This is a genomic window from Burkholderia sp. Ac-20365 (assembly GCF_017104715.1).
Lineage (GTDB): Bacteria > Pseudomonadota > Gammaproteobacteria > Burkholderiales > Burkholderiaceae > Paraburkholderia.
Map to the genome: position 1 here is coordinate 173,014 of NZ_JAAGPI010000009.1, position 57,671 is coordinate 230,684.

The 57,671-nt window shown below is 62.9% G+C and carries 52 protein-coding genes (2 of these 52 only partly in view); 40 read left to right on the plus strand and 12 right to left on the minus strand.

Features of this window, described 5'->3' with window-relative positions; all coding sequences use genetic code 11:
* From prfB to G3O01_RS18365, 3 genes are all read right to left on the minus strand, one after another.
* Positions 1-728 (minus strand): peptide chain release factor 2 gene (gene prfB / locus G3O01_RS18355; RefSeq protein ID WP_205806558.1). Its coding sequence is split into 2 segments (ribosomal slippage): positions 1-646 and positions 648-728, totalling 1,104 coding nucleotides; it reaches 377 nt to the left of the window's first position; the frame shifts between segments, so codons are not numbered across the junction.
* An 884-nt stretch (positions 729-1,612) separates the two neighbouring features.
* The gene (recJ, locus tag G3O01_RS18360) at positions 1,613-3,319 is read right to left on the minus strand and encodes a single-stranded-DNA-specific exonuclease RecJ (protein ID WP_205806559.1); all 1,707 of its coding nucleotides are present in this window, start codon (positions 3,317-3,319) and stop codon (positions 1,613-1,615) included.
* Between the two features lie 28 nt (positions 3,320-3,347).
* Positions 3,348-4,436, minus strand: coding sequence for a regulator (locus G3O01_RS18365; protein ID WP_205806560.1), 1,089 nt, complete (start codon positions 4,434-4,436; stop codon positions 3,348-3,350).
* Between the two features lie 328 nt (positions 4,437-4,764).
* Between G3O01_RS18365 and G3O01_RS18370 the strand changes: the two genes are divergently transcribed.
* The 9 genes from G3O01_RS18370 (at position 4,765) to ftsB (ending at position 15,814) form a co-directional block, all read left to right on the plus strand.
* Entirely contained in the window at positions 4,765-6,018 is a 1,254-nt protein-coding gene (locus tag G3O01_RS18370; RefSeq protein WP_205806561.1) for a lipoprotein-releasing ABC transporter permease subunit, read from the plus strand.
* Positions 6,011-6,754 carry a lipoprotein-releasing ABC transporter ATP-binding protein LolD gene (gene lolD / locus G3O01_RS18375; protein ID WP_205806562.1) on the plus strand — a complete coding sequence of 248 codons (744 nt, stop codon included), beginning with the start codon at positions 6,011-6,013 and terminating at the stop codon, positions 6,752-6,754. The genes G3O01_RS18370 and lolD overlap by 8 nt, the downstream gene beginning before the upstream one ends.
* A gap of 48 nt (positions 6,755-6,802) precedes the next feature.
* Positions 6,803-7,591 carry a TatD family hydrolase gene (locus G3O01_RS18380; RefSeq protein ID WP_205806563.1) on the plus strand — a complete coding sequence of 263 codons (789 nt, stop codon included), beginning with the start codon at positions 6,803-6,805 and terminating at the stop codon, positions 7,589-7,591.
* Positions 7,592-7,688: 97 nt separating this feature from the next.
* On the plus strand, positions 7,689-10,193 hold the full coding sequence (locus tag G3O01_RS18385) for a DNA internalization-related competence protein ComEC/Rec2 (RefSeq protein WP_205806564.1): 2,505 nt from the start codon (positions 7,689-7,691) through the stop codon (positions 10,191-10,193).
* A 61-nt stretch (positions 10,194-10,254) separates the two neighbouring features.
* On the plus strand, positions 10,255-11,049 hold the full coding sequence (locus tag G3O01_RS18390) for an alpha/beta hydrolase (RefSeq protein ID WP_205806565.1): 795 nt from the start codon (positions 10,255-10,257) through the stop codon (positions 11,047-11,049).
* Between the two features lie 232 nt (positions 11,050-11,281).
* Complete coding sequence (locus G3O01_RS18395; protein WP_205806566.1) at positions 11,282-12,943, plus strand: CTP synthase; 1,662 nt, start codon at positions 11,282-11,284, stop codon at positions 12,941-12,943.
* A complete protein-coding gene (kdsA, locus tag G3O01_RS18400) occupies positions 12,940-13,794 on the plus strand; it encodes a 3-deoxy-8-phosphooctulonate synthase (protein WP_205806567.1) in 855 nt (284 codons plus the stop codon). Before G3O01_RS18395 ends, kdsA begins: the two co-directional genes overlap by 4 nt.
* A gap of 139 nt (positions 13,795-13,933) precedes the next feature.
* Complete coding sequence (eno, locus tag G3O01_RS18405) at positions 13,934-15,217, plus strand: phosphopyruvate hydratase (protein ID WP_205806568.1); 1,284 nt, start codon at positions 13,934-13,936, stop codon at positions 15,215-15,217.
* A 168-nt stretch (positions 15,218-15,385) separates the two neighbouring features.
* Complete coding sequence (gene ftsB / locus G3O01_RS18410) at positions 15,386-15,814, plus strand: cell division protein FtsB (protein WP_205806569.1); 429 nt, start codon at positions 15,386-15,388, stop codon at positions 15,812-15,814.
* 141 nt (positions 15,815-15,955) lie between these two features.
* Here ftsB and G3O01_RS18415 read toward each other — a convergent pair whose 3' ends face one another.
* The 3 genes from G3O01_RS18415 to G3O01_RS18425 form a co-directional block, all read right to left on the minus strand.
* Positions 15,956-16,336 (minus strand): hypothetical protein, encoded by a 381-nt coding sequence (locus tag G3O01_RS18415; RefSeq protein ID WP_205806570.1) that lies wholly within the window; start codon positions 16,334-16,336, stop codon positions 15,956-15,958.
* Positions 16,337-16,442: 106 nt separating this feature from the next.
* Positions 16,443-17,393: an Hsp33 family molecular chaperone HslO gene (gene hslO, locus G3O01_RS18420; RefSeq protein ID WP_205806571.1), complete on the minus strand. Its 951-nt coding sequence runs from the start codon at positions 17,391-17,393 to the stop codon at positions 16,443-16,445.
* Between the two features lie 62 nt (positions 17,394-17,455).
* Entirely contained in the window at positions 17,456-17,980 is a 525-nt protein-coding gene (locus tag G3O01_RS18425) for a gamma carbonic anhydrase family protein (RefSeq protein ID WP_205806572.1), read from the minus strand.
* A gap of 215 nt (positions 17,981-18,195) precedes the next feature.
* Between G3O01_RS18425 and G3O01_RS18430 the strand changes: the two genes are divergently transcribed.
* The 10 genes from G3O01_RS18430 (at position 18,196) to G3O01_RS18475 (ending at position 27,225) form a co-directional block, all read left to right on the plus strand.
* Positions 18,196-19,050, plus strand: a complete 855-nt coding sequence (locus tag G3O01_RS18430; protein WP_205806573.1) for a ferritin-like domain-containing protein — start codon at positions 18,196-18,198, stop codon at positions 19,048-19,050.
* Between the two features lie 79 nt (positions 19,051-19,129).
* Positions 19,130-20,026 (plus strand): alpha/beta hydrolase, encoded by an 897-nt coding sequence (locus tag G3O01_RS18435; RefSeq protein WP_205806574.1) that lies wholly within the window; start codon positions 19,130-19,132, stop codon positions 20,024-20,026.
* An 87-nt stretch (positions 20,027-20,113) separates the two neighbouring features.
* Positions 20,114-20,944, plus strand: a complete 831-nt coding sequence (locus G3O01_RS18440; protein ID WP_205806575.1) for a 3',5'-nucleoside bisphosphate phosphatase — start codon at positions 20,114-20,116, stop codon at positions 20,942-20,944.
* 93 nt (positions 20,945-21,037) lie between these two features.
* Positions 21,038-21,673: an L-threonylcarbamoyladenylate synthase gene (locus tag G3O01_RS18445; RefSeq protein ID WP_205806576.1), complete on the plus strand. Its 636-nt coding sequence runs from the start codon at positions 21,038-21,040 to the stop codon at positions 21,671-21,673.
* A gap of 69 nt (positions 21,674-21,742) precedes the next feature.
* Entirely contained in the window at positions 21,743-22,405 is a 663-nt protein-coding gene (locus G3O01_RS18450; protein ID WP_205806577.1) for a site-2 protease family protein, read from the plus strand.
* 9 nt (positions 22,406-22,414) lie between these two features.
* Positions 22,415-23,617, plus strand: a complete 1,203-nt coding sequence (locus G3O01_RS18455) for a tryptophan--tRNA ligase (protein ID WP_205806578.1) — start codon at positions 22,415-22,417, stop codon at positions 23,615-23,617.
* On the plus strand, positions 23,617-24,237 hold the full coding sequence (locus tag G3O01_RS18460; protein WP_205806579.1) for a class I SAM-dependent methyltransferase: 621 nt from the start codon (positions 23,617-23,619) through the stop codon (positions 24,235-24,237). The genes G3O01_RS18455 and G3O01_RS18460 overlap by 1 nt, the downstream gene beginning before the upstream one ends.
* Positions 24,238-24,279: 42 nt before the next feature.
* Positions 24,280-25,188, plus strand: a complete 909-nt coding sequence (dapA, locus tag G3O01_RS18465) for a 4-hydroxy-tetrahydrodipicolinate synthase (RefSeq protein WP_205806580.1) — start codon at positions 24,280-24,282, stop codon at positions 25,186-25,188.
* Positions 25,189-25,294: 106 nt separating this feature from the next.
* Positions 25,295-26,443 (plus strand): outer membrane protein assembly factor BamC, encoded by a 1,149-nt coding sequence (gene bamC / locus G3O01_RS18470; protein WP_205806581.1) that lies wholly within the window; start codon positions 25,295-25,297, stop codon positions 26,441-26,443.
* Positions 26,444-26,451: 8 nt separating this feature from the next.
* A complete protein-coding gene (locus G3O01_RS18475; RefSeq protein WP_205806582.1) occupies positions 26,452-27,225 on the plus strand; it encodes an MBL fold metallo-hydrolase in 774 nt (257 codons plus the stop codon).
* A 93-nt stretch (positions 27,226-27,318) separates the two neighbouring features.
* Here G3O01_RS18475 and G3O01_RS18480 read toward each other — a convergent pair whose 3' ends face one another.
* Positions 27,319-28,017: a Bax inhibitor-1/YccA family protein gene (locus tag G3O01_RS18480; protein ID WP_205806583.1), complete on the minus strand. Its 699-nt coding sequence runs from the start codon at positions 28,015-28,017 to the stop codon at positions 27,319-27,321.
* Positions 28,018-28,330: 313 nt separating this feature from the next.
* On the opposite strand from G3O01_RS18480, the gene ndk reads away from it, so the two are divergent.
* The 17 genes from ndk (at position 28,331) to G3O01_RS18565 (ending at position 47,918) form a co-directional block, all read left to right on the plus strand.
* Entirely contained in the window at positions 28,331-28,756 is a 426-nt protein-coding gene (ndk, locus tag G3O01_RS18485; protein ID WP_205806584.1) for a nucleoside-diphosphate kinase, read from the plus strand.
* 108 nt (positions 28,757-28,864) lie between these two features.
* A complete protein-coding gene (gene rlmN / locus G3O01_RS18490; RefSeq protein WP_205806585.1) occupies positions 28,865-30,013 on the plus strand; it encodes a 23S rRNA (adenine(2503)-C(2))-methyltransferase RlmN in 1,149 nt (382 codons plus the stop codon).
* Between the two features lie 210 nt (positions 30,014-30,223).
* Positions 30,224-31,336: a helix-turn-helix domain-containing protein gene (locus tag G3O01_RS18495; RefSeq protein WP_205806586.1), complete on the plus strand. Its 1,113-nt coding sequence runs from the start codon at positions 30,224-30,226 to the stop codon at positions 31,334-31,336.
* 124 nt (positions 31,337-31,460) lie between these two features.
* Positions 31,461-32,774, plus strand: a complete 1,314-nt coding sequence (gene ispG / locus G3O01_RS18500) for a flavodoxin-dependent (E)-4-hydroxy-3-methylbut-2-enyl-diphosphate synthase (protein WP_205806587.1) — start codon at positions 31,461-31,463, stop codon at positions 32,772-32,774.
* 32 nt (positions 32,775-32,806) lie between these two features.
* Positions 32,807-34,150 carry a histidine--tRNA ligase gene (gene hisS, locus G3O01_RS18505; RefSeq protein WP_205806588.1) on the plus strand — a complete coding sequence of 448 codons (1,344 nt, stop codon included), beginning with the start codon at positions 32,807-32,809 and terminating at the stop codon, positions 34,148-34,150.
* Positions 34,151-34,226: 76 nt separating this feature from the next.
* Positions 34,227-34,853: a tetratricopeptide repeat protein gene (locus G3O01_RS18510; protein ID WP_205806589.1), complete on the plus strand. Its 627-nt coding sequence runs from the start codon at positions 34,227-34,229 to the stop codon at positions 34,851-34,853.
* 68 nt (positions 34,854-34,921) lie between these two features.
* A complete protein-coding gene (gene bamB / locus G3O01_RS18515; protein WP_205806590.1) occupies positions 34,922-36,067 on the plus strand; it encodes an outer membrane protein assembly factor BamB in 1,146 nt (381 codons plus the stop codon).
* A gap of 410 nt (positions 36,068-36,477) precedes the next feature.
* Positions 36,478-37,818, plus strand: a complete 1,341-nt coding sequence (gene der, locus G3O01_RS18520; protein WP_205806591.1) for a ribosome biogenesis GTPase Der — start codon at positions 36,478-36,480, stop codon at positions 37,816-37,818.
* A gap of 190 nt (positions 37,819-38,008) precedes the next feature.
* On the plus strand, positions 38,009-38,245 hold the full coding sequence (gene hfq / locus G3O01_RS18525; RefSeq protein WP_007580427.1) for an RNA chaperone Hfq: 237 nt from the start codon (positions 38,009-38,011) through the stop codon (positions 38,243-38,245).
* A 58-nt stretch (positions 38,246-38,303) separates the two neighbouring features.
* On the plus strand, positions 38,304-39,548 hold the full coding sequence (gene hflX, locus G3O01_RS18530; RefSeq protein WP_346779202.1) for a GTPase HflX: 1,245 nt from the start codon (positions 38,304-38,306) through the stop codon (positions 39,546-39,548).
* A 30-nt stretch (positions 39,549-39,578) separates the two neighbouring features.
* Positions 39,579-40,994, plus strand: a complete 1,416-nt coding sequence (hflK, locus tag G3O01_RS18535; RefSeq protein WP_205806592.1) for an FtsH protease activity modulator HflK — start codon at positions 39,579-39,581, stop codon at positions 40,992-40,994.
* 11 nt (positions 40,995-41,005) lie between these two features.
* Positions 41,006-41,923 (plus strand): protease modulator HflC, encoded by a 918-nt coding sequence (locus G3O01_RS18540; RefSeq protein WP_205806593.1) that lies wholly within the window; start codon positions 41,006-41,008, stop codon positions 41,921-41,923.
* 45 nt (positions 41,924-41,968) lie between these two features.
* Entirely contained in the window at positions 41,969-42,160 is a 192-nt protein-coding gene (locus tag G3O01_RS18545) for a DUF2065 domain-containing protein (RefSeq protein WP_205806594.1), read from the plus strand.
* A gap of 251 nt (positions 42,161-42,411) precedes the next feature.
* Positions 42,412-43,563, plus strand: coding sequence for an ATP phosphoribosyltransferase regulatory subunit (locus G3O01_RS18550; RefSeq protein ID WP_205806595.1), 1,152 nt, complete (start codon positions 42,412-42,414; stop codon positions 43,561-43,563).
* 223 nt (positions 43,564-43,786) lie between these two features.
* Positions 43,787-45,133, plus strand: coding sequence for an adenylosuccinate synthase (locus G3O01_RS18555; RefSeq protein ID WP_205806596.1), 1,347 nt, complete (start codon positions 43,787-43,789; stop codon positions 45,131-45,133).
* A gap of 3 nt (positions 45,134-45,136) precedes the next feature.
* Positions 45,137-45,721 (plus strand): phosphoribosyltransferase, encoded by a 585-nt coding sequence (locus G3O01_RS18560; protein WP_205806597.1) that lies wholly within the window; start codon positions 45,137-45,139, stop codon positions 45,719-45,721.
* Between the two features lie 310 nt (positions 45,722-46,031).
* Entirely contained in the window at positions 46,032-47,918 is a 1,887-nt protein-coding gene (locus G3O01_RS18565) for a potassium transporter Kup (RefSeq protein ID WP_205806598.1), read from the plus strand.
* Between the two features lie 112 nt (positions 47,919-48,030).
* On the opposite strand, the gene G3O01_RS18570 is transcribed toward G3O01_RS18565, so the two are convergent.
* A complete protein-coding gene (locus G3O01_RS18570) occupies positions 48,031-48,183 on the minus strand; it encodes a hypothetical protein (RefSeq protein WP_205806599.1) in 153 nt (50 codons plus the stop codon).
* 511 nt (positions 48,184-48,694) lie between these two features.
* Entirely contained in the window at positions 48,695-51,040 is a 2,346-nt protein-coding gene (locus G3O01_RS18575; RefSeq protein WP_205806600.1) for a Tex family protein, read from the minus strand.
* A gap of 163 nt (positions 51,041-51,203) precedes the next feature.
* Between G3O01_RS18575 and G3O01_RS18580 the strand changes: the two genes are divergently transcribed.
* The 3 genes from G3O01_RS18580 (at position 51,204) to G3O01_RS18590 (ending at position 54,869) form a co-directional block, all read left to right on the plus strand.
* A complete protein-coding gene (locus G3O01_RS18580; protein WP_205806601.1) occupies positions 51,204-52,199 on the plus strand; it encodes a colicin transporter in 996 nt (331 codons plus the stop codon).
* Between the two features lie 141 nt (positions 52,200-52,340).
* On the plus strand, positions 52,341-52,559 hold the full coding sequence (locus G3O01_RS18585) for a DUF465 domain-containing protein (RefSeq protein WP_205806662.1): 219 nt from the start codon (positions 52,341-52,343) through the stop codon (positions 52,557-52,559).
* A gap of 66 nt (positions 52,560-52,625) precedes the next feature.
* Positions 52,626-54,869: an ATP-dependent DNA helicase gene (locus G3O01_RS18590; protein ID WP_205806602.1), complete on the plus strand. Its 2,244-nt coding sequence runs from the start codon at positions 52,626-52,628 to the stop codon at positions 54,867-54,869.
* A 277-nt stretch (positions 54,870-55,146) separates the two neighbouring features.
* Here G3O01_RS18590 and G3O01_RS18595 read toward each other — a convergent pair whose 3' ends face one another.
* Together G3O01_RS18595 and G3O01_RS18600 are read right to left on the minus strand one after the other, a co-directional pair.
* The gene (locus tag G3O01_RS18595; protein ID WP_205806603.1) at positions 55,147-55,422 is read right to left on the minus strand and encodes a hypothetical protein; all 276 of its coding nucleotides are present in this window, start codon (positions 55,420-55,422) and stop codon (positions 55,147-55,149) included.
* Between the two features lie 231 nt (positions 55,423-55,653).
* Entirely contained in the window at positions 55,654-56,901 is a 1,248-nt protein-coding gene (locus tag G3O01_RS18600; protein ID WP_205806604.1) for a cupin domain-containing protein, read from the minus strand.
* A gap of 32 nt (positions 56,902-56,933) precedes the next feature.
* Here G3O01_RS18600 and G3O01_RS18605 point away from each other — a divergent pair, with 32 nt between their 5' ends.
* On the plus strand, positions 56,934-57,485 hold the full coding sequence (locus tag G3O01_RS18605) for a peptidylprolyl isomerase (RefSeq protein WP_205806605.1): 552 nt from the start codon (positions 56,934-56,936) through the stop codon (positions 57,483-57,485).
* A gap of 89 nt (positions 57,486-57,574) precedes the next feature.
* Here G3O01_RS18605 and G3O01_RS18610 read toward each other — a convergent pair whose 3' ends face one another.
* Positions 57,575-57,671, minus strand: partial view of a hypothetical protein gene (locus G3O01_RS18610; protein ID WP_205806663.1) — the 3' portion only. It continues 1,163 nt past the right edge of the window; only the last 97 of its 1,260 coding nucleotides appear in the window; its start codon lies off the right edge, out of view; its stop codon occupies positions 57,575-57,577.

Genomic DNA, 57,671 nt, shown 5'->3' on the forward strand with positions numbered 1-57,671 from the left:
TACGCAGATCGGCCGGATTGACTTCGATCTCGAACGATTCGTCGATTTCCGGGTACACGAACACCGACGAGAACGACGTATGACGGCCGCCCGACGAATCGAACGGCGACTTGCGCACGAGGCGGTGAATGCCCGTTTCGGTGCGCAGGAAGCCGTACGCGTATTCGCCTTCGACCTTGATGGTCGCGCTCTTGATGCCGGCGACGTCGCCTTCGGATTCTTCGAGCACTTCCGTCTTGAAGCCCTTGCGTTCGCAGTAGCGCAGGTACTGGCGCAGCAGCATCGAGGCCCAGTCGCACGCTTCCGTGCCGCCGGCGCCTGCCTGGATGTCGATGAACGCGTTGTTCGGGTCGGCCGGGTTCGAGAACATCCGGCGGAATTCCATATCGGCGACGCGCGCCTCGAGTTTCGCGGCGTCTTCTTCGACCGAGACGAGGGTGTCTTCGTCGTCTTCTTCGCGCGCCATGTCGAACAGGTCTTTCGTGTCGCGCAGGTCGTTATCGAGCGCGCTCAGCACGTCGACGACGCCTTCGAGCAGCTTCTTTTCCTTGCCGAGCGCCTGGGCGTGCTTCGAGTCGTTCCAGACGTTCGGGTCTTCCAGTTCCTTGTTGACTTCGATCAGTCGTACCGACTTTGCATCGTAGTCAAAGATACCCCCGGAGCTCGCCTGCGCGTGTGCGCAGGTCCGCCAGAGAGGAGTCGATTGCGTTCAGGCGTTCCGCTTCCATGTCGATCCAGTTTCAGATAAATGTTGGTGTTGCTTTGTCTGCGACGCTGATGGGTTTGATTTGGTTTTGCTTGGTTTTGCTTTGCTTTGCGCTGGCATCCGCGATGTGTTTTGCCTGCTTCAGGCGTTGCCCCTGTGCGGGGCGGCACCTATTTTTCTTTGCCGCGGCAAAGAAAAGTAGGCAAAAGAAAGCCGCTCACACCGCCAGCTCTTCTTCCTGCCCACGGGCCCCCAGCGGCCCCGTCCTGTTTGCGGCATCGCTCTTCTCAATACCCCCCGCCAACGCTTCGAATTGGCTCATCACCCGCTCCATGCTCCCGCGTCGCCGCACGCGCGATCAAATCGCCCACGTTCCAGAGTGGCAAACTGTGTGTAGGCTGTCGCGGCCCATGCGCACCACTCCGGACCGAAAAGCGGATCGGCGTCGTGAGAGCGCTAACGTGTGAAGCACTAAACCCTACACACAGTTTGCCACCTGGGCGGCGGTGACCGTTCGCTGCCGCTGGTTGTGCTACGGATGATCGAAGCGGGTGAGGCGGTTATTCGAAGTGTTGGCAACGGGGATTGAACAGAGCGGTTGTCGCGCGAAGCATAAGACCCGTTGGGGGCCCTCAGGCAACGACTAGCGCTGGCGGTGTTAGCCGCTTTCTTTGCTTACTTTCTTTGCGGCGGCAAAGAAAGTAAGTGCCGCCCCGCACAGGGGCAACCCAGGCAAACCAACACCATCACGCGGATGCCAGCAAAAATCACCATCACGCGGATGCCAGCAAAAATCGCCAAAAACCCACCTCAAACGGCGCCAGCAAAAAACCAAACCCTTACTGCAGACCCAAAAACCAAAATTATAGCGGATGATCCATGCGCAAGGCCCGCGCGGGTAGACGACTACAGCAGAGCATGCTCAACGATCAGTTGCACCCTCGCAACCCCGTTCCATGAATCCGCAGACAGCCGATAGGCAACCGTGGTCCTCGCCGGCAACGGCGCCGTGTGATTGAACCAGATCGCATTGAACCGCTGCCGCCCGCGCATCAGTTGCAGCTTCAGATGCTTGTCCTTCACCAGCGCCTGCGACATCACCTCGAACTCACCCGAAAAAACCGGCGCCGGGAAGCCCTGTCCCCAAACCGCCGCATCGAGCATCTCGACGAACTGCGGCGTGAAATACGCATCTTCAAGATCGCCATCCGTCTCGACCGTGCGCGCCAGCACTTCCTGCGTCAGCCACTCGCGCCCCACCTGCTCGAACGCCGCCGTGAAGCGCGGCAGATCGGCCGTGGCGATTGTCATGCCCGCCGCCATCGCGTGGCCGCCAAACTTGGCGATCAGCCCCGGCTCGCGCTTCGAGACGAGATCGAGCGCGTCGCGCAGATGGAAACCCGGAATCGACCGGCCCGAACCCTTGACGGTGTCGCCGCTGTCGTCGGCCAAAGCGAACGTGAACGAGGGACGGTGGAATTTCTCTTTCAGCCGTCCCGCGACGATGCCGATCACGCCCTGGTGCCAGCTTGGGTTGAACAGCGTGATCGTGGTGGAACCGGCGGGATCGACGGTGGAAAGATCGTCGAGCGCCTGCTGCTGCATGCCCGCTTCGATTTCGCGCCGCTCGCGGTTCATCGTGTCGAGTTGCTGCGCCAGTTCCCACGCGCGCCCGACGTCGTCCGTCGTCAAACAGTCGATGCCCAGCGACATGTCCGACAGCCGCCCCGCGGCATTCAGACGCGGACCCAGCGCGAAACCGAGGTCGAAGCCGGATGCGACGCGCGCATCGCGCCCCGCGGCGCGGAACATCGCCGCGATGCCCGGCTGCATGCGTCCATTGCGAATCCGCTGCAAACCCTGCGCGACCAGCACGCGGTTATTACCGTCAAGCTTCACGACGTCGGCGACCGTGCCGAGCGCAACAAGATCGAGCAGCCCGTCCAGACGCGGCTCCGCGCGCCCATCGCCGAACGCGCCGCGCTTGCGCAATTCCGCGCGCAGCGCGAGCAGCACATAGAACATCACGCCCACACCCGCGATGCACTTGCTCGGGAACTCGCAGCCCGGCTGGTTCGGATTGACGATCGCGCGTGCCGCCGGCAGTTCGTCGCCGGGCAAATGGTGGTCGGTGACGAGCACGTCGATGCCGAGCGCATTCGCCGCTTCCACACCATCGACGCTCGCAATGCCGTTATCGACGGTAATCAGCAGATCCGGCTTGCCGCCCGGCCGTTGCGCGGCCAGCGCGACGATTTCGGGTGTCAGGCCGTAGCCGTACTCGAAACGGTTCGGCACCAGATAGTCGATCTGCGCGCCGAACATGCGCAGGCCGCGCACGGCAACCGCACAGGCCGTCGCGCCATCGCAGTCGTAGTCCGCGACGACCAGCATGCGGCGCTTGCCTTCGATGGCGTCCGCGAGCAGCGTCGCCGCTGTCTCGCAGCCTTTGAGCGTTGCGGGCGGCGTGAGCCGCGCGAGTCCGGTTTCGATTTCATCGGGCAGGCACACGCCGCGCGACGCATAGAGGCGCGCGAGCACGGGGTGCAGGCCGTGGCGGATCAACGCTTCGGCGTCGGCGGGAGAGCAGGGGCGCGTTACGATTCGAGTCATGCGGCGAAAGCGAAAACAGAAAGACAGTTCATTCGATGAAAAGCGACGCAAAAAGACGCCGTCGCCAGAATTTGCGCAGATCGCCGCGCGTGATGTTCAGTGTGACCGAGCCCGTGTCGCCGCACAGCGTGAGACCAAGCTCACCGAGTTCGCCCGATTGCAGCGCGGCGAGCGCCGGCGCGAGCCAGTCGCGCTCCAGCGCGCCGAACGCGGCGTTCCAGCGGCCCCAGTCCTGCTCGATGAACGGCGCGGAAAACGGGTCCAGTTCGATCAGCGTCGACGCGGCGCCGTCCGGGCGCCATGCCTTGTAATTCGACGGCGGTGCGTCGGTTGCGGCTTTGGCGGCCAGCGCGAGTCCGCGCGTCGCGGCGGCATCCGACAGCACGCGCGCAAAGTCGCTTTTGACCGGCTGCGCTGCGCCTTGCGCGTGAAACCAGATCGAGTTGACGGCGGGCAGGCCGCGCGCCTCGCGCGCCTCGTTCACGGGATGCTCGAACCACGCCATCTGCACTTCGTTCTGCAGCTTCATCCACGCACGTGAGCGTTCGCCCGAGTGTGCCTCGTGCGGCAGCCAGATTTCGATATTGCGGCCGCTCGCGCGCAGCGGCGAGGCGCCCGCCAGCGTGCCGAACGCATCGCTCGACAGATACCAGCGCGACGGCTGCGGCGCTTCGATCCGCACGCCCAGTTCTTCGATCAGCGGACGGGCGACGTCGAGCAGTTTGCGCGCGTCGTCGTTGGCGAGTTCCAGCGAGGCGGGATCGATCAGCACCAGATGGTCGTGCGCGATCCGCACGTGCACCGGCTGCACGCACGCCCACGTCGCGTCGCCGGGATGGCCACCGTCGGCGAGCAGCATGTACGGCGCAAGCGGAGCTTCATCTTCGGCGGCCGTGCCAGCAGGAATCGCGCCGAAGGCGCGCGCGACCCAGCGCTCATGCGGCAGCGTGCGCTGGAAGTCTTCGCCGATCACACGTTCGACCAGCGTCGCGCGGGCAACCAGTTTGTCGAGGGCGGGAATGTCGAGGGAATGCAGTGCGGTGGATGCGTCGGCTGCCGCGGGCAGCGCGAAAGGCAGTAGAAGGTGCAGTCGGTTGGCATTCATGATGCTGCGCATTGTATGGCAAACTTCGCCCCGTTGATCCGCGATGGCGGGCGATCGGGACGCGCAAAATGCGGTGACTCGTGCGCCGGTGCGTACAATTCGCGCAACGATTGCGCGCCGAATGGCCGCATGGCGCCGGATGCCGCGCGCGACATCGCGCTGTCTGGCACCGATTCGCCGTATGAGGAAAGCCGCCGCAAGCCGGCGTTCTGGAACCATCGGCGGGAATTCGCGCCCAATCGACACGGCTTTCGCGCGCCTGACGGCAGTTTGTGCCCCAAGCGCGGATGCCGGGCAGGCAAATGCAGAACACAGCGCACGACGCTGAAAAAGGACTCGCTTGAAACTTCCATACGAATGGCAGATTGGCTGGCGCTACACGCGCGCCGGCAAACGCACCACGGGTAACGGCTTCATCTCGTTCATCGCGCTCGTGTCGATGTCGGGCATCGCGCTCGGCGTGGCCGCGCTGATCGTCGTGCTGTCGGTGATGAACGGCTTCCAGAAAGAGGTGCGCGACCGCATGTTGTCGGTGCTCGCGCACGTCGAAATCTTCTCGCCGACGGGCTCGATGCCGAACTGGCAACTCACCGCCCAGGAAGCGAAGCAGAACAAGGAAGTGATCGGCGCCGCGCCGTACGTCGAGGCGCAGGCGCTGCTTACGCGCCAGGACGCCGTGAGCGGCGTCGCGCTGCGCGGCGTCGAGCCGTCGCTCGAGCCGGAAGTGTCGGACATCGGCAAGGAGATGAAGGCGGGCAACCTGAACGAGCTGAAGCCGGGCGAATTCGGCATCGTGCTCGGCGGGGATCTAGCCGGCAATCTCGGCGTGACGACGGGCGACAAGATCACGCTCGTCGCGCCCGAAGGCACGATGACACCCGCTGGCCTGTTGCCGCGTCTGAAGCAGTTCACCGTGGTCGGCGTGTTCGAATCCGGCCACTACGAGTACGACAGCACGCTCGCGCTGATCAATATCAAGGACGCGGAGGCGCTGTTCCGGCTGCCGGCGCCGACGGGCGTGCGCCTGCGCCTGCAGGACATGCAGCGCGCGCCGGAAGTCGCGCATCAGCTGGCGCGCACGCTATCGGGCGATCTGTATATCCGCGACTGGACGCAGCAGAACAAGACGTGGTTCTCCGCCGTGCAGATCGAAAAGCGCATGATGTTCATCATCCTGACGCTGATCATCGCGGTGGCCGCGTTCAATCTGGTGTCGTCGCTGGTGATGACGGTGACCAACAAGCAGGCCGATATCGCGATTCTGCGCACGCTTGGCGCGCAGCCTGGTTCGATCATGAAGATTTTCGTCATTCAGGGCATGACGATCGGTTTCGTCGGCACGGGCATTGGCGTCGCGCTCGGCTGTCTGATCGCGTGGAGCATTCCGTGGCTCGTGCCGATGATCGAGCATCTGCTGCATGTGCAGTTCCTGCCGCCGTCGGTGTATTTCATCAGTGAACTGCCGTCCGAACTCGTGCCGGGCGATGTCATCAGGATCGGCGTGATCGCGTTCCTGCTGTCGTGCCTCGCGACGCTCTATCCGAGCTGGCGCGGCGCGAAGGTCCGTCCGGCGGAGGCGCTGCGTTATGAATGATCGTCCGAACAACACGCTCATGGCCGCTGACGAATCCGGTTTGCACCCGTACGTGCTCGAAGCGACGGGTATTTCCAAGGCGTTCGTTCAGGGCGGCCTGAACGTGCAGGTGCTGAACAACACGCAACTGTCCGTGCGGCGCGGCGAGAAGCTGGCGATCGTCGGCGCGTCGGGCTCCGGCAAGAGCACGCTGCTGCACGTGCTGGGCGGCCTCGACGATCCGAGCACCGGCCACGTCGAAGTGATGGGCAAGCCTTTCACGAAGCTCTCCGAGCGCGAGCGCAACGATCTGCGTAACCGCGCGCTCGGTTTCGTTTATCAGTTCCATCATCTGTTGCCCGAATTCAGCGCGCTCGATAACGTCGCGATGCCGCTGCGCATCCGCCGCATGACGACGGAAGACGCGCGCAAGCAGGCTCTCGACATGCTGGAGCGCGTGGGGCTCGCACATCGCGCGAAGCATCGTCCGGGCGAACTGTCGGGCGGCGAGCGGCAGCGCGTCGCGATTGCGCGCGCGCTCGTCACAAAGCCCGCCTGTGTGCTCGCCGATGAACCGACGGGCAACCTCGATGGCGGCACAGCCGACACCGTGTTCAACCTGATGCTGGAACTGTCGGAGACGCTCTCGACCAGTTTCGTGATCGTCACGCACGATCCCGATCTGGCGGCCCGTTGCGATCGCACGATGCGTCTGCGCGACGGCGTGCTGTACGAGGAACCGACGGTGCCCGTCTGAGGCCGGGCGCGCTTGGCGGGTTCACTCTTTCGATACAAGGCTGCGCGCATGTGGATCGATACGCACTGTCATCTCGACGCTTCGGAATTCGACGTGGATCGCGACGCCGTCGCGAGCGCGGCGCTCGACGCGGGCGTGAGCCGGATCGTGATTCCGGGCATTGCGCGCAGCAATTTCACGGTGGTGCGCGAACTGGCGCATCGTGTGCGGGGCGGGGCGTACGCGCTTGGCATTCATCCGCTTTATACGCCGCAGGCGCAGCCCTCCGATCTCGACGTGCTGCGCATGGAAATCGAGGCGAGTCTCGACGATCCGCTGTTCGTCGGGCTCGGTGAAATCGGCCTCGATTACTTCGTGCCGGGACTCGACGACGAAACGCAGCAGTTCTACTACAACGAACAACTGAAGCTCGCGCGCGAGTTCGATCTGCCCGCAATTTGCCATGTGCGCAAATCGCAGGATCAGGTGTTGAAAGGCTTGCGGCGCAATCACGTGAATCGGGGCATTGCGCATGCGTTCAACGGCAGCTTCCAGCAGGCGCAGGCGTTCATCGATCACGGCATGCATCTCGGCTTCGGCGGCAATGTGACGTTCGAACGCGCGCTGCAGATTCGCCGGCTCGCGGCGCAACTTCCGCTCGACGCGCTCGTCGTCGAAACCGACGCGCCCGATATCGCGCCTTCTTGGCTCTACCGGCAGCGCAACACGCCGGATCAGATTCCCGCGATCGGCGCAATCCTGGCCGAACAGCGCAGCATCGACCCGAACGAGCTGGCGATAGGCACAACGGCTAATGCGCACGCTGCGTTGCCGCGGCTCGCGCTTTACTCTGCATAATCACTGCTTGGCTTGCGTAAATAGTCTCGTCGATATTGATTCGGATTCCGGATGAATGTCGACGTGGTGCTGCGCGAGTGTCGGGTGTGGAGGCGGCATGCGGGCAGTGTGGTGCGGGTTTGCGTTGGGCGTCGTGTGGTTGCAGCAACAGGCTTCGTTGCCGGGGTGGTTGGGCTGCCTTGCGTTGATCGTGAGTGCTTGCATGTTGAGCGTCGTTTCGTGGACGTGTTTCCGGCGCGGCAACGCATGGCCCAGACGTGCAGGCTGGGGTGCGGTGCTGTGTGCGGCCGCGTGCTGCGGATTCGGCTATGCCGCATGGCGCGCGCAAACGCGGCTCGTGGTCGAATTGCCGCATGCATGGGAAGGGCGCGACATCGCCGTCAACGGCTGGATCAAAGGGCTGCCGACACGCAGTGCCGACGGCGCGCGTTTCCTGTTCGTCGTCGAATCTACGGATGCGCCCGTCGCGAGGTTTCCGCGCACGCTGCAACTGTCGTGGATCGCCAATGATGCGCCGCCGCCAGCGCTCGAACCGGGTTCGCGCTGGCATCTGAATGTGCGACTCAAGCGTCCGCATGGCAACGCGAACTGGGGTGTGCGTGATGCGGAAGCCTCGCTGCTAGCGCGTGATGTTCGTGCGACAGGTTATGTCAGCGCGCCGCAGCTCGCCATGCGGCTCCCCGGAGCGGTCGGCGGCGTGGGTGTGCTGTTCGACGGATGGCGGTCGAAGATTCGCGAACGGATTGCCACTGTGCTGAACGATGCCCCGCACATGGGCATTGTGGTGGCGCTCGCAATCGGCGCGCAGGACGCCGTCAGTGCTGCCGACTGGCTGTTGATGCGGCGCACGGGAACGAGCCATCTCGTTGCGATTTCGGGTTTGCATATCGGCTTTGTCGCCGGGCTCGCGGGATGGATGATCGGAAAGTTGTGGCGCCATTCGTTCTTCGTCGGTCGCGGATTGCCGTTGCGGGTGCCCGCTCAGAAAGTGGCGATCGTAGGTGGCGCGTTGTTCGCTGCGTTCCACGCGGCGCTTGCAGGCTTCAATGTGCCCGCGCAACGCGCGCTCTGGATGGCGGGTGTGGTGGCGCTCGCGTATGTCGGCGGACGACGCGTCGCGCCTTCCGTCGTGATCGCGTGGGCGCTTGGGCTGGTGCTACTGGTCGATCCGTGGGCAGTCGTGTCGGCGGGGTTCTGGCTATCGTTTTGTGCCGTCGCCGCGATTCTGTTCGCAATATCGGGTGCCGCGCATGTCGCGCAAAGTGATAACGAACGGCCCGACACAGCGACTGGCGAGCCGCACGGGGGCGCTTTGACGGCACGTAGTTTCGACGCAATTCGCGCATGTTTCGGCGCGCTGACAAACCGCATGCGCAGCGGTGCTCGCGTTCAGTTTGCGGTGACCATCGCGCTCGCGCCGCTGACCGTATGCTTTTTCTCGCAGATTCCGCTGATCGGCCCCGTGGCGAATGCATTCGCGATTCCCTGGGTCAGTATGTTAGTTACGCCCGCTGTGATTGCCGGCGTCGCGTTGCCGGCACCGCTCGATGCGTTCGCGTTTCGCTTCGCGCATCATCTGCTGGATATGCTCGCCGCCGGTCTGCAACTGCTGTCGGGGCCGGCGTGGTCGGTGTGGACATTGCCGCAACCCGATGCCTGGGCGATGGCGTTCGCGGCTGTCGGTGTCGCGTGGTGTCTTGCGCCGGCCGGCTGGCCGCTGCGCTGGGCCGCGCCGTTAACGTGGCTGCCGCTGCTCGCGCCTGCGTCGGCTGCGCCCGCCGAGAACGCGTTCCGGCTCACGGCGCTCGACATCGGACAAGGCTCGTCGATCGTCGTCGAAACTGCGCACCACACGCTGCTGTTCGACGCCGGTCCGGGGCCTGAATCGACACACGCGGGCGAACGCATCGTCGTGCCGTATCTGCAGGCGGCGGGCATTACGTCGCTCGATACGCTGGTCATCAGTCATGCCGATTCCGATCATTCGGGCGGCGCGCCTGCCGTGCTCGAAGGTATCGAAGTGAAACAGCTATTGGGCGGACTGCCGCCGACTCACGCGCTATGGCAGTCAGCTAGCGGGAAGGGCGCGCAGACCGTGCGCTGCGCGGCTGGCCAGCATTGGCAATGGGACGGCGTCGACTTCGCGATACTCTGGCCCGACGCGGGGCCATTGCGAGGCAAGCCGAACGAGCATTGCTGCGTGCTGCGCGTCAGTACGCACATTCAAACGCCCGATGACGTCAGGACGCCCGTTAGCGCCTTTCTGGCCGCGGACATCGAAGCGCCAGTCGAACGCACGCTGCTCTCGCGCGATCCCGCTGCGTTGCGCGCGCAGGTTCTGCTCGTGCCGCATCACGGCAGCAAGACCTCGTCGACCGAACCATTCCTCGACTCTATCGAGCCGTCCATCGCAGTATTTCAGGTAGGCTATCGCAACCGGTTTCATCACCCCTACGCGGGCGTCTACGAGCGGTACGTAGCGCGCGGCATCGCGCTTTCGCGCAGCGACGACGACGGCGCCGCGCGGATTGAAGTCGATGGTGTTGCGCTGTCGCTCGAGCGCTACAGGCAGACGCATCGACGCTACTGGATGGACCGATAACAACAGACCGGCAGCGCGCAACAGAACAAATCAGAACAAATCAGAACGGAGGCAATAGCGCTTGAAGAACATCATCCATTTCTCGCATGCGAACGGTTTTCCAGCGTCCACCTATCGGACGATCTTCGCCGAACTCGCGGATGACTACGACATGCGTTTCATCGAACGGATCGGTCATGACGCGCGCTATCCCGTCACACGCGACTGGCCGCATCTGGTCGACGAGTTGCTGGATGACATCGGGCGTGCCTACGAGAATCCTGTGTGGCTCGTCGGGCATTCGCTCGGCGGCTATCTTTCGCTGATGGCGGCCTTGCGCAAGCCGCAATGGGTGCGCGGCGTGGTGATGCTCGATTCGCCCGTCATCGCGGGCTGGCGCAGCAACATGCTGCGCGTGTCGCAATGGACGGGGCTCGACGAGCGGCTGTCGCCCGCGGCGGCGACGCGTACGCGGCGCACGCGCTGGACCAGTCGCGACGAGGCTTGGCGGCATTTCCATTCGAAACCCGCGTTTGCGCGCTGGGACGAGCGCATGCTGTCCGACTACATCGATTTCGGCATTCCGCAAGCGGCCGCCGACGGTGCGCGCGAGCTGGCTTTCGACCGGCTGACCGAGTACCGCATCTACAAGACTTTGCCGCACACCTTCGGCAGCCGGCTCGCGCATGGAGCACCTGTGCCAGTCGGTTTCGTGGCCGGCACGCGCTCGCGGGAAGTGCGTCAGGCGGGACTGCACGCGACCCGGCGCGTCGCGGGCGAGCATTTCGAATGGATGGAAGGCAGCCACCTCTTTCCGATGGAACGACCCATCGAAACGGCACGCGCCGTGCAGAGAATGCTGCGCAGGTTGGAGTAAGTCCGCTGGCCGCGAGACCTTGCATTTTCGCCTAAGTGAAACGCCGCGCGGCACTGCGGCATAAACCCGCAACAAACCGGTGGCAGGCGCGAAAATTCACCTTGCATTGGCATCGAAATCCCGCTCTCCGAGGCGCTGAAATGCGCGCCCGGCCGATGCGATCGACCCGCCCCAGGACTGGGCTGGAAGCACGCGTTCATGTATAATCCGTTTTTCCCGCGAGCATCCAGCGATGACCAAATATGTTTTCGTCACCGGCGGCGTAGTTTCTTCCCTCGGCAAGGGTATTGCCGCCGCTTCCCTCGCCGCGATCCTCGAATCGCGCGGTCTGAAAGTCACCCTCCTCAAGCTTGATCCTTACATCAACGTCGACCCCGGCACGATGAGCCCGTTTCAACACGGCGAAGTGTTCGTGACGGAAGACGGCGCTGAGACTGACCTCGACCTTGGCCACTATGAGCGCTTCATCAGCACGAAGATGCGCAAGGCCAACAACTTCACCACGGGCCAGATTTACGAATCGGTGATCCGCAAGGAACGCCGGGGCGATTATCTCGGCAAGACGGTGCAGGTCATTCCGCACATCACGAACGAAATCCAGGCATTCGTCGAACGCGGCGCGGCATCCGCGACGTGCGGCGAGCCGGATGTCGCCATCGTCGAAGTGGGCGGCACGGTCGGTGACATCGAATCGCTGCCGTTCCTTGAAGCCGCGCGTCAGATGAGCCTGCGCATGGGCCGTAACAGCGCGTGCTTCGTGCACCTGACGCTGGTGCCCTGGGTCGCCACCGCGGGTGAGCTGAAGACCAAGCCGACGCAACACAGCGTGCAGAAGCTGCGTGAAATCGGTATCTCGCCGCACGTGCTGCTGTGCCGTGCCGACCGCCGCATTCCCGACGACGAGCGCGCGAAGATCTCGATGTTCTCGAACGTGCCGGAAGACGCCGTGATCTCGGTGTGGGACGCAGACAGCATCTACAAGATTCCGCAGATGCTGCACGACCAGGGCATGGACGAGATCGTCTGCAACGAGCTGAAGCTCACGCCGAAGCCGGCTGATCTGTCGATGTGGTCGGGCCTCGTCGAGAAGCTCGAGAATCCGAAGAGCGAAGTGACGATCGGCATGGTCGGCAAGTATGTCGAACTGACCGAGTCGTACAAGTCGCTCATCGAAGCGCTGCGCCATGCGTCGATCCATACGTCGACCAAGGTCAACATCGAATACATCGATTCCGAAGAGCTGGAAGAGAACGGCGTCGACAGCCTCAAGCATCTGGATGCCGTGCTGGTTCCGGGCGGTTTCGGCCGTCGCGGCACGGAAGGCAAGATCAAGGCAATCCGCTACGCACGCGAAGCGAAGGTGCCGTATCTCGGCATCTGCCTCGGCATGCAGCTCGCGGTGATCGAATTCGCGCGCGACATCGTCGGCCTCAAGGATGCGAACAGCACGGAATTCGACCAGGAAACGCCGAATCGCGTGGTCGCGCTGATCACCGAGTGGTACGACCGCGAAGGCAAGGTTGAGAAGCGTACGGAAGAATCCGATCTGGGCGGCACGATGCGCCTCGGTTCGCAGCGTTGCCCGATCAAGCCGGGCACGATGGCCGAAGAGATTTACGGCAAGGATGTGAACGAGCGTCACCGTCACCGTTATGAAGTCAATAACCGCTTCGTGCCCCAGCTCGAAGCGGGTGGCCTTATCATCAGCGCCCGTACCCCGAGCGAAGATCTGCCGGAAATGATGGAACTGCCGCGTTCGATGCACCCGTGGTTCGTTGGCGTTCAGTTCCACCCTGAATTCACATCGACGCCGCGCGATGGCCACCCGCTTTTCAAGGCGTTCGTTGAAGCAGCGCGTGCGCATCGCGAAGCGAGCGTCGAGGAGAAAGTATGAAACTGGGCGATTTCGAAATCGGCCTCGACAAGCCGTTTTTCCTGATCGCGGGCACGTGTGTGGTCGAATCCGAACAGATGACGATCGACACGGCCGGCAAGCTGAAGGAAATCTGCGCGAAGCTGAAGATTCCGTTCATCTATAAGTCTTCGTACGACAAAGCCAATCGCAGCAGCGGCAAGTCGTTCCGTGGCCTGGGAATGGACGAGGGTTTGCGCATTCTGTCCGAAGTGAAGCGTCAGCTCGGCTTGCCCGTTCTGACCGACGTACATAGCGAACACGAAATCGATCAGGTCGCGTCGGTCGTCGACGTGCTGCAAACGCCTGCGTTCCTGTGCCGTCAGACGGACTTCATCCACGCGTGCGCGCGTTCGGGTAAGCCCGTCAACATCAAGAAAGGTCAGTTCCTCGCGCCGCACGACATGAAGAATGTGATCGACAAGGCGCGCGACGCGGCGCGTGAAGCGGGTCTGTCGGAAGACCGTTTCATGGCGTGTGAACGCGGCGTGTCGTTCGGTTATAACAACCTCGTGTCCGACATGCGGTCGCTCGCCATCATGCGCGAAACGGACGCACCCGTCGTGTTCGACGCGACCCACTCGGTGCAGTTGCCGGGCGGACAGGGCACCAGTTCGGGCGGTCAGCGCGAGTTCGTACCCGTGCTGGCGCGAGCGGCTGTCGCGACGGGCGTCGCGGGCCTGTTCATGGAAACCCATCCGAATCCGGCCGAAGCAAAGTCGGACGGTCCCAATGCCGTGCCACTGCATCGCATGGCCGATCTGCTCGAGACGCTGATCACGATCGATCAAGCCGTGAAGCGCACGCCGTTCCTCGAGAACGATTTCAACTGATGCAAACACGCGCGTGCCGCTGAAGTCAGGCGGCGCGCGCGTGCTTCAACCCGATGGTCGTCGAACGCGTCCGGACACAGGCTGTCATAGAAAGCCGGACGTCTCATCTTAAGAATTCATCGTCATTTCAGAGGAAACCATGAGTGCTATCGTAGATATCATCGGTCGCGAGATTCTCGACTCGCGGGGCAACCCGACCGTCGAATGCGACGTGCTGCTCGAGTCGGGCACGATGGGCCGCGCGGCTGTGCCGTCGGGCGCATCGACGGGCTCGCGTGAAGCAATCGAACTGCGCGACGGCGAAACCGGCCGCTACAGCGGCAAGGGCGTGCTGAAGGCAGTCGAGCACATCAACACCGAAATCTCCGAAGCGATCATGGGTCTCGACGCTTCCGAGCAAGCCTTCCTCGACAAGACGCTGCTCGAACTCGACGGCACGGACAACAAGTCGCGCCTCGGCGCAAACGCGATGCTGGCTGTTTCGATGGCCGTCGCGAAGGCTGCGGCTGAAGAAGCCGGCCTGCCGCTGTACCGTTACTTCGGCGGCTCGGGCGCAATGCAACTGCCCGTGCCGATGATGAACATCGTCAACGGCGGCGCGCACGCGAACAACAGCCTGGACATCCAGGAATTCATGATCGTCCCGGTCAGCCAGCCGACGTTCCGCGAAGCGCTGCGTTGCGGCGCGGAAGTGTTCCACGCGCTGAAGAAGATCCTGTCGGACCGCGGCATGAGCACGGCAGTCGGCGACGAAGGCGGCTTCGCGCCGAACTTCGGCAGCAACGACGAATGCCTGTCGACCATCCTGCAAGCTATCGAAAAGGCCGGCTACCGCGCCGGTGAAGACGTGCTGCTCGCGCTCGACTGCGCAGCAAGCGAGTTCTACCACGACGGCAAGTACCAGCTGGCGGGCGAAGGCCTGCAACTGTCGTCGGCCGAATTCGCCGATTACCTCGCGACGCTCGCGGACAAGTTCCCGATCGTGTCGATCGAAGACGGCATGCACGAAAGCGACTGGGAAGGCTGGAAGATCCTGACCGACAAGCTCGGCAAGAAGATCCAGCTGGTCGGCGACGATCTGTTCGTGACGAACACGCGCATCCTGAAGGAAGGCATCGAGAAGGGCATCGCCAACTCGATCCTGATCAAGATCAACCAGATCGGCACGCTGACGGAAACCTTCGCAGCGATCGAAATGGCCAAGCGCGCAGGCTACACGGCTGTGATCTCGCACCGCTCGGGCGAAACCGAAGATTCGACCATCGCCGACATCGCGGTCGGCCTGAACGCGGGTCAGATCAAGACGGGTTCGCTGTCGCGTAGCGACCGTATCTCGAAGTACAACCAGCTGCTGCGTATCGAAGAAGATCTCGGCGATATCGCTAGCTACCCGGGCAAGTCGGCGTTCTACAACCTGCGTTGAACGACGTCCGGTTGACACGGTTTTGGGACGAAATGACGGTGAGAGTGACGCTTGCTGTCAACATTTCGTCTCAATAAGCGTTAAACCGGTTATGCTTCGCTACTGATTCACCCTTGCCGCCCTGCGTACAGCGCAGGGCGGCGCGTATTCAACCCTGCAATTCACTACATGCGGCTCGTCACCGTCGTTCTGCTCGTCCTGCTGGTGCTGATCCAATATCCGCTGTGGTGGGGCCATGGCGGCTGGTTGCGTGTTCACGAACTGCAGCAGGAACTCGCGCAGCAGCTGAAGAAGAACGCGGACGCGAAAGAGCGCAACGAGCGTATCCAGGGCGAAGTGCAGGATCTGCAGAACGGCACGTCCGCCGTCGAAGAGCGCGCCCGCTACGAAATGGGCATGGTCAAGGACAGCGAGGTGTTCGTGCAGTTCGTGTCGCCGAACGCGCCGTCGCCGCTGTCGAATACGCCGCAATCGAATACGTCGACGCGCGGGCAGATCACGGGCGCGCCGCTGCGTGTGGTGCCGAATCCGGAATCGCGCGCGAAGCCGGATCGCAAGCACGCGAAGAAGGATGCGAAGGAAAAGAAGCCGGGTTGATGCACGCAAGGGCTTCGAAGCAGGTGCACGAGATTCATGAAAAAGGCGCGGTTCGTAATGAACCGCGCCTTTTGTTTTTTTGCTGCCTGATGAAATACGAAAACGGGATAGCGTGGCTAGGCTCACGCGTGCGTGACCAGGTTACCAGCCCCATCCCCAGCCCGGGTAACCGTAGCCGATGCCAGTACCCCAGCCGTGCCCCCATCCGCCGCTGTAGTAGCTGCCATACACGGAGACAGGCGGCGCGGCGTAGCGCGAATAGGCTTGCGCGGCGGCGTCGGCTGCCATTGCCTGGTTCTGCTCAGCCATCACCTGCCTGTCGATTGCCTCGTAGCGGGCGCGCTCTTCCGGCGTGAGAGGTTGCGCCGTCGTCGGAATGCCGGATTGGTCCGCGGGCAGGCGGCTATAGATCGGCGACGGACCCGGCGGATCCATCATGCAGCCAGACAGCGCTGCCGCGCCGGCCACGAGCGCAAGCGCCGCGAGACGGTGGACGGGTTGCAGCAGGGAAGAGGCATTCATGTCGACCTCCATCGGTCGGATACCTAAGCAAATTGACCGCCATGCACAAAGCCAGTATCCGAAGATACCGCGCCCCAGCTTGACGCTGCGACGCGGCCCGCAGGCTTCAGTGCCGCTGCTCGGCAGCGGGCGCTACACCTTGTGAGAGCCCGCTCGCGACAAAAAGTTGCGCGACGTCGACGGGATCGAACTCGTAACGCTGGTTGCAGTATTCGCAGTGAATTTCGACGTGACCGCGCTCTTCGATCACGCTATCCACTTCTTCGCGACCCAGCATTTTCAGCATGTTGCCGACACGGGCGCGCGAGCACGAGCACTCGAAGCGTGTGCGCGCCGGTTCGAAGTGCTGGACGTTCTCCTGCCAGAAAAGGCGCCGGAACAGTGTGTTCGGCTCTTCCTTCAGCATTTCGTCGGCCGACAGCGTGCTGCCGAGCGTGCACAGCCGGTCCCAGGTATCGGCGTCGATTTCGCCCGGATGCGGGACGATGCCGCCGTCGCCGGGCAGCTTCTGCAGCAGCATGCCGACGGCGCGATCGGCGTTGGCGGCGAGCCACAGACGCGTGTCGAGCTGCTCCGAATGCTGCATGTAGTGCTCGAGCACCTGTGCCATCGACTTGAACGGACCGTTGTCGTCAGCCAGCGGCACGATGCCCTGATACGGCTGCTGACCGGGTACCTTGGTACGCGGGTCGAGCGTGATCACACAGCGGCCGTGGCCACCGGGGTTCACGAGATCGACGAGCGTCAGGTCGTCCGCGATCGTGTGCGCGGCGTCGCCGGAGTACTTGGCCGTCGCGCGCATCGACAGATCTGAGTTGCATTGCACGACGAGCATCTTCACCGGACCGTCGCCGAAGATCTGCATGATCAGCGTGCCGTCGAACTTCAGATTGGCCGACAGCAGCGCGCACGCCGCCATCATCTCGCCGAGCACGTCCCGCACGGGCGCCGGATAGCTTCGGCGCGTCAGCACTTCCTGCCACGTATTGCGCAGCGAAACGATCTCGCCGCGTACGGGCGCCGCGCTGAACATGAATTTCTGCAACTGGTCACTCACAACTTTTCCTCGGTCGAACCGCGCGGTGGGAAGGCCGCGCGTGGCGCATCGTACGGTCGGCTCTAGCCGATGCGCACGAGTTGCGCCTTGAAATAATCCCTGCGTTCCACGTAAATGTCCGCGGCTCGCTTCAGGCCTTTGATATCTGCTTCAGTCAATTCCCGGACGACCTTGGCAGGCGATCCGAGAATCAGCGAATTGTCAGGAAAAACCTTGCCCTCGGTCACGACGGCACCTGCGCCAACCAGACAGTTGCGGCCGATTACCGCTCCATTCAAGACCACAGCCTGAATGCCGATCAGTGCGCCTTCCTTGACCGTGCAGCCGTGCAGCATCGCCTGGTGGCCGACCGTCACGCCGGCTTCGAGCGTCAGCGGAAAGCCGGGGTCGGCGTGCAGTACGGCGCCTTCCTGTATGTTAGTGCCCTTGCCGACGGTGATCGGTTCGTTGTCCCCGCGAATCGAGGCGCCAAACCAGACGCTCGCGTTTTCTTCGACGGTCACGTTGCCGATGATGGTCGCCGTATCGGCAACGAACACGCTTTCGTGGATGGTCGGGGCTGCGTCGCCAAGCTTGTAGATTGCCACAGTGTCTCCTCTGGTCTCATGCAGGACGGTTGCTGTCCGGGGGACGCCGCGCCGCCGTGAGGCGCTTTGCGCGAAATCGCGGGCAAGCCGCGCGGCATGGTCGAATCGCGTATTGTAAACGGTTGTGCCATTAGCCCGTGCGAAGCGTGCGCGCCGTGCTGCGGCACGCCAGAATGGCTGCTTTTTGTCCTTTTTTGCCGATGTCCTGTTTTCCGATGCCTGTCGCCGAGTCCAATCTTCCTGATCTCACGAATTGCGCACGTTCGGACGCCCTCGCAGTCCTGACGCAGCGCGTTCCCGCCGCCAAAGCCGAGGCCGCGCAGGCGCTGTATGCGCGTGTGCTGGCAGGCGACGCGGTTGTGGCATCGGAGTGCGTACTGGACGAGCCGTCCGGCCTGCCGGGCCGTCCCGAGCGGCCGGAACTGGTCGAGCCGCGCAAGTTGGGCCGACGCAGCATGCAGTCGCCGGAAGGGCGCGCGGTATTGCTGCACGCGCTTGCCCACATCGAATTCAATGCGATCAATCTGGCGCTCGACGCGGTATGGCGCTTTGACGGCATGCCCGACGCGTTCTACATGGACTGGCTGAAGGTGGCGGCGGAAGAGGCGCATCACTTTTCGCTGCTGTCGGCGCGTCTTGCGGAGTTTGGTCACACGTACGGCGACTTTCCGGCGCATGACGGCCTGTGGGACATGTGCGAGCGCACGCGCGGCGACGTGCTGGCCCGCATGGCGCTCGTGCCGCGCACGCTCGAGGCGCGCGGGCTCGACGCGTCGCCGCCGATCCGCGCAAGGCTGCAGCAGGCAGGCGATCACGCATCGGCGGCCATTCTCGACGTGATTCTGCGCGATGAGATCGGCCACGTGTTGATCGGCAATCGCTGGTTCCGGCATCTGTGCGATAAGGCGGGCGCTGATGCGCATCAGACGTATCTGCGCCTGTCCGATGAATATCGCGCGCCGAAACTGCGTGGTCCGTTCAATTTCGAAGCGCGCCGCGATGCCGGTTTCGAAGAAGAGGAACTGGCCGCGCTGGCGGGTCTCGACGCGCAGCAGCGGACCGAAGACTGAAAACAGCGTCCACGACGCCAGGCGGATTCGCGTGTATCTCGCTATAATCGAACGATCATTCGTTTTTTTCGGTCGCGTCATGAACCATCCGCTCAAACCTTCCGTTTCCGAATTCGTGACCGTGCGCGGAGTGCGCCTGCACGTGCGCCGCTGGGGCAACCCCGACGCGCCGGTGCTCTTCATGTTGCACGGCTGGATGGACGTGGCCGCGTCGTTCCAGTTCGTCGTCGATGCGCTCGCGGGCGACTGGCAGGTGATCGCACCCGACGCTCGCGGCTTCGGCCTGTCCGACTGGCCTGTCGCGCAACAGGGCGGCGGCCACTACTGGTTCCAGGAGTATCTCGCCGACCTCGAAGCGCTGCTCGACCACTACGCGCCGACGGGCGCAGTAAACCTCGTCGGCCACAGCATGGGCGCGAACATCGTGTGCCTGTATGCCGGCGTGCGGCCCGAGCGCGTGCGGCGCGTGGTCGACCTGGAAGGTTTCGGGCTGCCCGCATCGATACCCGCGCAGTTGCCGCGCCGCATTGCGTCGTGGCTTGACGAACTGCGCGCGCCGCCCACCTTGCGCCCTTACGCGACGCTCGACGACGTCGCCGCGCGCCTGATCAAGACCAACACACGCCTCGCCCCGCAACGCGCGCAATTTCTCGCGCAGCACTGGTCGAAGCCGGACGGCGAGGGCGGCTACATGCTGCTCGCCGACCCCGCGCACAAGATGCGAGGCCCGCTGCTCTATCGCCTCGACGAAGTGATGGCCGTCTGGGCCAACGTGCGCGCGAAGGTGCTGCACGTCGAAGCCGCCGCATCGCCGACGCTCGCCATGCTCGCCGGCAACGTTCCCCTCGACGAGTTCAAGGCGCGCTTCCAGGCTTTCACCGACTGGCGCGAAGCGATCATCGACGACGCGGGTCACATGGTGCATCACGATCAGCCCGAGCGCGTAGCGGCGCTGATCGAGGGCTTTTGCGCGTAGTGCGTGTTCGAAATTTGTGTCGACGAATCCTCTGCGTGTGCTTACTGCGTTGCAGTAAAATGGGCTGACCACGCTATCAAGAAAACGATGAACGCCGACCTGCATTGCCATTCCACCGTCTCCGACGGCGCCTTCGCGCCCGCCGATGTCGCGCGCCGCGCGCATGCCGGCGGCGTGACCCTGTGGGCGCTCACCGATCACGACGAAATCGGCGGTCAGGTCGAAGCGCGTGAGACGGCGCAAGCACTCGGCATGCAGTATCTGAGCGGCGTCGAAATCTCGGTGACATGGGCGTCGCGCACGATTCACGTGGTGGGCCTGCATGTAGATCCCGCGTGTCAGGATCTTGTCGAAGGGCTCGAGCGCACGCGCAACGGCCGCGCCGCGCGGGCGGAAGCGATTGGCGAGCAACTGGCCACGCTCGGCATTCCCGACGCGTACGAAGGCGCACTGAAATACGTGTCGAATCCCGACATGATCTCGCGCACGCACTTCGCACGCTTCATGGTCGAAAGCGGTTACGCAGAAAACACGCAGGACGTGTTCAACCGCTTTCTCGGCGATGGCAAGCCGGGTTACGTCGCGCATCGCTGGTCGAAGCTCGCCGACGCCGTCAAATGGATTCGGTTGGCGGGCGGTGAAGCGGTGATCGCGCATCCGGGCCGCTACGCTTACACGCAAACCGAGTTCGACGCGCTGTTCGGCGAATTCATCGATCTCGGCGGAAAGGCGATCGAAGTCGTAACGGGCAGCCACACGCCCGACCAGTATCGCGAGTATGCGGACGTGGCGCGGCGCTTCGGCTTCGAGGCATCGCGCGGTTCCGACTTTCATGCTGCGGGCGAGGGCCGCGTCGAGCTCGGCAGTCTGCCGCCACTGCCGTCCGATCTGAAGCCAGTCTGGGAACGTTGGCTGTAAGCTCTGGTTTCACGCGCGGCGCGGGCACGCGCGCTGCGTGATCCGTTGCTTGCTGTTTGCCGTTCGCCGATTTCCCGACCTTCTGACGACACCATGTCCCAATACTTTCGGCTTCATCCGGATAATCCGCAGCCACGCCTGATCAAGCAGGCGGCGCAGATCATAGAAGGTGGCGGCGTGGTCGCGCTGCCGACGGATTCGAGCTACGCGCTCGCGTGCCAGCTCGACAACAAGGATGCCGTCGACCGCGTGCGGCGCATTCGCGGCATCGACGAGCGCCAGCTGCTGTCGCTGCTGGTGCGCGATCTGTCCGAACTGGCGAACTTCGCGCTCGTCGATAACCGTCAGTACCGTCTGATCAAATCCGTGACGCCGGGTCCTTATGTGTTCGTGCTGCAGGCGACCAAGGAAGTGCCGCGTCGGCTGTCGCATCCGTCGCGCAAGACGATCGGCCTGCGCGTCCCCGATCACGCTATCACGCTCGCCATTCTCAAAGAACTCGGTCAGCCGATGCTCGGCTCGACCTTGATCCTGCCGGGCGAAACGCAGCCGCTGAACGACCCCGAAGAAATCCGCGAAAAACTGGAAAAGCAGCTCGATCTGGTGATCGATGGTGGCGCGTGTCCGTGCGAGCCGTCGACGGTGATCGACCTGACAGGCGAGGAGCCCGTGCTGGTGCGGCCGGGGCGTGGCTCGCTCGCGCCGTTCGGTCTCGAAGAGACGGCCTGAGCGTCAATGACCCGTCACATGAACGAAAGCCGACAGAGCCGCAAGGCGCCGTTGTTACAATAGAGCGATATGGATTCCTCCCTCATACAGACCATCGTCGTCTACGCGCTGCCTGTGATCTTCGCGATCACGCTGCACGAGGCGGCGCACGGCTACGTCGCGCGCATGCTCGGCGATAACACCGCGTACGTGCTCGGCCGCGTGTCTTTCAATCCGATGCGGCATATCGACCCCGTCGGCACGATCGTGATTCCGCTAGTGCTTTACTTCGCCACGAGCGGCGCGTTCATGTTCGGCTACGCGAAGCCGGTGCCCGTCGCGTTCGGCAATCTGCGTAATCCGCGCTGGGGTTCGCTGTGGGTCGCGCTCGCCGGCCCGTTGTGCAATTTCGCGCAGGCGCTGGTGTGGGGCGTGTTCGGCGTCGCACTGGCCGCCATGAATATCGACGAGCCGTTCTTCACGCGCATGGCGGGCGCGGGCGTCGGCGTGAATCTCGTGCTTGGCGTGTTGAACCTGTTTCCGCTGCCGCCGCTCGACGGCGGCCGCGTGCTCACGGCGCTCCTGCCCGTGCGCCCGGCAATGATGCTGGCGCGGCTCGAGCCGTACGGCTTTTTCATCGTGATGGCGCTCGTGATGACGGGCACGCTGACGCGCTTCTGGCTGCGTCCGCTCGTGAATATCGGCTATGAAGCCGTGACAGCTATCCTGACCCCCCTCGTTTCGCTTCTATAAATCAAAACCATGTACCCCGACCGTATCTTCTCCGGCATGCGGCCTACCGGCTCGCTGCACCTCGGCCACTATCACGGCGTGCTGAAAAACTGGGTGCGCCTGCAATCCGAGTACCCGTGCTTCTTCTGCGTGGTCGACTGGCATGCGCTGACGACCCACTACGAAACGCCGGATGTCATCGAGAAGAACGTGTGGGATGTGCTGATCGACTGGCTCGCTTCCGGCATCGATCCGGCGCAGGCGACGCTGTTCATCCAGAGCCGTGTGCCCGAGCACGCCGAACTGTCGCTGCTGCTCGGCATGAGCACGCCGCTCAGCTGGCTCGAACGCGTGCCGACGTACAAGGAACAGATCGAAAAGCTGCGCGACAAGGATCTCGGCACGTATGGCTTCCTCGGCTATCCGGTGCTGATGGCGGCCGACATTCTGCTGTATCGCGCGTCTCTCGTGCCGGTCGGTGAAGACCAGGTGCCGCACGTCGAAATGGCGCGCGAAATGGCGCGCCGCTTCAACTACATGTACGGCCGCGAGCCGGGCTTCGAGGAGAAGGCGAACGAAGCCGCGAAGAAGCTCGGCGGCAAGCGCTCGAAGCTGTATCACGAACTGCGCAACGCGTATCAGCAGGAAGGCAACGAGGAAGCGCTCGAAAAGGCGCGCGCGATGCTGTCGGAGTCGCAGAGTCTGTCGATGAGCGATCGCGAGCGCCTGTTTGGATACCTCGAAGGCTCGCGCAAGATAATCTTGCCCGAGCCGCAGGTGCTGCTGACGGAAGCGTCGCGCATGCCGGGTCTCGACGGCCAGAAGATGTCGAAGTCGTACGGCAACACGATCGGCCTGCGCGAAGACGCGGAAACGATCACCAAGAAAGTCCGTACGATGCCGACCGACCCGGCGCGCGTGCGCCGCACCGATCCGGGCGATCCCGACAAGTGCCCGGTGTGGCAGCTGCATCAGGTCTACACCGATAAGGACACGCACGAATGGGTGCAGAAGGGTTGTCGCACGGCGGGCATCGGTTGTCTGGAGTGCAAGCAGCCGGTGATCGAAGGCATTCTGCGCGAGCAGCAACCGATGCTTGAGCGCGCACAGAAGTACATGGACGATCCGTCGCTGTTGCGCGCGATCGTCGCCGATGGTTGCGACAAGGCACGCCGTTTCGCGACGGAGACGATGCGCGACGTGCGTGAAGCGATGGGTCTGTCGTACACCTGATGACGGACAGCCTGAACCCGGGCGCGGCGGGCGCCGCTGGCCATGCGTCAATCGGCGGGCCGTCGCGTTGGGTGAAGCGCTGGGCGCATCTCGTCGATGCCGGCGGCGTGGTGCTCGACGTGGCCTCGGGAGCAGGGCGCCACGCGCGGTTTTTCGCGTCGCGCGGGCATTCCGTGACGGCAATCGATCGCGATGCCGCCGCTTTGCAAACGATGGACGGCGTGCCGGGCATCGCGACCATCGCCGCCGATACCGAAAACGGCCCATGGCCGCTGCCTCCGGACGCACAGTTCGCGGCCATCGTCGTCACGAACTACCTGCATCGACCGCTCTTTCCCCAATTGCTGGACGCGCTCGCGCCCGGCGGCGTGCTGATCTACGAAACCTTCGCACAAGGCAACGAAACGGTCGGCAAGCCTTCGAATCCCGCTTTTCTGCTCGCGCCCGGCGAACTGCTGGACGCAGTTCGCGGCCTGTTACGTGTCGTTGCATTTCAGGACGGTTTCCTCGCAGAGCCGCGCCCCGCCTACGTGCAGCGGATTTGCGCGGTGCGCGAGGCGGATTCGTCGGTCAAAAGGAAAGATAAGGGGGTTCCCCCGCGTTACGATTTGGCCGGTTAATCCGCTACAATCGCAGTTTATCGAACAAATTCATGACGTTTCATGGCTAACGGCACTCAGCAAGACGGCGTCGCGATTCGCGGCAGCATTCCCGCCATCATCACTCCGATGCTCGAAGACGGCAGTCTCGATCTGCCGGCGTTCCGCAAACTGGTCGACTGGCATATCGAAGAAGGCACGAACGGTCTGGTCGTGGTCGGCACGAGCGGCGAGTCGGCAACGTTGTCGGTGGAAGAGCATGTGCTGATGGTCAGGACGGCCGTGGAACAGGCTGCTGGCCGCATTCCGGTGATAGCGGGCGCGGGCGCCAATTCGACCACGGAAGCCATCGAACTCACCGAGCAGGCGAAGAAAGTCGGTGCCGATGCCACGCTGCAGGTCGTGCCTTACTACAACAAGCCGACTCAGGAAGGCATTTACCGCCATTTCGCGAAAATCGCTGAAACGGTGGATCTGCCGGTGATCCTGTACAACGTCCCCGGCCGCACGGTCGCGGACATGTCGAACGAAACGATTCTGCGTCTTGCCAACGTGCCGGGCATCATCGGTGTGAAGGAGGCGACGGGCAATATCGACCGCGCGGCGCATCTGATCAAGTCGGCGCCGGCGCACTTCGGCATCTACAGCGGCGACGATCCCACCGCGATCGCGCTGATGCTGCTGGGCGGCCACGGCAATATTTCGGTGACGGCCAACGTCGCACCGCGACTGATGAGCGAGCTGTGCAAGGCCGCGCTCGCTGCCGACGCAAAGTCGGCGCGTGAAATCCATCTGAAACTTCTCTCGCTGCACAAAAACCTCTTCATCGAATCGAACCCGATTCCCGCGAAGTGGGCGTTGCAGCAAATGGGCCGCGTTCAGGGCGGCATCCGTCTGCCTCTTACGCCGCTCGATGCGCGCTACCACGACGTGGTTCGCGCCGCGCTGCGCGAGGCAGGGCTGCTCGGCTGAGCGTCTGACATTTCAGGCGCCTCCCGGCATTTTTTCAACTGACGTCGATATCGCCCACGGTTTCGCACCGCACCCGGCAGCGCGTTCTAGCTTCACGAAGGACCCCATGAAACGTTCCGCACTTTCCCTCCATGCAACGCGCCTGGCGGCGCTGTCGCTTGCGGCTGGCACGGTTGTGTCGCTTTCTGGCTGCGAGTCGCTGAACGACATGCTCGCGTCGGACCGGGTGAACTACAAGGCAACCGCGAGCGCGCCGCCGCTCGCCGTGCCGAGCGATCTGACGGCTGCGCAGATCGATCAGCGCTACGTGGCGCCGCCCGCGGGCGCTGCGCTCGGTGGCGCGACCCAGCGCGCGACGACGGCGGCTGGCAACCTGACGGAAGGCGTGCCGAGCGCGCAGGATCCGCTGGGCATGCACGTCGAGCGTGACGGCGACCGCCGCTGGCTGGTCGTCGACGGTCGCGCGCCGGAGCAACTGTGGCCGCAACTGCAGGAGTTCTGGACGGAAAACGGCTTCTCGCTGAAGACCGACGCACCGAGCACGGGCATCATGGCGACCGACTGGGCGGAAAACCGTGCCAACATTCCGGACGACTGGTTCCGTCGCACGATCGGCCGCGTTGTCGATTTCGCGTACTCGTCGGGCACCCGGGACAGCTTCCGCACGCTGGTGTCGCGCGACCCGAGCGGTGCAACCGATATCTCGATCACGCACGCGGCGATGGAAGAAGTGCTGACGGGCCAGGACAAGACGTCGTCGCGTTGGGTCGAGCGCCCGCGCGATCCGGCACTTGAAGCTGAGTTCCTCGCCAAGCTGATGCAGAAATTCGGCCTCACCGACGCGCAATCGAAGCAACTGCTGACGGACGCACGTTCTGCGACCGGCCAGGCGCAACTCGACAAGAGCGCAGGCGGCTCGACGCTGGATCTGCCTGAGTCGTTCGACCGCGCGTGGCTGCGCGTCGGCCTGGCGCTCGACCGCACGAACTTCACGGTCGACAACCGCGACCGCGAAAAGGGCATCTACTACGTGCGCTACGCGGATTCGATGCAGGAACTCAAGCGCGACGGCCTGTTCGGCAAGCTGTTCTACAGCGACAAGAGCGCGAAGAAGGATAGCCACGAATTCCTCGTCAACGTGCGCTCGAAGGGCGACGCGATGACGCAGGTCGCCGTGGTCGACACGAATGGCCAGGTGGATACGTCGTCGGATGCGCAACGCATCGTGACGCTGCTGCACGCGCAACTGAACTAAGGCGGGTCGTGCGATTCGCCAGTCTGGGAAGCGGCAGTGAAGGCAATGCATTGCTGGTCGAAGCCCAAAGCGGTGCGACGACCACGCGCATCCTGCTGGACTGCGGCTTCTCGGGCAAGGAAGTGGCCCGGCGGTTGGAACGGCTGGGCACGGGCGTCGACGAGCTCGACGCCATTCTCATCACCCATGAGCACAGCGATCACATCGGCAGCGCGCTGACACTGGCGCGCAAACTTTCGATTCCCCTTTACATGAGCTGGGGCACGGCGCGCGCCGTCGGCGCCGACGAGGCCGATGTCGACCTGCATGTGCTGTGGGGCGACGAGGCTGTCGCGATCGGCGACCTCAGCGTTTTGCCATATACCGTTCCTCACGACGCTCGCGAGCCGCTGCAGTATGTGTTTTCCGATGGTGCGTCGCGTCTCGGTGTGCTGACGGATGTGGGCACGTCGACGCCGCATATCAGCGCGGTGCTGGGCGGTTGCGACGCACTAGTGCTCGAGTGCAATCACGATGTCGAGATGCTGGCCGCTTCGCGGTATCCGCCGTCCCTGAAGGCGCGGATCGGCGGCAATCACGGGCATCTGAACAATGACGCGGCGGCGGAAATTCTTGCGTCGCTCGATCGCTCGAAGCTGAGGCATCTCGTCGCAGCGCATCTGAGCCAGCAAAACAATCTGCCGGAACTGGCGCAGGCCGCGATGGCGGGCGTGCTCGGCGCGGCGGCGACGGAAGTGCTGGTCGCAACGCAAAGCGAAGGATTTGGCTGGCTGAGTCTTTGAGTCTTGCCTCTGCGGCGCGGCGCCAGGAAATGAAAAACGCCCGTGACGATGGCTCGTCACGGGCGTTTTGTTTTACCTGGCGATCAACGTCAATCAGTTACGGTTGCCGCCGAAGATACCGAGGATCGACAGCAGGTTCACGAACACGTTGTACAGATCCAGATAGATCGCCAGCGTGGCCGTGATGTAGTTGGTCTCGCCGCCATTCACGACGCGCTGTACGTCGAACAGCATGTAGGCCGAGAAGATCACGATGGCGAGCACCGAGACCGTCAGCATCAGCGCGGGCAGTTGCAGAAACACGTTCGCGACCATCGCCAGCAACAGCACGATCACGCCGACGAACAGCCACTTGCCGAGGCCCGAGAAGTCACGCTTGCTGACCGTGGCGATCGTCGCCATCGCGGCGAAGATCACACCAGTGCCACCAAAGGCGAGCATGATCAGTTGCGGCCCGTTCGAAAAACCGAGGATGAAGCTGAGCAGGCGCGACAGCATCAGGCCCATGAAGAACGTGAAGCCGAGCAGCACGAACACGCCGGCGGCGCTGTCCTTCGTCTTCTGGATCGCGAACATGAAGCCGAATGCAATCGCGAAGAACGCGATCATGCTCATCGCCGGGCTGGTGGCGGCGAACAGCGAGAAGCCGGTCGCGACGCCCACCCACGCACCGATGACGGTCGGCACCATCGACAGCGCGAGCAGCCAGTAGGTGTTGCGCAGCACCCGGTTGCGGGTCTCGGCCGTGGTGACGCTGCCGCCCCGGCCAAAGTTATAGGGATACTCGTTCATGGTTTCTCCTTGCGTCAGACGCAGTGTTGCGACGTGGCTTGCAACGGTTTTTGTACGGTGCGGCTGGCGGCTGCCATCCGTCACGCGAACCCACAACCCTAAGATTAGCGGCGTAGTGCGGAGTTTCAATGCGGCGCACAACACCGTGCGATTACATTGTGTTTCCGTTTCCTTAGCGCTGTCTTAAAAGGGTTTCGGGCGCTCCATTTTCGACCTTACAGTATCGTAAGGGTTCAATCGCAATCATACACTGGAACATGCTACAATAGCGGATTCATTTAAATCTGTAACCTCTTAATTTTCTGGAGTTTTTATGGCGCTCGAACGCACCCTGTCGATTATCAAGCCGGACGCAGTGGCAAAGAACGTGATCGGCCAGATCTACAGCCGCTTCGAAAACGCTGGTCTGAAGGTCATCGCATCGCGCATGGTTCAACTGTCGCGCGCCGACGCGGAGAAGTTCTACGCCGTGCACGCAGCGCGTCCGTTCTTCAAGGATCTGGTTGAATTCATGATCTCGGGTCCGGTGCAGGTTCAGGTTCTGGAAGGCGAAGGCGCCATCCTGAAGAACCGTGACCTGATGGGTGCGACGGATCCGAAGAAGGCCGACGCTGGCACGATTCGCGCTGACTTCGCAGACAGCATCGACGCCAACGCCGTCCACGGCTCGGACGCTGCTGAAACGGCAGCCGTCGAAATCGCGTTCTTCTTCCCGGAAGTCAACGTCTACTCGCGCTAAGCGCTTCGCAGTTCAGCAGTAACAGCAGCAGGAGCGGGCGCGAGCGGTACACGCGTTCATGCAGCTTGTTGCATGAACGCAGTCTCGCACTGAATGGCAGGATTCGATATGACGAGCAGTCAAACCGTCAACCTTCTCGATCTGGACGCCGCAGGCCTCGTCGCTTATTGCGACAGCCTCGGCGAGAAGCCGTTTCGCGCCAAGCAATTGCAGCGCTGGCTCCACCAGTACAACGCTGCCGACTTCGACGGGATGACGGATCTCGCGAAGTCCCTGCGCGAAAAGCTGAAAGGGCGTGCATCGATCACGATGCCGCCTATCGTCAGCGACCATATTTCTACCGACGGCACGCGCAAATGGCTCGTGGACGTCGGCAACGGCAATGCCGTTGAAACCGTGTTCATCCCCGAAGAAACGCGTGGCACGCTGTGCGTGTCGTCGCAGGCGGGATGCGCGGTCAACTGCCGGTTCTGTTCGACGGGCAAACAGGGGTTCTCACGCAATCTCACCACGGGCGAAATCATCGGCCAGCTGCGTATGGCCGAATTCGCGCTGCGTGCGTCGCTTGGCACGGCCGGTGGTCGCGCGACGGGTGGTGAGGGCAAGGGCGAGCGCGTCGTCACGAACGTCGTGATGATGGGTATGGGCGAGCCGCTGCTCAATTACGACGCGGTGGTTCCCGCAATGCGCCTGATGCTCGACGACAACGCCTACGGGCTGTCGCGCCGGCGCGTGACGCTGTCCACCTCCGGTGTGGTGCCGATGATGGACCGGCTCGGCGCCGATCTTCCGGTGGCACTCGCCGTGTCGCTGCACGCGCCGAACGACGCGCTGCGCGACGAACTGGTGCCGCTCAACAAGAAATATCCGCTGCGCGAGCTGATGGCCGCGTGTCAGCGGTATCTGAAAGTCGCGCCGCGCGACTTCATTACATTCGAATACTGCATGCTCGACGGTGTGAACGACAGCGAGGCGCATGCGCGCGAACTGCTCGCCGTGACGCGCGACGTGCCGTGCAAGTTCAACCTGATTCCATTCAATCCGTTCCCGGAATCGGGTCTGTTGCGCTCGAAGAACGAGCAGATCAAGCGTTTCGCGCAAGTGTTGATTGACGCGGGGGTTGTCACGACCGTGCGCAAAACGCGCGGCGACGACATCGATGCGGCTTGCGGTCAGCTGGCAGGCGCGGTCAAGGACCGCACGCGCCTCGCCGAACGTACCGGCAAGTCGAAAGTCATCGAAGTTCGCGCCGTGTAAGGCTCGCGACAGGCGAAAAATGGGGTGGCATGTCAGCAAGCTGTCCCTCGGGGTCGCCGCGTCGCGCGAAGTGAAAAGAAAGTGCGCAAAATCGATCGGAAGCGGCACGCACAGCCGCACATTTTGTTATAAACGGTCTGCGAAACCGGGTGAGGCAAAAGGCCACCGGTTCGCATGAGTGATAAAAGAATCGACGCGAAAGGATTTGGGATGAGTGAGCCGCAGCACCCGCAGCCGCACGACATGGATACGCATTCGGATCGCCCGCTTTCGGCCGCGCCGGCTGCCGTGCCGACGGGGTACGACTCGCTGGCGGCCGTCGGCGCGCGTCTCGCGCAGTTGCGCGAGTCGAAGGGCTGGTCGGTCGAGGATGTGTCGGCGCGCCTGAAAGTGTCGCCGGGCAAGTTGCGCGGGCTCGAAGCAGGCGACCTCAGCCAGTTGCCGGACACCACGTTCGCGCTGGGCGTCGTGCGCAGCTATGCGAAGATGGTCGGCGCCGATCCCGCGCCGATGACACAGGCGCTGCGCCGTGAAAAAGGCGTGCCGGAACCTGCGCTGACCATGCCGGCGTCGGCGGGTACCGACCTGCCGCGCGGGAAAGTGTCGCTGTCGCTGGGTCATAGCGCGCCGCGTCGCCGCTCGTGGCTGTGGGGCGCAGCGCTCGCCGTGGTCGTGCTGGCCGCGCTGGCCATGTGGCATACGAACAATGGCGAGTCGAACGCATGGCTCGCGCGTCTGAAGGGCATTGCCGGCAGTGTGGCATCAACGGACGCGGCGTCGTCGACGACGGCCCAAGCGGCTAGCGGCTCGGCCGTGACGGGTGAAATCAGTGCGTCGGACGCGACGCCGCAAACGGATACGCAACAACAGGCGGCCGCAGACGGCGCGTCGGCAACGCCGATGCCCACGCCGCTGCCGATGGCAGGCGCTGCGCCGGCATCGACGGTCGCATCGGCCTCTACGCCGGCTGCGGTGGCAACGGCATCGGCGCCGAAAGCCGCGAGCGCCGCGCCGGCAGTCGCGGCGGTTGCGTCGGCGGCAGCTGCGGCGAGCGAGCCCACTGCCGCGCCCGAACGCTCATCGACGGTTGCGCTCTCGGTCAAGCAGGACAGCTGGTTCAGCGTGCGCCAGAAGGACGGTAAGGAAGTATTCTCAGGCCTCGTGCACGCGGGCGAGAGCAAGGAAGTCAACGGCGTGCCGCCGCTGAAGGTGACGGTCGGCAACAAGGCGGGTCTCGATTCGATCACGCTGGACGGCCAGCCGGTCGACCCGGCCAAATATGCGTCGGCGAAGGGCAATGTGGCGCGCTTCGCGCTGCCCTGACGCAATTCAGATCGTGTGCGTCGCGGCTTTGAGGCCGCGGCGCTTTTTCAATTCACGCGCCGTATTTCTCAATGGGGCCGGACGCTTTCCGGGCCGTGAGCGGGCGGCGTAAGCGGGTTTATCGATGCATTCCGATCAAGTGAAATCCAGCAGCCAGATTGTTTCGACCGTGCCGGTGTTCGGCGGTCACGCGCCGCGTCGCCGCTCGAATGCGGTCGACGTCCGTTGGGGCGGCCAGCTCGTGACGATCGGCGGCGACGCGCCCGTGCGCGTGCAGTCGATGACGAACACCGATACGGCCGACGCAATCGGTACGGCAATCCAGATCAAGGAACTCGCGCAGGCTGGCTCCGAGCTCGTGCGGATTACGGTGAATACGCCGGAAGCGGCAGCGGCCGTGCCGGCGATTCGCGAACAGCTGGATCGCATGGGCGTGACGGTGCCGCTCGTTGGCGACTTCCATTACAACGGCCACCTGCTGCTGCGCGACTACCCGGGCTGCGCGGAATCGCTGTCGAAGTACCGGATCAATCCCGGCAACGTCGGCCAGGGCGCGAAGCGTGACACGCAGTTCGCGCAGATGATCGAGGCCGCCGCCAAGTACGACAAGCCTGTGCGCATCGGCGTGAACTGGGGCAGTCTCGACCAGGATCTGCTCGCGCGCATGATGGACGAGAACGCCGCCCGGCCTGAACCGTGGGAAGCGCAAAGCGTGATGTACGAAGCGCTGATCCAGTCGGCAATCGGCTCGGCGGAACGTGCGGTCGAACTCGGCCTTGGTCGCGACAAGATCATCCTGTCGTGCAAGGTGAGCGGCGTGCAGGATCTGATCGCCGTGTACCAGGAACTCGCGCGTCGCTGTGATTTCGCGCTGCACCTGGGTCTCACGGAAGCGGGCATGGGCTCGAAGGGCATCGTCGCGTCGACAGCCGCGCTGTCGGTTCTGCTGCAGCAAGGCATCGGCGACACGATCCGCATTTCGCTGACGCCGGAACCGGGCGCATCGCGTACGGGCGAAGTGATCGTCGGCCAGGAAATCCTGCAGACGATGGGCCTGCGTTCGTTCTCGCCGATGGTCATCGCGTGCCCCGGCTGCGGTCGCACGACGAGCACGCTGTTCCAGGAACTGGCGTCGCAGATCCAGACGTATCTGCGCACGGAGATGCCCAAGTGGCGTGACACGTATCCGGGCGTCGAGAAGATGAACGTGGCCGTGATGGGCTGCATCGTCAACGGTCCGGGCGAGTCGAAGCACGCGAACATCGGCATCAGCCTGCCGGGCTCGGGCGAAAATCCGGCCGCGCCCGTGTTTATCGACGGCGTGAAGGTCAAGACGCTGCGCGGCGAAAACATCGCGCAGGAATTCCAGCAGATCGTGAGCGATTACGTCGAGCGCAGCTATGGTCCGAATGCGGTCCGCGCCGAAGCGACGAACTGATTTCGCTCCATCCAATCGTCAATCAAAGACAGATGACTGAACAGAAGAAGCAGAAGCTCGAAAAGCTGTCCGGCGTGAAGGGCATGAACGACATCCTTCCGCAGGACGCAGGCTTGTGGGAATTTTTCGAAACGACCGCGAAGTCGATGCTGCGTTCGTACGGATACCAGAATATCCGTACGCCGATCGTCGAGCACACGCAGCTCTTCACGCGCGGTATCGGTGAAGTGACCGACATCGTCGAAAAAGAGATGTACAGCTTCACGGACGCGCTCAACGGCGAAAACCTCACGATGCGTCCGGAGAACACGGCGGCTGTCGTGCGCGCGTCGATCGAGCACAACATGCTGTACGACGGCCCGAAGCGCCTGTGGTACATCGGGCCGATGTTCCGTCACGAGCGTCCGCAGCGCGGCCGCTATCGCCAGTTCCATCAGGTGGGCGTCGAGGCGCTCGGTTTCGCCGGCCCGGACACGGACGCGGAAATCATCCTGATGTGCCAGCGTCTGTGGGATGACCTCGGTTTGACGGGCATCAAGCTCGAAATCAATTCGCTGGGTCTCGCGGAAGAGCGCGCGAAGCATCGCGTCGAACTGATCGCGTATCTCGAGAAGCACATCGACGTGCTCGACGAAGACGCGAAGCGTCGTCTGCACACGAACCCGTTGCGCGTGCTGGACACGAAAAATCCGGCGATGCAGGAAGTCGCGCAGAACGCGCCGAAGCTGATCGATTTTCTCGGCGACGAATCGCGTGCGCACTTCGAAGGACTGCAGCGCATCCTGAAGGCGAACAACATTCCGTTCACGATCAATCCGCGTCTCGTGCGCGGTCTCGATTATTACAATCTCACCGTGTTCGAATGGGTGACGGACAAACTCGGCGCGCAAGGCACGGTTGCGGCAGGCGGCCGTTACGATCCGCTGATCGCGCAGCTCGGCGGCAAGCCGACGGCCGCGTGCGGCTGGGCGATGGGCATCGAGCGCATTCTCGAACTGCTGAAGGAAGAGAAGCTCGTTCCTGAAGCCGAAGGTTGCGACGTGTACGTCGCGCATCAGGGCGATGCCGCGCGCGAGCAGGCGTTCATCGTCGCCGAGCGTCTGCGCGACACGGGTCTCGACGTGATTCTGCATTGCAGTCCTGACGGTCAGGCGTCGAGCTTCAAGTCGCAGATGAAGCGCGCCGATGCAAGCGGTGCCGCATTCGCAGTAATTCTTGGCGAAGACGAAATCGCGAACGGTACGGCGGGTGTGAAGGCGTTGCGAGATGCACGGGCAAGCGATGGAAAGAGCGAGCAACAAACGGTGCCGCTCGAAGACTTGACCGAACATCTAATCAATGCGATGGTTGCGTCCACCGAAGACGGCGACGACTGATCGCGGCGTCATTCAATGGGCCGCGCGCGTCGTGGCCTCAATCAGATAAGGCACCAGGAAAGGAAATCGCGTCGCGATGAGTTACCACGACGAACAAGAATCGGTTGAAAGCCTGAAAGCATGGTGGGCGCAGTGGGGGAATGCCACCACGTGGATCGTGCTGGTAGCGCTCGTCGCTGCCGCAGGCTGGAACGGCTGGAATTACTGGCAGCGTCACCAGGCAGCGGAAGCGGCCGTGCTGTACGACCAGGTTCAGCAAGCTACGGCGGGCTCGGACAAGGCGACGATCACGCGCGTCGCCGCCGACATGGAAGACAAGTTCAGCGGCACCGCGTACGCGCAGATGACGGCGCTCGCAGCCGCCAAGGCGCTGTACGAAGCCGGTGACGAGCCTGGCGCGAAGGCCCAGTTGCAATGGGCCGTCGATCACGCGAAGGACGACGAGTTCAAGCAGATCGCCAAACTGCGTCTCGCATCGCTGCTGCTCGACGAAAAGGCGTACGACGCCGGTCTTGCGCTGCTGAACGATCCTTCGGAGTCGTTCAAGGGCGTCGTTGCTGACCGCCGCGGCGATCTGTTCGCTGCGCAAGGCAAGCGCGATGACGCACGCACCGCGTACAAGCTCGCGCTCGACTCGCTGCCGAAGAGCGATGCTTCGGCCCGTCAACTGATTCAGTTCAAGCTCGACGCGCTGGGCGGCTGAGCGTTGCACGCCGCTGCACTGTCTGCCGTCACCTTTTGATTAAACCAACATACATGCTTCGTTCACCGATGAATCTGCTGAAACGTTACGCCGTGCCCGTTGCCTGTGCGATGACCGTGCTTGCTCTGTCGGCCTGCTCGTCGTCGAAAGACGAGCGCCGCGTGCCCACGCCGCTCACCGAGTTCAAACCCGTGCTCGACGTACAGCAGGTGTGGACGGCCAGCGTCGGCAAAGCCGGACGCTACATGTTCTCGCCCGTGACGGTGGGCGACGCCGTGTACGCTGCGGGCGCGAACGGCTCGGTCGCGAAGATCGACGCGAAGACGGGTAAGGATGTCTGGCGCACGAAGGTCGACGGCGACCTGTCGGCAGGCGTCGGTACGGATGGCACGCTGACGGCCGTCGGTGGTCTGAAGGGCGAAGTGTTCGTGCTCGACCAGAATGGCAAGCTCTCGTGGAAGGGTACGGCGCCTGGCGAAATCCTGTCGCCGCCGCTCGTCGGCAACGGTCTCGTGGTCGTGCGCACGGTGGACGGCCAGATCACCGCGTTCAACGCACAAACGGGCGAGCAGAAGTGGAACTACCGCAACCGCGCGGTGCCGCTGAATCTGCGCGTGTCGTCGGGCATGACGTTCGCAGGCGACCAGGCCGTGCTGGCCGGTTTCCCGGGTGGCCAGTTCGCTGCAATCAATCTGCAGACGGGCGACGCATACTGGACGACGCCCGTGTCGTATCCGAAGGGCGTGACGGAAGTCGAGCGTATCAACGACGTGACGGGTCCGCCCACCCTGGTCGGCGCCGAAACCTGCGCGGTCACGTTCCAGGGCCAGCTCGGCTGCTTCGATGCAAACTCGGGCCGCGCGCTGTGGGAAAAGGCGTTCTCGAGCACGAGCGGTCTCGCTCAGGACGACCGTACCGTGGTCGCGGGCGACGACTGGGCAGTCGTGTCGGCATTCGACGCCAATTCGGGCCAGCAACTGTGGCGCAACGACCAGCTCAAGAGCCGCGACGTCAGCGTGCCGCTGCTGATTGGTCATGCGGCCGTGGTCGGTGATTACCAAGGTTACGTGCACTTCCTGTCGCGCGACGACGGCACGTTCGTCGCCCGTGCAAAGACGGACGGCAGCGCGATCACGTCGGCGCCCGTGCTGGCGGGTGACACGCTCGTGGTTCAGACGCACGACGGCGATCTGTACGCCTTCCGTCCGCGTTAAACGTAGTTGGGCTGTGCGGCGCGTCGTTGTCGGCGTGTCGCGTGGCGCATCCAGGCCGGCATTGCCGGCCGTATCTTTTTTGATGGCGTCCCGATTCCGGTCGGGCGCAGGCATGTAAGAAACAAGGTGTCCCATCGCCGGAACCGCCAGCCAGGCTGCACAGGCGGTCATCCAGGACGCGTCGCGCAATCTTGCGCATCCAGGGCGGCGCCGTCGGGTTACAGGATTCACCCGGCGCACGCATTCAGGCAGCCAACCTGACATCCCATTCGCATGTGCACGCTCCGCGCGTTCGAATTGGGTCAAATTCGTGATAATTTTCGTCAAACGCAGCCGTGCAACGGCCGCATGGCGTTGCCAGCGCGGCAGGTCGACCGTTCGATCCCGCGTCTCACTGTGAACAAGATCTGATGAAACCCGTTATTGCCCTCGTCGGGCGCCCCAATGTGGGGAAATCCACGCTGTTCAACCGGCTCACGCGCTCGCGCGATGCGCTCGTCGCCGATTTGCCGGGCCTCACGCGCGACCGTCACTACGGTGAAGGGCGCGTCGCCGGCGAACGTCCGTATCTGGTCGTCGACACGGGCGGCTTCGAGCCCGTCGCGAAGGACGGCATTCTGTTCGAAATGGCGCGGCAGACGCGCCAGGCCGTCGAAGAGTCGGACATCATTGTGTTCATCGTCGACGGACGCAACGGGCTCGCGCCGCAGGACAAGTCGATCGCCGACTACCTGCGCAAGACCGGCCGGCCGATCTTCCTCGTCGTCAACAAGTCCGAGGGGATGAAATACACGTCGGTGGCCGCTGACTTTTACGAACTCGGCCTCGGCGACCCGCGCGCGATTTCCGCTGCGCACGGCGACGGCGTGACGGAAATGATCAATGAGGCGCTCGACGTCGCGTACGCCGGCCAGCCGGAAGAAAGCGAGGAAGAGAAAGCCCAGCACGGCATCAAGATCGCGATCGTCGGGCGGCCGAACGTCGGCAAATCGACGCTCGTCAACACGCTGATCGGCGAAGACCGCGTGATCGCGTTCGACATGCCGGGTACGACGCGCGATTCGATCTACGTCGACTTCGAGCGGCAAGGCAAAAAGTACACGCTGATCGACACGGCCGGCCTGCGCAAGCGCGGCAAGGTGTTCGAGGCAATCGAAAAATTCTCGGTCGTGAAGACCTTGCAGTCGATCTCCGACGCCAATGTCGTGATCCTGCTGCTCGACGCGCGCCAGGACATTTCGGAGCAGGACGCGCACATCGCGGGCTTCGTGGTCGAGCAGGGGCGGGCGCTCGTGGTCGGCGTGAACAAGTGGGACGGCCTCGATTCCCATGTGCGTGAGCGCACCAAAGCGGATCTTCAGCGCAAGCTAAAATTCTTGGACTTCGCGAAATTCCACTTTATTTCCGCAGCGGAAAAGACGGGCATCGGCCCGCTGATGCGTTCCGTCGATGACGCCTACAAGGCCGCGATGGCCAAGCTGCCGACGCCGAAGCTTACGCGCGCGCTGATCGAAGCCGTCGAGTTCCAGCAGCCGCGCCGCCGCGGTCCGGTACGTCCTAAACTGCGTTATGCGCACCAGGGAGGACAGAATCCGCCGATCATCGTGATTCACGGCAACGCGCTCGACGCGATCACCGACACGTACAGGCGTTACCTCGAAAACCGTTTCCGGGAAACTTTCGCGCTGACGGGCACTCCATTGCGAATAGAGTTCCGTTCGTCGACGAATCCTTACGCGGACAAGAGCTGAGACAGGACCGAAACGCAGGCTGATTCCCGGCTTGAAATCCGGGCTGAAACCCGCATGTACATTGGGTCCTGGCCGAATGGCCAGGCACCGCGCTGGTCAATAAAAATCGGCTATAGTGTAGCGATTGACGGCGGATCTCTTTTTCTTCGCCGACAATAAAGTTAACCTGCAAAAAAACACGGAGTTTGCTATGAGCAACAAAGGGCAATTGTTACAAGACCCGTTTTTGAACGCACTGCGTAAAGAGCACGTGCCGGTCTCGATCTATCTGGTCAACGGCATCAAGCTTCAAGGGAACATTGAATCGTTCGACCAGTACGTCGTGTTGCTCCGGAATACGGTGACCCAGATGGTGTACAAGCACGCAATCTCGACTGTCGTGCCTGCCCGTCCGGTGAATTTCCACCCGGATTCCGAATCGTCCTAACCCTTCGTCGCGGCCGGTCGAGCGTCGTCCGCAGGCGACACTGACCGGCTGCTTCATTTTGACATCCACCAATTTGATTAACGCCGCGCTTGTCGGCATCGACTTCGGCAAGATCGATTTCGAAGCCAGTCTCGAAGAACTCAGCCTGCTCGCGCAAAGCGCGGGCGCCCATCCCGCCGTCACTCTCACCGGTCGCCGTTCCAGCCCCGATGCCGCGATGTTCGTCGGCAGCGGCAAGGCTGAAGAATTGCGCCTTGCGTGCGAAGCGAACGACGTCGATATCGTCATCTTCAATCACGCACTCGCACCCGCGCAGCAGCGCAATCTGGAGCGTGCGCTTAACAGGCGTGTCGTCGACCGCACCAGCCTGATCCTCGATATCTTCGCGCAACGCGCGCGCAGCCACGAAGGCAAGCTGCAGGTCGAACTCGCGCAACTGCAGTATCTCGCCACGCGTCTAATCCGCGCATGGACCCACCTTGAACGCCAAAAGGGCGGTATCGGTTTGCGCGGCCCGGGTGAAACGCAGCTCGAAACGGACCGCCGGCTGATCGGCGAGCGCATCAAGATGCTCAAGGGCAAGCTCGAGAAGCTGCGTCGGCAGCATGGCACGCAGCGTCGCGCGCGTGCGCGCAACCGCACGATGTCGGTGTCGCTCGTCGGCTATACCAATGCGGGCAAGTCCACCTTGTTCAATGCGCTGACGAAGGCGCAGGCTTACGCGGCCGACCAGCTGTTCGCCACGCTCGATACGACCTCGCGCCGCGTGTACCTTGGTGAAGAAGTCGGGCAGATCGTCGTGTCGGACACGGTAGGATTCATTCGCGAATTGCCTCACCAACTGGTCGCCGCTTTCCGAGCGACGCTCGAAGAAACCATTCACGCCGATCTGCTGCTGCATGTCGTCGATGCATCGAGCGCAGTGCGGCTCGATCAGATTGACCAGGTCAACGATGTCCTGCGCGAGATCGGCGCGGACACGATCCGGCAGGTGCTCGTGTTCAACAAGATCGACGCCGTGCCTGAACTGGCGGCCCGAGGCGACGCGGTCGAGCGTGACGAGTATGGTAATATTTCGCGCGTCTTTTTGAGCGCGCGCACGGGGCAAGGGCTGGACACGCTGCGCGCTGCCATCGCCGAAATCGCAACTGCCGAACAACTTCCGGAGTCTGACGGTCTACTGTCAGAGGGAGACCCGAGAGCGGCGGTACTTCATCAGGACTATCGCGATGATGAAGGCGAAGACCACCGCGACGACCGCAAGATCCCAGACACGGGCGCTGACCCGTTCCAATTGCATTGACCCGCTGTCTACTCTGGTGAACGAACACAGGTGAACGATTACAACGAGCGGAGTATCTGGCTGCGTCTGCGCGCCATGTTGTCGCTGAACGACCCGCGCTGGGGCCGGGGCGAAGGCAATGGCGATCGCCAGCGCCTGAACGATTCGAAGCGTCCGCCCAACGGCAAGGACAGCGAAGGTCCGCCCGATCTCGACGAAATGTGGCGCGACTTTAACCGGCGCCTGTCACGCGTGTTCGGCCGCAAGGGCGGTAGCGGCGGCGGTCCGCGTCCCGACAATGGTCGTGGTGCGCGTATCGGCGTGGGCATCATCATCGGCGTGCTGATCGCAATCTACCTTGGCAGTGGCGTGTTCGTCGTGCAGGACGGTCAGGCGGCCGTGGTGCTGCGCTTTGGTCAGCTGCAGGGCACGGCCGGGCAGGGCGTGCACTGGCGTCTGCCGTATCCGTTCGAATCGCATGAAGTGGTCAACGTCGGCCAGGTGCGCTCGGTCGAGATCGGCCGCAATAACGTGGTGCGTCTCGCCAACGTGAAGGATGCGTCGATGCTCACGCACGACGCCGATATCGTCGACGTGCGTTTCGCCGTCCAGTACCAGATCCGCAAGCCGACCGATTACCTGTTCCGTAGCGCCGACCCTGACCAGAGCGTGACGCAGGCCGCGCAGGCGGCGGTGCGCGAGATTGTCGGTACGCGCAGCATGAACGACGTCCTCTATCAGGACCGCGAAGCCATCCGCACGCAGTTGACGGAAGCCATCCAGCATTCCCTGGACGAATATCACACAGGTCTGGCTGTCACGGGCGTGACGATCCAGAGCGTGCAGGTGCCCGACCAGGTCCAGTCCGCATTCGACGATGCCGCCAAGGCGCGTCAGGACCGCGAGCGCGCGAAGCGCGACGCGCAGGCTTATGCGAACGAATTGCTGCCGCGTGCGAAGGCGGAAGCCGAGCGCATGATCGACGACGCAAAGACGTATAGCGACCGCGTGGTCGCGCAGGCGGAAGGCGATGCCGAGCGCTTCAAGGAAGTCTATGCGCAGTATTCGAAGGCGCCTGCCGTGATCCGCGAACGCATGTACCTCGACACGATGCAGCAGATCTATTCGAATACGACGAAGGTGTTCGTCGACAGCAAGTCGGGCAGCAACGTCCTGTATCTGCCGCTCGACAAGCTCGTCGACCAGACGCGTCAGCGCACGGCCGATGCCGCTGCGGCGAGCGCCGGATCGTCGGCTCAGGCTGCTGCGACGGCGCCCGCACAAGGCCAGCAAAACGCACAAGCTGCGCAGGGCGCGCAGTCTGCGGCGGCGGGCGCCAACACGCCCATGATCATCGCGCCGCCCGCCGTACCCGCCAGCGGTGCCAGCCAGGCGGCTGCCGCCAGCGATGCCTTCCGTTCGCGCGAATCGTTCCGCAGCCGCGGCCGCGAAGACGATCTGCAATAAGGAGCGCGAATATGAACAAAATCGTTGCGCTCGTCGTGGCCATCGTGATCGTGCTGTTTGCGGCATCGTCGATGGTGTTCGTCGTCGATCCGCGCCATATGGCCGTCATCTCTGCGCGCGGCGACGCCGCGCCGACGCTCGCGGGCCCCGGCTTGCATGTGAAGCTGCCGCCGCCGTTGCAGACGGTGACGTCGGTGGATGCGCGCATCCAGTCGCTCGATGCACCGGATGAAGACCGCTACGCCACGTCCGACAAAACCGATTTGCTGGTGAATCCGGTCGTCAAGTTCCGCGTGTCCGATCCCGTCAAGCTCGTCACCGAAACGAAGGGTGATGTGCAGAGCCTGCCCGACCGGCTCGCGCTGCTGTCGCGCGGCGCGCTGGGCGACGCATTCGCGAAGTACACGTTGACGGATGCACTCGCGAAGCAGGCCGCGATTGCGACCGAGGCGCGCGACGGCATGCAGAAGGGCGCGGCGTCGCTGGGCGTCGATGTCGTCGACGTTCAACTCACGCGGATTGATTTCCCTGCCGCGATGGCCGATTCCGTCTACAAGCGCATGATCGCCGCGCGCGAGCGAGTGGCCGATCAGAAGCGCGCAGACGGCGCAGCAGAAGCGGACAAGATCAAGGCGGATGCGGTGCAACAGCAGCAGTCGGTGATCGCCGACGCCTACAAGCAGGCGCAGGCGATCAAGGGCGACGGCGACGGCAAGGCAGCATCGATTGCGGCCGATGCATACAGCCGCGACCCGCAGTTCTATCAGTTCTACCAGAGCATGCAGGCTTACAGGAACAGCTTCAAGCCGGGTGACGTGATGGTCGTCGACTCGAGCAGCGACTTCTTCCGCTTCATGCGTGGCCCGGACGGCGCAGCCGCTCCCGCTCAATCGTCATCCGGCGCGTCGACTGGCGCGCGCAAACACTGATAAAACGGAAACGCCGCGGCATTCGGATCGCGGCGGCCTCATCGCATGGACATAGCCGGCTCGTTATTGCTCGCGATCGCACTGATGCTGATCATCGAGGGGATGTTCCCGTTCGTGTTTCCGACCGCCTGGCGCGACACGTTTCGTAAAATAGCGGAGCGCCCGCCGCATCACATCCGGATCGGCGGGCTGATCGTCATGGTGCTCGGGCTGTTGCTGCTGCTGATCGCGACCTGAGCATCCCTGCATTGCCGGATGGCGCTCACGAGGCGTCGTCCGTTTCTGGCTCCGGCCAATGCGCGCCGGACATCATGCGCGCCGCGGTGCGCTGAATACTGCATTGCTCTGGCGGGCCGATATGTCGCCGGCCCAAGGCAATGAGTCAAAAGCTGCACATCGACGTTTTCGCACGCTTTCGCGCTGCGCAACATCCTCAAATTCAACGGCGTTTGCCATGACGCCGGATTCACCGTCGTAGGACTGTATCGATGTCGACCTGGTTACTTCCCGAGAATATTGCCGACGTGCTGCCGTCCGAGGCGCGCAAGATCGAAGAACTGCGCCGCCGGCTGCTCGACCGATTTCGCGCATACGGCTACGAGATGGTCATGCCGCCGCTGCTCGAATACCTGGAGTCGCTGCTGACGGGCGGCGGCAGCGATCTCAATCTGCGCACGTTCAAGCTTGTCGATCAGCTGTCGGGTCGCACGCTGGGCCTGCGCGCCGACATCACGCCGCAGGTCGCGCGCATCGATGCGCATCTGTTGAACCGCCAGGGCGTCACGCGCCTGTGCTATGCCGGCAACGTGCTGCATACTCGCCCGCGCGGTCTGCACGCGACCCGTGAGCAGATCCAGATCGGCGCCGAAATCTACGGTCATGCGGGTCTCGAAGCGGACCTTGAAATCCAGCAACTGATGCTCGACGCGCTGCATCTCGCGGGCCTTGCGCGCGTGCGTCTGGATCTGTGTCACGCCGCCGTACTCGGCGCGCTGATCGATAGCGAGCCGGCTGCTGCGTCGCTCGGCGAAGGGCTGTATGAAGCGCTTGCGGGCAAGGATGTGCCGCTGCTCAACGAACTGACGGCGAATCTTTCGCCCGTCACGCGCGACGCATTGCGCGCGCTGCCGACGCTGTACGGCGACGCTTCCGTGCTTGAAGAAGCCCGCGCGCGCCTGCCGAATGCGCCGGAAATCGCCCGCGCGCTCGACGATCTGGCGTTCCTTGCGCAACAGGTCGATGGCGCGGAAGTGATGATCGATCTGGCCGATTTGCGAGGCTACGCGTACCACAGCGGCGTGATGTTCTCGGCGTATGTCGACGGTGTGCCGAATGCGGTCGCGCGTGGTGGCCGTTACGACAAGGTCGGCCAGGCGTACGGGCGTGCCCGCGCGGCAACCGGTTTCTCTCTGGATCTGCGCGAAGTCGCGCGCATTTCGCCCATCGAGGCGCGTAGCAGTGCGATCCTCGCGCCGTGGCAGCACGACGACGCGTTGCGTACCAGCGTCGCCGCGCTGCGTGATGCGGGTGAAGTGGTGATCCAGGCGCTGCCGGGCCACGACCACGCGCTCGACGAATTCGCGTGCGATCGCGTGCTGGTCGAGCGCAACGGCCAGTGGGTCGTCGAATCGAAGTCCTGATAGGGCCGTGAAGGCCTGCGGCGTCACGTGAAACGTGACGCCGCAACCATCGTTGCGTGGCCCGCCAGCGGCCGCGCACAGCCGGGCGGCAAGGTCTTGCCGCTCCCATGCCTTTGAGCGCAAAAGGAATTTCCGGAAAATTCCCGGCATCAGTCCGTGAAAAAAATCAGGAACCTTTCGCGAACATAGGTAAAATGCGTTTTTAACCAGCTTAAGAAACAACATGTCTGCCAGCGCAGTGAATGTGAACCCTGGGCGCAATGTCGTCGTCGTGGGTACCCAGTGGGGTGATGAGGGCAAGGGCAAGATCGTTGACTGGCTGACGGACCACGCGCAAGGCGTCGTTCGTTTCCAGGGCGGTCACAACGCCGGCCACACGCTCATCATCGGCGGCAAGAAAACCATCTTGCGTCTGATTCCGTCGGGCATCATGCGCCCGGGCGTCGCCTGCTACATCGGCAATGGCGTCGTGTTGTCGCCCGAAGCGCTGTTCAAGGAAATCGAAGAGCTGGAATCGGCCGGCGTCGACGTGCAAAAGCGTCTCTTCATTTCCGAAGCCACCACGCTGATTCTCCCGTACCACGTCGCCATCGACCAGGCCCGCGAAGCTCGCAGCGGCGCCGGCAAGATCGGCACCACCGGTCGCGGCATCGGCCCGGCGTACGAAGACAAGGTGGCACGTCGCGGTCTGCGTGTGCAGGACCTGTTCGAGCCGGAGGCCTTCGCTGAACGCCTGCGCGCCAACCTCGATTTCCACAACTTCGTGCTGACGCAATACCTCGGTGCGCCGGCTGTCGACTATCAGCAGACGCTCGACCTGATGCTGGGCTACGCCGACCGTCTGAAGCCGATGGTGACGGACGTTTCGCGCCGTCTGTACGACGCGAACCACACGGGCAACAACCTGCTGTTCGAAGGCGCGCAAGGCACGCTGCTGGACGTCGATCACGGCACGTATCCGTTCGTCACGTCGAGCAACTGCGTTGCGGGTGCGGCGAGCGCGGGCGCGGGCGTCGGCCCGCAGAAGCTGAACTACATCCTCGGCATCACCAAGGCGTACTGCACGCGTGTCGGCTCGGGCCCGTTCCCGAGCGAACTGTACGACGCGGACAACGCCGACCGTCAGGAAGAAGTCGGCCTGACGCTTGCGAAGGTCGGCAAGGAATTCGGTTCGGTCACCGGCCGTCCGCGCCGCACTGGCTGGCTCGACGCCGCCGCGCTGCGCCGCTCGATCCAGATCAACGGCGTGTCGGGTCTGTGCATCACGAAGCTCGACGTGCTCGACGGCCTCGACGAAGTGAAGCTGTGCGTCGGTTACACGATCGACGGCAAGGACGCTGACATCCTGCCGCGCGGCGCTTACGAAGTGTCGCGTTGCGAGCCGGTGTACGAAACCTTCGGCGGCTGGCAGGAAAGCACCGTCGGTATCAAGGAATGGAGCAAGCTGCCCGCGAACGCCCAGGCGTACCTCGCGCGCGTGCAGGAAGTGGCGGGCGTGCCGATCGACATGGTGTCGACGGGTCCGGACCGCGATGAAACCATTCTTCTGCGTCACCCGTTCAAGGTTTAATGCATGATCCAGGGTGTACCGATGATTGAAATGAAAGACCCGCGCAACGACGAGCGCAATCTGTGGGTCGGCTGGGACGAATATCACCGGCTGATCGAAATGCTGGCGCTCGCCGTGCATGAATCGGGCTGGAAGTTCGACAAGATCCTGTGCCTCGCGCGTGGCGGTTTGCGTGTGGGCGATCAGCTGTCGCGCATCTACGATCTGCCGCTCGCGATTCTCGCGACCAGCTCGTACCGCGAAGCGGCGGGCACGGAGCAGGGCGATCTCGACATCGCGCAATACATCACGATGACGCGCGGCGAGCTGACGGGCAACGTGCTGCTGGTCGACGATCTCGTCGATTCGGGCGTGACGCTGGCGCGTGTGCAGCAGCATCTGAAGGAGCGTTATCCCGCCATTACGTCGGTGCGTTCGGCCGTGCTGTGGTGGAAGGCGTGCTCGAAGGTGAAGCCGGACTACCACGTCCAGTATCTCGCGACGAACCCGTGGATTCATCAGCCGTTCGAGGAGTGGGACACGGTGCGTCCGCACAACCTGGGTGCATGGATCAAGCGCGGCCAGGAGCGTTCGACGGACGCCAGCTAGCATCTGGCAGCCGCCTTGCCGGTCGTTGGCGGCGGTTCGCGGTCAAGCAGTCTGAAACGGAGCCTTTCAAGGCTCCGTTTTTTATGCCTCTCGCGGGTTGAACGGCAGTCGCCGACAAACCCGAATAATTTGACCTTACAGCCCTTGACACGCGCAAACACACGCCGGCAAAAGGGCGCGATGCTACACTGGCTTCACGTTGCACGGTCGCGTGGTGTCAGCACAACGGGCCGGATGGTGGGCTTTGTTGCCTATATTCTTTAGAATAGCGTTCGTTTTTGCCGCTCAGGAACGGATTCTTTTCGCGTTTATGACAACCAACTCTCACGTCCCCAAGCAGCCGTTGCCATCGCTTGCAGTCGCTGCGATCGGCGTGGTGTTCGGGGATATCGGCACAAGCCCGCTCTACTCGCTGAAAGAAGCCTTCAGCCCCTCCCACGGCATTCCCCTTACCGAAAGTTCCATTCTCGGCGTGATCTCGCTGCTGTTCTGGGCGATTATCGTCGTCGTGAGCATCAAGTACGTGATGTTCGTGATGCGCGCCGACAATAACGGCGAGGGCGGCGTACTCGCGCTGATGGCGCTGGCGCTGCGCTCGCTAGACACGAAGAGCAGGGCCGCGGGCCTGCTGGTGGCACTGGGCATCTTTGGCGCCTGCATGTTCTACGGCGACGCCGTGATCACGCCCGCCATTTCGGTGATGTCGGCGGTCGAAGGTCTGGAGATCGCCGCGCCGAAGCTGTCCCATCTGGTGCTGCCACTGACGATGGTGATCCTCGTGCTGCTGTTCTGGATCCAGCGACACGGCACGGCGATGGTCGGCCGCCTGTTCGGTCCGATCATGGTGCTGTGGTTCGTGACGCTCGCGGTGCTTGGGTTGTCGCACATCGTGCAGTCGCCGGAAGTGATCAAGGCGCTCAATCCGTACTACGCGTTCTCGTTCATGTCTGCGCACGTGCTGCAGGCGTACGTGGTGCTCGGTTCTGTCGTGCTGGTGCTGACGGGCGCGGAAGCGCTCTATGCCGACATGGGCCACTTCGGTGCCGCGCCGATTCGCTGCGCGTGGTATGCGCTCGTGATGCCGTCGCTGGTGCTGAACTACTTCGGCCAGGGCGCGCTGCTGATGCACGATCCGAAGGCGATCGAAAACCCGTTCTTCCTGCTCGCGCCTGACTGGGCGCTGCTGCCTTTGGTGGTGCTGTCGACGGTCGCGACGGTGATCGCCTCGCAAGCCGTAATTTCAGGCGCGTATTCGCTGACGAGCCAGGCGATCCAGCTGGGATACGTGCCGCGCATGAAGATCCTGCACACATCGGAGCTGGCAATCGGGCAGATCTATGTGCCTGTCGTCAACTGGATGCTGCTCTTCATCATTCTGTGCATCGTCATCGCGTTCAAGAGTTCGGACAATCTGGCCGCGGCCTACGGTATTGCCGTGACGGCGACGATGGTGATTACGACGATCCTCGCGAGCGTCGTGATGGTGAAGGTGTGGAACTGGAACAAGGGCGTGGTGGCGCTGATCATCGGCTCGCTGCTGGTGGTCGATCTCGGCTTCTTCGGCGCGAACCTGCTGAAGGTGGCGGAGGGCGGCTGGCTGCCGCTGGGCATTGGTGCGCTGCTGTTCTTCCTGCTGATGACGTGGTTCAAGGGGCGCATGATCGTGAAGGAGCGCACGGCCGCCGACGGTATTCCGCTGATGCCGTTCGTGCAGGGATTGCTCGCGCATCCGCCGCATCGCGTTTCAGGTACGGCGATCTATCTGACGGGTAGTGCGACGCTGGTGCCTGTGAGCCTGTTGCACAACCTGAAGCACAACAAGGTGCTTCATGAGCGGACAATCTTTCTGACGTTTATCACGCGGGATATTCCTTATGTCGATGACAAGGACCGGTTGATCGTCAAGGACGTGAGCGGTGGGCTGTTTCTCGTGAAGGCGGCTTATGGGTTCAACGAGACGCCCGATGTGAAGGCCGTGCTCGAGCAGATCAGTGTGTCGCATGACATGTCGTTCGAGTTGATGGACACGTCGTTCTTTCTTGCGCGTGAGACTGTTGTGCCGACCCAGTTGCCTGGGATGTCGGTGTGGCGTGAGCGTGTGTTCGCATGGATGCATCAGAATGCGGCCAAGCCGACGGATTTTTTTAGTATTCCCGCGAATCGTGTTGTGGAGTTGGGGACTAAGATCGAGATTTGATGTTCTGGTTTTTTGTTTTTGTCTTGCGACGTGGGGGTGGTTTGCTTTTGTTTTCGCTGGCATCCGCGTGATGTATCTGGTTTGCTAGCGTTGCCCCTGTGCGGGGCGGCACCTACTTTTCTTTGCCGCGGCAAAGAAAAGTAGGCAAAAGAAAGCCGCTGAACACCGCGAGCTCTTGTAATTGCCCACGGGTCCTCAACGGCCCCGTCCTGTCCGCGATATCTCCCTTCTCGATGCCCGCTGCCAACGCTTCGAATTGGCTCATCACCCGCTTCACGTGCCCGCGTCGCCACACGCGCGATCAATTCGCTTACGTTCTCTATAGCGGCAAACTGTGTGTAGGCAGTCGCGGCGTATGCGCTTCACTCCGGACTGAAAAAGGACCTTCGGTGTCGTAGGGGCGCTGAGGTGTGAAGCACTACGACCTACACACAGTTTGCCACCTGGGCGGCATTAACTATTCGCTGCCATTGGCTGTGCTATGGGTGCTTGAAGTGGGTGAGGCGCTTATTCGAGGCGTTGGTAACGGGCATTGAATGGCAGGACGCCGTGTGAAGCGGAAGACCGGTTGCGGGCCCTCAGGCAGTGCTCAAGAATTGGCGGTGTTAGCCCGCTTTCTTTGCTTACTTTCTTTGCGGCGGCAAAGAAAGTAAGTGCCGCCCCGCACAGGGGCAACGCCTGCGCCGCGTAGGCGCCACGCGGATGCCAGCGCAGAGCTAAAACCCATCAAAACCAAACACAAACGGGGCAAGACGGGGCAGAACCCCGCCCAAACCTCATCGCTTCAATTTGGCAAACGCCGCCGCCATAGCATTAACAGTCTCCGGCTCACGTGAAGAGCGCTGCTGCGAACGTCCAGCGCCAGCAGAAGAAGAACGTCCACCGCGATCCTGCTGCCCACCCGAACGCCCCGCCGGCGAAGAGGCAGAAGCCACATCATCATCCATCCGCATGGTCAACGAGATCCGCTGACGCTTGACGTCAACCTCCAGCACCTTGACCTTGACGATCTGCCCGGCCTTCACGACTTCGTGCGGATCCTTGATGAACTTCGTCGACATCGCCGATACGTGCACCAACCCATCCTGATGCACGCCAATATCGATAAACGCACCGAACGCAGCCACGTTGGTCACAACGCCTTCCAGCACCATGCCCGGCGACAGATCCGAAATCTTCTCGACGCCTTCACGGAACGTTGCCGTCTTGAACTCGGGTCGCGGATCGCGGCCAGGCTTTTCCAGTTCGGCGAGAATGTCGCGCACAGTCGGCAGACCGAAGCGATCATCGACGAACTCCGCCGGCGACAACCGCGACAGCGAATCGCGATTGCCCAGCACTTCGCCGATGTTCTTGCTGATCTTCGCAAGCATCCGCTCGACAACGGGATACGCTTCCGGGTGGACCGACGAGCGATCCAGCGGATTCTCACCGCCATTGATCCGCAAAAAGCCCGCTGCCTGCTCGAACGTCTTGTCGCCCAGACGCGGCACCTTGCGCAGATGATCGCGCGTCGGGAACGGACCATTTGCATCGCGATAGTCGACGATGTTGCGCGCGAGTGTCGCATTCAGCCCCGACACGCGCGCGAGCAGCGCAACAGAAGCCGTGTTCGCATCCACGCCCACGGCGTTCACGCAGTCTTCGACGACGGCATCGAGCGAGCGCGCGAGCTCGCGCTGGTTCACATCGTGCTGATACTGGCCGACGCCGATTGCCTTCGGTTCGATCTTCACGAGCTCGGCGAGCGGATCCTGCAGACGCCGCGCAATCGACACCGCGCCGCGCAGCGACACGTCCATGTCCGGGAATTCCTTCGCCGCAAGCTCCGAAGCCGAGTACACGGAAGCGCCCGCTTCCGACACGACGATCTTCTGCAGCTTGAGTTCGGGATGGCGCGTCATCAGTTCGCTGGCGAGCTTGTCCGTTTCGCGCGATGCCGTACCGTTGCCGATGCTGACCAGCTCTGCCTGGGTCGCCGCGGCGATGCGCGCGAGCTTCGCGATCGAGCCGTCCCAGTCGCGACGCGGCTCGTGCGGGTAGATCGTGTCGGTAGCCAGCACCTTGCCCGTGCGGTCGACGACGGCCACCTTCACGCCCGTACGCAGACCCGGATCGAGACCGATAACCGCCTTCGGGCCGGCCGGCGCGGCCAGCAGAAGATCCTTCAGATTGCGCGCGAACACGCGGATCGCTTCGCTTTCGGCTTCTTCGCGCAGATTGGTCAGCAGTTCGTTTTCGATGTGCGGCTGCACCTTCACGCGCCAGCACCAGCGGCACACGTCCGAGAGCCATTTGTCCGCCGGACGGCCCTGATTGGCAATGCCGAAGTGGCGCGCGATCATCGCTTCGCCCGGATGCGGCACCTGCGCGTCGAGTTCTTCGCCGAGGCCCAGCTTGATCATCAGCACGCCCGCATTGCGGCCGCGGAAGAGGGCCAGCGCGCGGTGCGACGGCACGGTGCGGATCGTTTCCGAATAGTCGTAGTAGTCGCGGAATTTCTCGCCTTCTTCGCCTTCCTTGCCCTCGACCACCACCGAACTCACCACGCCCTGATTGAACAGGTAGTCGCGCAGCTTGCCGAGCACTTCGGCCGTTTCGCCGAACTGCTCGGAGAGAATGTCGCGCGCGCCGTCGAGCGCGGCCTTGACGTCGGCGACACCCTTTTCGGCATCGACGTATTGCGCGGCTTCCGTCTGCGGATCGAGCAGCGGATTGGCGAGCAGCGCATCGGCGAGCGGCTGCAGGCCGGCTTCGCGGGCGATCTGCGCGCGCGTGCGGCGCTTCGGCTTGTACGGCAGGTAGAGGTCTTCCAGCACCTGCTTGCTGTCGGCGGCTTCGATCGCGGTGCGCAGTTCGTCGGTCAGCTTGCCTTGCTCGTCGATGCTCGCGGTGATCGTCGCGCGACGATCTTCGAGTTCGCGCAGATAGAGCAGGCGTTCTTCGAGCGTGCGCAGTTGCGTGTCGTCGAGATTGCCGGTGACTTCCTTCCGGTACCGGGCGATAAACGGAACAGTCGCTCCTTCATCGAGTAGTTCGACCGCGGCCGCGACCTGGCGCGGCTGGACAGTCAGTTCGGTGGCGATGCGCTGTACGATCTTGAGTGCTACGGTGTCCGTCATAGGGTCTTGATGTTCCTGCCGGATTCGACTGTGGCCGCGCTGCGCCGAACGCACGGCGGGCCGGGTTGCTGAAAAGTCGTCAAAGCTCGTGAAAGCTTGTTGAAGCGGGGCATTTTGCCATAAATGACCGAGCGCTCAACCGCGGGGTGATAGAATTTCAGGCATGTTCCGTTGCCCATCTACGACGTTGCCGACCTCACGCCTCACGTCCGGAAATCTGCCCGGATCTTTCCGCCGATCTCCGCTCGCATCGCCCGTTTTCGGGGTTCAGGTTGCTTCCGCGGCCGCCGTCGCCTTCGGGCTGGCCGCGTCCGTGCGGCGTGTCGCGCTTGCCGCGTCGCTTGCATTCGCCGGCTGCGCGGCGCTCGCGCCCACGTTTGCCGAAGCGCAGCAAAGTCCCGTTGCGGCTTCTGCTCCCGACGCAGCTTCGTCCGTTCCCGCTGCGAACGATTTCGAAGCGCGCCAAAAGACGCTCGATACCCGCACGGCAGACAACAACTACCGTTACGCGGTCGCCGAGCACAACTGTTATAGCAAGTTTTTCGTCAATCATTGCCTGAATTCGGCGCGTGACGACATGCGCGTCGTCGCTGCCGATATCCGCAAGGAGCAGCTCGCGCTCGACGACGAAAAGCGCGTCGAACACGCGCGTCAGCGCGACGAACAGGCTGCGATCAAGCGCGCGCAGAACGAGGCGGACGCACCGGCTCGCGCTGCGCAGGACGCACGCAACGCACAGGCGTACGACGACAAGCAGCGTCAGCATCAGCTAAACCAGGCGCAGCGCGAGGCGGAAGCGCCGCAGCGTGCCGCGAACGAGAAGTCGTTCCAGCAGAAGCAGCAACAGCACGCGATCGATCAGGCGCAGCGCGGCATCTCGCCCTCGCAGGCAGCCGCGAACCAGAAGGCCTACGATGCGAAGCAGGCCGACTTCCAGCGCAAGCTCGACGAGGCGCATCAGCAGGCTGCGCAGAAGGCCCAGGAGCGCGTCGAGAAGCAGCAGCGCTTCGAGCAGAAGCAGACGGAAGCGACGCAGCACAAGGCCGATGTCGAGACGCGCCAGAAGCAGGCGGCCGACAAGGCTAAACAGAAGCAGGAAGATCAGGCCAGGCAGCAACAGCAGCTCGAGCAGCAACAGAAACAGCAGCAACAGCAGTAGCAATTGCAGTCGCCGCGCAAATCTGCGCGGCATCATGCATCATCAGTCAGCAACAGCCGTAACGCGTTTCAGGCCGGACAGCAACCTCGAGCGGAGCGACCGCGCAGCGCGGCCTTCGCCATTTCGAAAGAGGAGGCGAGCATGCGCGACCATCATCGCGTCATCAACTCGGACACATTGCGCGACCGTATTCTGCAACTGGAAACGGAGCATAGTGGGCTTGATCGGTTGATCGACAAAATGGCCGAGGACCCCGGCATCGACGACCTCGAGATCCAGCGCCTGAAAAAGCGCAAGCTCAAGGTCAAGGACACCATCATCTTGCTGCAATTGCAGCTTGAACCCGAAGCACGCAACTGACGCGGCCTGGCAGGCGCCGGCCCCGTTCAGCATGTGGCGCGCCGGACTTTGCAGGAATCGCTTGCCTTGAATTCATCGCTTCAATCTTCTTCCCGGACTGAGTCGGCGGTTGCCGACGAGTCGGGCGCCGTCGCGAAACCGGCATCGGGCGGCGGCGCGCTGGCCGCATCGCTGAGTCACAAGCGGTCGTCCGAACTCGCTGATATCTTCGCCGCCGACGGGCTGCTCGCGCGTCAGATCGACGGCTACCGGCCGCGTGCGTCGCAGATCGAGATGTCGCGCGCGGTCGCCGCGGCGATGGAAGCATCGGGCCGCGCGATGCCCGAGCCCGCAATGTTCGAGGCGCAAAAGCGTCCAGCGCGGCGTTTGCAACAGTCGGCATCGGCGCAGTCGGCGCCCGACGACGCAGCGGAGACGGAAAGCAGCCAGGAAGGCGGCGAAAACACGCTGATCGTCGAGGCGGGCACTGGCACCGGCAAGACCTATGCGTATCTGGTGCCCGCGATGCTGTGGGGCGGCAAGGTCATCGTTTCGACGGGCACCAAGCATCTTCAGGATCAGCTCTTTCAACGCGATATTCCGACCGTGCGCGACGCGCTCGCCGTGCCCGTGTCGATCGCGATGCTCAAAGGCCGCGCGAACTATCTGTGTCACTACTATCTGCAACGCACGGCCGACAACGGCCGGCTGCCGTCGCGGCAGGAAACGTCGTATTTGCAGGACATCATCCGCTTCGCGAAGATCACGCGCACGGGTGACAAGGCCGAACTCGCGAGCGTGCCGGAGACGGCTGCCGTGTGGTCCATGGTGACCTCGACGCGTGACAACTGTCTCGGCCAGGAGTGTCCGCACTACAAGGACTGCTTCGTGATGCAGGCGCGCCGCGAGGCGCAGCAGGCCGATATCGTGGTCGTGAATCACCATCTGTTCTTCGCCGACATCATGTTGCGCGATACGGGCATGGCCGAACTGCTGCCGACCGCGAACACCGTGATCTTCGACGAAGCGCATCAGCTACCCGAAACCGCGACGCTGTTCTTCGGTGAAACGCTGTCGACCACGCAGTTTCTCGAACTCGCGCGTGACTCCGTGGCCGAAGGGCTGGGCCACGCACGCGATGCCGTCGACTGGGTGAAGCTCGGCGCTGCGTTGGAGCGTTCGGCGCGCGATGTGCGGCTCGCGTTCAAGGAAGATTCGGTGCGTCTGTCGATCGGCCAGTTGCCCGACGATCATCCGCTGTTCCCGGCGCTCGAGGCCGTGGAAACCGAACTCGATGCGCTGGCAAGCGCGCTCGCCGGGCAGTCCGAACGCGCCGAATCGTTGGCCGCGTTGTTGCGCCGCGCGCGCGAGTTGCAGGAGGTGCTGTCGGGTTGGACCACGCCGCCGACGGAAGCCGAACGCGATGCGGCGTCCGATTCCGCGTCCACGGCCGAGAAAAGCGATCCGAACGAAAAGGTCCGCTGGATCGAAGTGTTCTCGCATACGGTGCAGCTGCATGAAACGCCGCTGTCCGTCGCGCCTATCTTCGCGAAGCAGCGCGCGGGCGTGCCGCGCGCGTGGGTGTTCACGTCGGCCACGCTGTCGGTGCGCGGCGACTTCACGCACTATGCTGCGCAGATGGGGCTCAATTCGCGCCGCTCGATGACGCTGCCGAGTCCATTCGATTACGGCACGCAGGGCTTGCTCTACGTGCCGCGCAATCTGCCGCAGCCATCCTCCCCGATGTTCACCGACGCCGTGTTCGACGCCGCGTTGCCCGCGATCGAAGCGTCGGGTGGCGGGGTGTTCATGCTGTGCACTACGCTGCGTGCCGTCGATCGCATTGCATCGAAGCTGCGCGATGTCATCGAGTCGCGTGGCTGGAATATGCCGTTACTCGTGCAAGGCGACGCAAGCCGCACGGAACTGCTCGATCGCTTCCGTTCTTATGGCAACGCGATTCTCGTAGGAAGCCAGAGTTTCTGGGAAGGCGTCGACGTGCGCGGCGACGCACTGTCGCTCGTCGTAATCGACAAGCTGCCGTTTGCCCCGCCGGATGATCCTGTGCTGTCCGCGCGGCTCGATGCGCTGACGAAGAAGGGCTTGAGTCCGTTTGCCGTGCACCAGTTGCCACAGGCCGTGATTACGCTCAAGCAGGGCGCGGGGCGCCTGATCCGCTCGGAGACCGATCGTGGCGTGCTGATGATCTGCGACACGCGCCTCGTCGACAAACCGTATGGCCGCCGGATATGGCAGAGCCTGCCGCCGTTCAAGCGCACGCGAGAAATGGATGTCGTGCGCGAGTTTTTCGAAGAGAACGCACAGGCCTGAAAGGTGTAGCAAGGCGCTCGTTGCATCGAAACACAATGTTGCCGATGCAACGGGCAAATCATTGCGCCTAAAGCGAGGAATAAGCGAGAAATACCTGATGTGGATTAAAACCACGAGAAGCTAAAAACATCGAATACATGCGAGCGGGATAATCGCGATTAATTTCGATGCATAAAACAAAACGCCACGAGTTGAACTCGTGGCGTTTTGTTTTGCCCGGGAAGCCCTCGGACTTCCCGTTGCAAGTTCGCCCTAAAGGCGAACCCTCTGCTACAGCTTACTGGCTTGCGCCCGAAGCCGGAGCAGCTGCCGAAGCAGCAGCGTCCGAAGCAGCAGCGGTTGCGTCCGAAGCAGCAGCCGTAGCCGAAGCAGCAGCGTCGCTCGCAGCAGCAGCAGCGCCCGAAGCAGCAGCAGCCGAATCCGAAGCAGCAGCAGCCGGTGCCGAAGCGGCAGCAGCGTCGCTAGCCGGGGCAGCTGCCTGGTCGCTGCTCTTGTTGCATGCAGCCAGTGCCACAGCTGCCAACAGGGATGCTACGAGGAGGGATTTCTTCATGATCACGTCCTTTTATGGTTAAAGGTAAGCAACAGCGCAAAATAATACCGGTAATGTGCTCCAACACCGACCTGGGCCGCTGGTGGAGACCGCACTTCATGAGCGTGAATCTTCCCTACGGCTTGGGCGGAAATTATATGCACTTTCGTATCGACCGTCGACAAATCCGGGGCCAATACGTTGTCTTTCTCAGACAAATTTTCGCTATACGGTATGACAGCGGAGCGAATCTTATCTCAGTTCACCCATCTGTATCCAGCCCGCACGATACCACTCGTGTAGCAAGGATGTCATCGACGAATGCTGTGAGAGTGTTACAAAGCGTTTCGCACTCAGATAGCGGTTATCGGCGAGTTCAATCACCCAGCTTTTCACGCCCGACAGCCTGCTTTCTTCTCCATTCAGGTAGTAAGAGCGGTTGTCGTAAAGCAGCACAGTCTTGCGATCGAGACGCACGCCATCCTTGCTTGCGCGCTTGATAAACCGCGCTTCATCGAGCGGACGTTCCGGTGCGTCGAATACGACACTCGGCTTCGGCTCGCTCAGATAGGTGCCGAGGAACGACGACACATCCTTCTCGCTCCAGTCGATCTTAGCAAGGATCGCGCCCACCCGGTCGACAAGGGCGGCCGGCAGCGCAGCAGGCTTTGCGACAGCGGGCTGCTGCGGGTCGCGATAGAGGGCGGTTGCGTCCGGTGAGCCAGCCGCTTCGCCACGCTCTGCAAGGTAGTACAGGAACTGCGCGGCGAGCTCGGACGTCGACGGTGCGCGAAAGCCGATTGAACACGTCATGCATTCGCCTTCCGCGACGCCGTCGTGCGCGATGTGTGGCGGCAGGTAAAGCATGTCACCGGGCTCCAGCACCCATTCCTCTTCCGGTTCGAAGTGTTGTAGAACTTTCAAAGGCAAGCCGGGTTGCAATGACAGATCGCGCTGCGCGCCAACGCGCCAGCGGCGCTTGCCATGCACCTGCAACAGGAAGACATCGTAAGAGTCGAAGTGCGGACCAACGCCGCCGCCGTCCGTCGCGTACGAAATCATCAGGTCGTCGAGGCGGGCGTCGGGCACGAAGCGAAAACGGTCAAGTAATGCGCGCGCGCGGTCGTTATGCAGATCGGCGCCTTGCACGAGCAGCGTCCACGCACGCTGTTTGACGGACGGCAACTCGTCTGCAGCAAACGGGCCATGCTCGAGTTGCCATTTGTTGCGAAAGTGCGTGATAAGGCGTGACTCGACTTCGTCCTGATCGGCGAGATCGAACAGTTCGTCGCGCGAGAGCGGCGCGGCGATATCCGGAATGGCCTGGCGGATCAGCAGCGGCTTTTTCTGCCAGTAGCGCCGCATGAACTGCGACGGCGTCAGGTTGCCGAGCAACGACGTAGGCTGATCTGGCGAGGGCGCGGAAGACACAGAAACGGGAGTCGGGGAAGGGCGCGCTGAAGCTTTGCCAGCGGGGTAGTCAGGGGGCCGCACGGGCATCGTATAATGTGAGTCGTAATCTGGAGAATCGAATGAAAATCGCAAAGAACACCGTCGTATCGGTCGCTTACAAGCTGTCGGATGCGCAAGGCAATCTGATCGAGGAAAGCGACGAGCCGATGGTTTATCTGCACGGCGGCTATGATGGCACGTTCCCCAAGATCGAGGAAGAGCTCGACGGCCATGAGCCCGGCTTCGAAACCCAGATCCAGCTGGAGCCGGGCGACGCGTTCGGCGACTACGATCCGGAACTCGTGAAGATCGAGCCGCGCAGCCGTTTTCCCGAGCCGCTCGAAGTCGGCATGCAATTCGAAGGCACGCCGGAAGAGGGCGATGAAGATATCGATTCGCTGATCTACACGGTGACGGACGTCGCCGAAGACAAGGTCGTGCTCGACGGCAATCATCCGCTCGCAGGTATGGCGCTGCGTTTCAGCCTGACGGTGAAAGACGTGCGCGACGCGACGGAAGACGAAATCCAGCACGAACATGCACACGGCGCGAGCGGCCTCGAAATTGTCGATGAAGACGATGACGAAGACGATTCCGACGACGCTGAGCCGTCAAAGCCGACGCTGCACTGAGTTCGTCGAGTAGAAGTTCGAGCGACGGTGTGCTTCACGAAGCGGGCGCGTAAGCGCCCGTTGTCATATCTGGTCGGCGTGCTGCAGCGCTACATGTTGCCGTTGCCTTTGTTCGTCCCACTCACGCCGTTGCCGGAATCCGGCGACGGCGATGGTGTCGGCTCGGGCAGAATCGGCGGCAGTTCA

Coding starts and splice junctions, on each gene's coding strand:
- recJ (WP_205806559.1), bottom strand. CDS start 3,319: ATGACTCGAATCGTAACGCGCCCCTGCTCTCCCGCCGACGCCGAAGCG.
- G3O01_RS18365 (WP_205806560.1), bottom strand. CDS start 4,436: ATGCGCAGCATCATGAATGCCAACCGACTGCACCTTCTACTGCCTTTC.
- lolD (WP_205806562.1), top strand. CDS start 6,011: ATGAATGATCGTCCGAACAACACGCTCATGGCCGCTGACGAATCCGGT.
- G3O01_RS18380 (WP_205806563.1), top strand. CDS start 6,803: ATGTGGATCGATACGCACTGTCATCTCGACGCTTCGGAATTCGACGTG.
- G3O01_RS18385 (WP_205806564.1), top strand. CDS start 7,689: ATGCGGGCAGTGTGGTGCGGGTTTGCGTTGGGCGTCGTGTGGTTGCAG.
- G3O01_RS18395 (WP_205806566.1), top strand. CDS start 11,282: ATGACCAAATATGTTTTCGTCACCGGCGGCGTAGTTTCTTCCCTCGGC.
- kdsA (WP_205806567.1), top strand. CDS start 12,940: ATGAAACTGGGCGATTTCGAAATCGGCCTCGACAAGCCGTTTTTCCTG.
- eno (WP_205806568.1), top strand. CDS start 13,934: ATGAGTGCTATCGTAGATATCATCGGTCGCGAGATTCTCGACTCGCGG.
- ftsB (WP_205806569.1), top strand. CDS start 15,386: ATGCGGCTCGTCACCGTCGTTCTGCTCGTCCTGCTGGTGCTGATCCAA.
- G3O01_RS18415 (WP_205806570.1), bottom strand. CDS start 16,336: ATGAATGCCTCTTCCCTGCTGCAACCCGTCCACCGTCTCGCGGCGCTT.
- G3O01_RS18430 (WP_205806573.1), top strand. CDS start 18,196: ATGCCTGTCGCCGAGTCCAATCTTCCTGATCTCACGAATTGCGCACGT.
- G3O01_RS18435 (WP_205806574.1), top strand. CDS start 19,130: ATGAACCATCCGCTCAAACCTTCCGTTTCCGAATTCGTGACCGTGCGC.
- G3O01_RS18440 (WP_205806575.1), top strand. CDS start 20,114: ATGAACGCCGACCTGCATTGCCATTCCACCGTCTCCGACGGCGCCTTC.
- G3O01_RS18445 (WP_205806576.1), top strand. CDS start 21,038: ATGTCCCAATACTTTCGGCTTCATCCGGATAATCCGCAGCCACGCCTG.
- G3O01_RS18450 (WP_205806577.1), top strand. CDS start 21,743: ATGGATTCCTCCCTCATACAGACCATCGTCGTCTACGCGCTGCCTGTG.
- G3O01_RS18455 (WP_205806578.1), top strand. CDS start 22,415: ATGTACCCCGACCGTATCTTCTCCGGCATGCGGCCTACCGGCTCGCTG.
- G3O01_RS18460 (WP_205806579.1), top strand. CDS start 23,617: ATGACGGACAGCCTGAACCCGGGCGCGGCGGGCGCCGCTGGCCATGCG.
- dapA (WP_205806580.1), top strand. CDS start 24,280: ATGGCTAACGGCACTCAGCAAGACGGCGTCGCGATTCGCGGCAGCATT.
- bamC (WP_205806581.1), top strand. CDS start 25,295: ATGAAACGTTCCGCACTTTCCCTCCATGCAACGCGCCTGGCGGCGCTG.
- G3O01_RS18480 (WP_205806583.1), bottom strand. CDS start 28,017: ATGAACGAGTATCCCTATAACTTTGGCCGGGGCGGCAGCGTCACCACG.
- ndk (WP_205806584.1), top strand. CDS start 28,331: ATGGCGCTCGAACGCACCCTGTCGATTATCAAGCCGGACGCAGTGGCA.
- rlmN (WP_205806585.1), top strand. CDS start 28,865: ATGACGAGCAGTCAAACCGTCAACCTTCTCGATCTGGACGCCGCAGGC.
- G3O01_RS18495 (WP_205806586.1), top strand. CDS start 30,224: ATGAGTGAGCCGCAGCACCCGCAGCCGCACGACATGGATACGCATTCG.
- ispG (WP_205806587.1), top strand. CDS start 31,461: ATGCATTCCGATCAAGTGAAATCCAGCAGCCAGATTGTTTCGACCGTG.
- hisS (WP_205806588.1), top strand. CDS start 32,807: ATGACTGAACAGAAGAAGCAGAAGCTCGAAAAGCTGTCCGGCGTGAAG.
- G3O01_RS18510 (WP_205806589.1), top strand. CDS start 34,227: ATGAGTTACCACGACGAACAAGAATCGGTTGAAAGCCTGAAAGCATGG.
- bamB (WP_205806590.1), top strand. CDS start 34,922: ATGAATCTGCTGAAACGTTACGCCGTGCCCGTTGCCTGTGCGATGACC.
- der (WP_205806591.1), top strand. CDS start 36,478: ATGAAACCCGTTATTGCCCTCGTCGGGCGCCCCAATGTGGGGAAATCC.
- hfq (WP_007580427.1), top strand. CDS start 38,009: ATGAGCAACAAAGGGCAATTGTTACAAGACCCGTTTTTGAACGCACTG.
- G3O01_RS18540 (WP_205806593.1), top strand. CDS start 41,006: ATGAACAAAATCGTTGCGCTCGTCGTGGCCATCGTGATCGTGCTGTTT.
- G3O01_RS18545 (WP_205806594.1), top strand. CDS start 41,969: ATGGACATAGCCGGCTCGTTATTGCTCGCGATCGCACTGATGCTGATC.
- G3O01_RS18550 (WP_205806595.1), top strand. CDS start 42,412: ATGTCGACCTGGTTACTTCCCGAGAATATTGCCGACGTGCTGCCGTCC.
- G3O01_RS18555 (WP_205806596.1), top strand. CDS start 43,787: ATGTCTGCCAGCGCAGTGAATGTGAACCCTGGGCGCAATGTCGTCGTC.
- G3O01_RS18560 (WP_205806597.1), top strand. CDS start 45,137: ATGATCCAGGGTGTACCGATGATTGAAATGAAAGACCCGCGCAACGAC.
- G3O01_RS18565 (WP_205806598.1), top strand. CDS start 46,032: ATGACAACCAACTCTCACGTCCCCAAGCAGCCGTTGCCATCGCTTGCA.
- G3O01_RS18570 (WP_205806599.1), bottom strand. CDS start 48,183: ATGAGCCAATTCGAAGCGTTGGCAGCGGGCATCGAGAAGGGAGATATC.
- G3O01_RS18575 (WP_205806600.1), bottom strand. CDS start 51,040: ATGACGGACACCGTAGCACTCAAGATCGTACAGCGCATCGCCACCGAA.
- G3O01_RS18580 (WP_205806601.1), top strand. CDS start 51,204: ATGTTCCGTTGCCCATCTACGACGTTGCCGACCTCACGCCTCACGTCC.
- G3O01_RS18585 (WP_205806662.1), top strand. CDS start 52,341: ATGCGCGACCATCATCGCGTCATCAACTCGGACACATTGCGCGACCGT.
- G3O01_RS18595 (WP_205806603.1), bottom strand. CDS start 55,422: ATGAAGAAATCCCTCCTCGTAGCATCCCTGTTGGCAGCTGTGGCACTG.
- G3O01_RS18600 (WP_205806604.1), bottom strand. CDS start 56,901: ATGCCCGTGCGGCCCCCTGACTACCCCGCTGGCAAAGCTTCAGCGCGC.
- G3O01_RS18605 (WP_205806605.1), top strand. CDS start 56,934: ATGAAAATCGCAAAGAACACCGTCGTATCGGTCGCTTACAAGCTGTCG.